Source organism: Paenarthrobacter nitroguajacolicus, from assembly GCF_031455195.1.
GTDB lineage: Bacteria > Actinomycetota > Actinomycetes > Actinomycetales > Micrococcaceae > Arthrobacter > Arthrobacter nitroguajacolicus_D.
Genome location: NZ_JAVDSH010000004.1, coordinates 392,257 through 446,829 on the forward strand (window position 1 = coordinate 392,257; position 54,573 = coordinate 446,829).

Sequence of the window (54,573 nt, forward strand, 5' to 3'; positions counted from 1 at the left end):
GCCTGACGTCGGCCTCCGTAATGGTGTCGCCCACCAGGTAGCGCTGGTTGGTCAACCGTTCCTCAAGCCAGTCCAAAGCGGTCCAGAGCCGGGTGTAGGCGGCGTCGTAGGCCTTCTGCGAACCCGCGAATCCGCACCTGTACACGCCGTTGTTGACCTCAGTGAAGACGCGCTTGTTGACCAGGTCGATCTCCTCGCGCAGGTTTTCCGGATAAAGTTCCGGCGCGCCGGGGCGGTGGAATTCCGTCCATTCCGTGGAGAAGTCCAGCGTGATTTGGGGGAAGTTGTTGGTTACTACTGCCCCGCTGGGGACATCGACGATGGCCGGAACAGTGATGCCGCGGGGGTAATCCGGGAAGCGGCGGAAGAACGCGTCCTGCAGGCGCTCAATGCCCAGCACAGGGTCCTTGCCGTCCGGATCCAGGTCGAACGTCCAGGAGCGGGCGTCGTGCGTGGGTCCTGGCTGGCCGAGGCTGATGACGTCTTCCAGCCCGAGGAGCCGGCGGACGATGACCGTGCGGTTGGCCCATGGGCACGCCCGCGCCGCGATCAGGCGGTAGCGTCCCGGTTCGACCGGCCAACCCTGTTCTCCGTTGGGCCCGGTGGATCCATCGCGGGTTATGCGGTCCTCGATGTAATTTGTGTCCCGGGTGAACTCACCGCCGGTGACGTACGCGCCGCGGGTGCTGTGCTCTTCGATTGTTCCGGTCTTTTCGCTCATGAACCCACACTATGGGGCACTTCCAGGGCTGCGCTATCACTTGGCTTCGGCGGCGCCAGATCAGCGGCCCACTAGACTGGCATGATGCGGCTCGTAGCAAGTGATATTGACGGCACCATCCTCGGTCATGACGGCAAAATCAGTGACCGGACCATCAAGGCATTCCAGGCGTGCCGCGACGCAGGGGTGGAACTCGTCTTTGTCACTGGACGGCCTCCGCGCTGGTTGTACCCGCTGCAGGAGCAGTTGGGGCACAGCGGAATCGTGATCTGTTCCAATGGTGCTGTGGTGTGGGATCTCGAAACCGAGAAGGCCCTGTCCTCGTGTGTCCTGGACGCCGACTCCGTGTTTGAGGCCCGCCGCATCATCAAGTCCATCAGGCCCGACGCCTTGTTCGCCGTCGAAACGCTGACAGGTTTCCAGCTGGAGCCGGGCTTCATCGAGAACGAAACCAGTGAACTGCTTGCCGAGTTCACCCCCCGGCCGTTGGACGAAACGCTCAAGGGGGATGACGCCGTCGTGAAGTTCCTGGCGATCACCCGCAAGGGCACCCCGGACGATTTCCTTGCCGAAGTGCAGCCAGCAGTCGCCCATCTGGTGAGCACAACGCATTCGGCCCCGCGCACGGCGATGCTGGAAATGTCCGTCCAGGGCATCAACAAAGCCGTCACCCTGGCCAAGTACGCCGAGTCGCTGGGTATCGAGGCCGCCGACGTTGTGGCTTTCGGTGATATGCCCAACGACATTGAGATGCTCCGCTGGGCAGGTCACGGCTACGCGATGGCCAGCGGACACCCGGAGGCCATCCTCGCGGCTGGCCAGCAGGCTCCCCATTTCGACGACGACGGCGTGGCCCAGGTTCTCGAGGCGAAGCTCAGCGAACAGCGGGTCTAGTTCCGAACCGTCGGCGGAGATCGGCTTCTTGGAGAGGCCTCACTGAGTCATTCCACACCAGCGGCACGGACCGGCGCCAGGGCGACCAAGCAGGCCCCGTCACGGGTGCCGCACGCCCTCGCCTGCCAGCAATGCGCGGTAGCCCTCCTTGTACGTGGGGAAGGTAAGTTCTGCACCGGTGGCCCGTACTCGCCTGTTTGAACAGCGTTTGTCGCCGGGGCCGCCGTCGGACGCACCGCCAGGTGCCGCCGTCGGGGGTTCCGGGCAGCCCAGTTCAGCAGCGAGAAACCGCATGACTTCGCCCATTTCCGCCGCGTGATCGTCGACGCCCACGTAGACGGAATCAGGAACGGCTTCCATGGTGGTGAGGTGGACGATCATGGCTGCGGCGTCGTCCCTGTGGATGCGGTTGGTGTGACGGGGCTGGGCGGGAATGACTGCTTGCCCGGACTTCACTTGGTCGATCAACCGGGTGCGTCCCGGCCCGTAGATGCCGCCGAGCCGCAACGAGATAGCCTCCGTGCCGGTGCCCCGGGTCCGGGCGAACAGCAAATCTTCGGCCTCCACCAGTACCTTTCCGCTGAAGCGAGTCGGCTCTGTAGCCGTGGACTCGTCCACCACAGCCCCGCCGGAATCTCTATACACAGCCGTGGAGGAGACGAAAAGGATCCGGCGCGGCTCCAGCCCTTGCCGCTCCAGCGCGTCCAACACATTGCGTGTGCCGTCCAGATAGGCCGCGCGGTAGGCCTCCTCGGTGGAGGTATCGGCTGCCACGGCAATCACCACAATGTCCACGTCCGAGGGTAACTCCGGCAGGCCCTTGGCAAGGTCAGCGTGCATTCCACGAATCTGGCGAGGCAGCTTTTGGGGTGACCGGCGCAGGCCAACAACCTCACGGCCAGCGGCGGCGAAGCGAAGCCCGGCTTCGGTTCCGAGGTCGCCGCAACCGGCAATCAATACAGTCATGACTCCAGTCTTGCAGGCTCCAGCTGTCACCGACTTCCCAGCCTCCATACAACCGGCGTTCACCTTGCCTCCGTAGGCTTCCAGCCAAGGACCCCGTTAGCTCGTTGAAGGTGTAGGGAAATCATGGCCAAGCGTAGGATCAACGACTTCAACACTGCCCCGTTGCGGCGGATCGAGCCCGATCACCACTGGCGCTCCCTCCGACAGGGCGACCGCGTCAGCCTTACGCTGACGCCGGGCTACGAGTCAGCCGGCGTGGTGGACGCCGTCACCGGCGACGCGACTGCCGTGTGGGTGGAGCTCGACGGCGGCCGCGGCCGTACGCTGGTGCACGTCAGCGACGGCGTGGCGATCGTTCCGCAGGATCCGGCGGCGGTCACGCAGGAGTCCTGAACACGCCCTCGCGATGGGCTACGCTACGGATGTGACGCTGCCCTATTTCCTCCGCAAGGACGGTTCAGTGGGCCCTCTGGCCTTCGCGCACAGGGGTTTCTCTCTGGATGGCATGGAGAATTCCATGGCTGCCTTCAAAGCCGCGGTGGAGCTCGGGACCGTCCATCTTGAAACCGACGTCCACACCACGTCGGACGGTGTGCTGCTGGTCTTCCACGATTCCTCCTTGGACCGGGTGACGGACGCTGCGGGCCGCATTGCCGAGCTGACCGCAGACCAAGTGTCCGCGGCGAGAATTGGCGGCGTGGAGCCCGTTCCCACCTTCGATGAACTGGTTGCCGCGTTGCCCGATGCCCGGCTGAACCTGGACGTCAAGGACTGGAACTCCGTGGGCTCCATGGCAGCGGCGATCGAGCGGCACGCAATCCACCGCAGGGTCCTGGTGACGAGCTTTTCGGACCGCCGCCGCCGGGCGGTCCTGGCCAGGCTGTCCCAGCGCGTTGCCTCGTCGGCCGGCAGCACCCTGACAGCTTTGTTCGTCCTCCTGGGTCCCGTGCTTCCGGCTCCTCTGGCACGCAGGCTGCTTGCCGACGTCGACGTTTTCCAAGTCCCGGTCCGCTACGGGAGGCTCCCCGTGGTGACTTCGGGGTTCGTCCGACGCGCCCATCGGCTGGGCCTGCAGGTGCATGTGTGGACCATCAACGAAGCGGCTGAAATGGAGCGGCTACTGGATCTTGGGGTGGACGGCATCGTGTCGGACCGCCTCGACCTGCTCAAGGAAGTCCTGGTGCGCCGCGGCGACTGGGTGTGAGCGAGCGTTTGCTTGAAGCGGGTGGGGTGTGAGCGAGCGTTTGGTTGAAGCGGGTGGGATGTGAGCGAGCGTCGGGGAAACCGGACCTTCGCTCACTTCCCGCGGGTTTCGACGGCGGCCTGCCGGGTTTGGCTGGCGCGGATCCTGGCGAGGTCGAACTTGGTGCTCCGGTCAAAGGCGAAAATGCCGTTCTTCTCCTGGAACACGTCCGTGAGCTGCGTGTAGCAGTAGCCGAACATGTCCGGGTTTTCCAGGAGGACGCTGCATAGCCCGTCGAAGCGGCCGTAGAACTCTTCCTCGCTGCCGACCCGCTGACCGTAGCCCCACGACGTGGACAGGTCGGTACCATCGGCCGCCTGCTTCGCTTCACTCTCGTTCCACCAGATGCCGCCGAATTCGGAGACGAAGTACGGCTGGCCGGCGTAGGGCACCGAATATTCCTGGCCATCTTCCTTGCGGTTGATGTACGGCTTATTCTCTGCGAGGCCTTCCTGTTCGATCCGGAACCGTTCCGGGTCCTGCTGGTAGGAGTGGGCGTCGTAAATGTCGGTCTCCCTGATCCGGTGGGAGTATCCGGACGCGTCGATCACCGGTCGGGTGGGATCGGCAAGCTTGGTAGCCAGGAACATTGCCTGCGTGACATCGTCCAGCACGGTCAGCCGATCGTGCAGGACCTGGTGTGTTTCGTTGAGGGGGCACCAGCCGATAATGGCGGGGTGGTTGTAGTCGCGCCTGAGCACTTCCAGCCATTGCGCCACGAAGCTCGGTGTGGGTTGCTGGTTGTGCCCTACCGTTCCGGCGCCGGAAACGCCCCAGTCGCCGAACTCACCCCACAGCAGGTAGCCGAGCCGGTCTGCGTGGTAGAGGAAACGTTCCTCGAAGACCTTTTGGTGCAGGCGGGCACCGTTGAATCCAGCGGCCATGGACAGTTCGATGTCCTTGATCAAAGCCGCCTCGTCAGGGGAGGTCATCAGCGAATCCGGCCAGTAGCCCTGGTCCAGGACAAGCCGCTGGAAAACGGCCTCGCCATTGATGCGGACCACCTTGCCGTCCAGCGCTATGGAGCGAATGGCCGCATAGCTGTCCACATGGTCCACAACGTCACCGGCGTCGTCCAGCACGTTCACCTCGAGGTCGTAAAGGAACGGGTCCTCGATTGACCATGGACGAAGCAATTCGGCAGGGATGTTCAGGTGCAGGGTTGGCGTAAGGTCCAGATCAGCTTTGATCGATGCCTCGACCCGCCCGCCTGAACCGTCGGACAGGATCGCGGACACTGTATGCCCAGTCCGGTTCTGGCTGATGGGTACTTCCACTGTGATGCTGGAATCAGCCAGGTTAGGGGTCATTCGCAGGTGCTTGATATAGACCTCGGGAACCGCCTCCATCCACACCGTCTGCCAGATTCCCGTGGTCCGCGTGTACTGGCAATGCGTGTTGTTGTACCAGGTGGCTTGCTTCCCACGTGCCTGCATCCCGTGCCGCGAATCCCTGGCCCGGACCACGATCACCGCATCGGCGCCCGGCTCAACAACTCCGCCAAGATCAGCCGTGAATGGGGTGAAGCCACCGCGATGCCTGGCAACTTCGACGCCGTTGACCCACACGGTGGCGTCGTGATCCACTGCGCCGAAATGGAGCAGGACATTCTGGCCGGCCCAGTCCGCCGGAATCGTCACCGTCCGGCGATACCAAACTGCCTCCATGAAATCGACGTGCCCAATCCCCGAGAGCACCGATTCGGGCGCGAACGGAACCCTGATCCCGCTGTTGAGTTCACGTGTGGTGAGGCCGCGTTCCAAACCCGAGTCACCGGCGTCGATCTCAAAACCCCAGGTGCCGTTGAGGTTCATCCACTTGTCGCGGACCAGTTGCGGGCGGGGATGCTCAGGTTTGGGTATGGCTGAGGTCACATTTTGGCTCACACTCAAAAACCTAACGTGAGATGGTGGTCAGTACCAGCAGCCACTGTGCGAGGGAGATTGGCGTGACCCTTTTCCGTTTAGCGATCCTTGATGACTATCAGCAGGTCTCCGGGGACTACGCCCCGTGGGAGTCACTGCTCGACGACGACGTGAAGGTCAGCGTTTTCAGCGCACCTTTCGTTTCGGAGGAGCAGGCCGTGGCAGCCTTGGCGCCATTCGACATCATTGTGGCGATGCGCGAACGCACCCGGTTCCCGCAGAGTGCCTTGGATGCCCTGCCGAACCTCAAGCTCCTGGTGACCACAGGCATGGCCAACGCCGCCATTGATATGGAAGCGGCAAAGGAACGCGGCATTGTGGTGTGCGGTACGGCTGGGTCGCCGGCGGCGGCGCCTGAGCTGGCGTGGGCACTCCTGTTGGCCTTCGCGCGAAACCTTTCTGTTGAGGAGAACTCGCTCAGGGCGGGTGACTGGCAAGTGGGCGTCGGGTTCGAACTCGAAGGCAAGACGCTGGGAATCGTGGGCCTGGGCAAGATCGGGTCGCGGATGGCCCGCTACGCCAAGGCTTTTGGGATGGACGTCCTGGCGTGGAGCCAGAACCTCACTGCGGACGTTGCCGAGGCCGCCGGTGCGCGGAAGGTCAGCAAAGAGGAGTTGTTCAGGGAGTCCGACGTCGTGACGCTTCACCTGCGGCTGTCCGAGCGGACTGAGGGGATAGTCGGTTCCAAGGAACTGCGTCTTCTTGGCCCGGAGGGCGTGCTGGTCAATACGGCCCGTGGGCCGTTGGTGGATGAGGCTGCTCTCATGCAGGCCTTGGAGGAAGGGTGGATCCGGGGGGCTGCCCTGGATGTCTTCGACGAGGAGCCCCTCCCATCCGGTCATGCATTGTTGCACTCTCCCCGGACGGTGCTTTCGCCGCATATCGGCTACGTGACGCACGAGAGCTACCGCCAGTTTTATGGTGGTGCGTTCGAGGACGTCAAGGCGTGGCTCGCTGAAGCGCCATTGCGCGTTCTCAACCCGTAGCAGCCGCAAGGTTACACGCTGGGCAAGCGCTTTCCCGACAAAGCTGGCAAGATGGGTCCATGCGTATCCTCATCGCCCCCGACAAGTTCAAGGGTTCCCTGACCGCCGCCGAAGCCGCGTCAGCCATGGCCGAAGGCGCCCTCCGCGTCTACCCGGACGCCGTGACCACCCAGTTCCCGGTGGCTGACGGCGGCGAAGGCACGCTTGATGCCGCAATCGCAGCGGGCTACGAAGAGCGAAACAACGCGGTGGTCGGCCCCATCCTCAAGCCCGTCGGTGCTTCCTGGGCGATCCGCAAGGACGCACTCGGCGGTGCCACTGCCGTGATCGAAACCGCGCAAGCATCCGGCCTGGCGCACATGGAGCCCACTCCCGAGAATGCACTCCGCGCCCACAGCTACGGCTGCGGCCAGCTGATCGCCGCCGCTCTCGAAGCCGGTGCCACTGAGATCGTGCTGGGGTTGGGCGGTTCGGCAATGTCCGACGGCGGCAGCGGAGCCTTGCGTGCACTGGGGCTCAAGCCCCTCGACTCCGCCGGGAACGTGGTGCCCCTCGGAGGCGGTTCGCTGGCCGACGTCGTCGCCTTGGACGCCTCCGAGCTGGATCCGCGGCTCTCGGGAGTGAAGTTCCGCATCGCCGTCGACGTCCAGAACCCGCTGTATGGGCCTGATGGTGCCGCGCATGTTTTCGGTCCGCAGAAAGGCGCCGATGAGGACGCCGTTGAGAAGCTCGACGCCGGTCTCCGCAACTGGGCCTCGCTCCTTAGGGAAGCCACAGGCCGGGACGTGAACGTACCCGGAGCCGGAGCCGCAGGCGGGTTCCCGGCGTCGTTCCTGGCCTTCACTGACGCTGCGCTGGAAGGCGGCTTCGCGTTGGTCGCAGGCCTCACTGGTCTCGCTTCGCATTTGGGTGAGGCTGACCTGGTCATCACAGGGGAGGGGTCCATGGACGAGCAATCACTCACGGGCAAGGCGCCGATCGCGCTCGCCGATGCCGCCAGTGTGCACGGCATACCAGTGGTGGCCGTTGCGGGGCGCATCACGGTAACGCCCGAAGACCTGGCGAAGCACGGGATCGTGGCTGCCGCGCAGTTGCTGGACGTCGCGCAGCGCAAGAACGGCGTTCCGGACGTAGCCGACGCCGTTGCCAACGCCGCCAAGTACGTGGCCTGGGCTACCAGTCAGGTTCTGGAGGGCGCGTAATTACTGCCGATAGCCTTCAACTTCGCTGACCGGCCGGGCTGAAGCGTCGTCCGGGTTTTCGCCCGCGTCCCTCTTGGCGCGGCGTTGACGCAGAAGATCCCAGCACTGGTCGAGCTGGGCTTCCAGCTGGGCAAGGCGGGCGCTGTCATCCCCCGCCCCAGTGCTGGTGGAGGCGCGCAGGCGGTGTTCCTCCTCGACCAGAGACTGGATTCGCTCCAAAAGATCCTGATTGTCCATTGCAATGACTCCTATATGTGGTTTTCACGGTTACCTCGAACGTAGTCCTGCTGACGGGGTGCGTCTACTGCCGGCCAACGGCATACTTGGCACATGAAATTCACTACGACCATCGTGGGCGATGGCAACAAGTCGGGCATCGAAGTTCCGGACGGGATCGTTGAGGGGTTGGGTGGCGGCAAGCGGCCTCCAGTGGTGGTGACCATCAACGGCCAGAGCTACCGCAGCAGCATCGCCGTGATGGGCGGCAAGTACATGGTGGGCGTCAGCTCGGCCAACCGCGAACTAACGGGCGCTTCCGCTGGGGACACGGTTGAGGTTGGCTTGGAAGTGGATACCCAGCCCCGCATCATCGAGGTCCCGCAGGACTTGGCTGCCGCGCTGGACGCCGAGCCTGGGGCGAAGGCCTTTTACGAGACCCTGAATTACAGTTCGCAGCGGAGGTACGTGGAGCCGATCGGGGACGCCAAGACGCCGGAGACCCGGGCTCGAAGGGTTGCCAAGGTGGTGGAGGATCTGAAGGCCGGGAAGAAGTAGCTTCCTGCCGTTATCGAGCGAGTGAGTCGAGCCGCTGAGCCGCCACCGCGGCCGTGCCATGGCCGCTAGGCTGGACTTTTCGAGCTTTGGAGGCTGGCCGTGGTTTACGACCCCGAGCGCGATCTGCGCGACGATGAAGTGTATGCCGAGCACAAGGAGGCCGTGGCAAACGGTCAGAAGCGAGTGCTCCGCAGGACCAGCACCGGCGAACTCCACAGTTACGCTGGCGATGAGATTGGATTCACGCCAGGCCGCGGCCACGCGCAGGTGAGTTCCTGGTGGGGGATGGCGATTCTGTCGGCATTCGGATGCCTTGGGTTCGTTGCGTCGGTGGCGATGCTTCTGTCCCCGCTTTTTCAAGGAGATAGCCCCTCATGGGGCGCTCTTTGGGGTATGGGGCTGGCGGGGTTTATTGCTTGGTATGGATTCAACCTGTCCAGGGACGAGTACAAAGCCACGCGGCTTCGCAAACACCGCGGTTCTCCCAAGCCCGGAACCGGTTACGTTGATGTGCAGCTGCTGGAAACAGGCCAGCGCCGCGCCAATCGAGGCTAGGCGAGTACCGCCGTCGTCGAGGCTTCCCGCGCTATCAGCGCGACACCCGCTGCCGATGTGAAGAAGACTGCACCAAGGACCGCCCACCCCAGCGGGCCATGTTCGACGACGGTGGCGGTCACCACGAGCGGTGCGAGCATGGCACCCAGGGCAGATCCCATCCCGAACATCCCTTGGTAAGCACCCGCTTGGAGGGGGTTGGCGAGCTCGAAACTGAGTCCCCACGCTCCCGCCTGGGAAAGGATCTCCGCCAAGGAGTGCAGGAGTGCTGCACCGCAGAGGAGGGTGATGGCGGCGACCACCGGCACTCCGCCCGCCAATGCGTAGAGTGTGCAGGCTACGCTCATCAGGACGCCCCCTGTCATCACGATCTTTCCTGCACGCCGAGGGTCGTCAGTACCTCGCGAGAGCGGCACTTGCAGCAGGACGACACACACAGTGTTGATCACAAGGACCACGGATATGAGCACATCGGGCGCGCTGGTTTCCTGGGATATCCACAGCGGCACGCCCATCTCCGCGAGCCCGAACTGCATGCCGAATATGCCTGAGAGCACGGTCAGCAGTACGTACCGACGGTCCCGGAAAGGGGAGATGCCCCGCTCGGGAGCCCGGCTGGCGGGATCGTGGCGCGGTGCGTCAACGCGGTCGGGGAGGCGGCGGAGGCGCAGCGCGCTCAGGATGTAGACCACGCCGGCGCTGACCAGCATCCACCGGAACGCCTCGGCGGTGCCGGCCGTCAGCGCGAGTCCGGCGATCATGCCTCCCACCGCGATGCCCACGTTGGTGATGGTGCGGAGGACTGCGCGGGCATTCACGCGGTGAGTGCCGTCGAATGCCCGGGCTATGATCGCGGAGCGCGTGGCGTTGGCGCCGCGGTCGACGCCCACCGTGATGCAGGCAATCACGACGGCGGTGCTGAAGTTCCCGGCGAACGCATAGGCTGCAATCGCGAGACCTTGGATGGCGACCATTCCTGCCAGGAGCCGCCGTGCGGAAAAGCGATCGGCAAGTCGACCGCCAATGTAGGAGGTGCCGACGCCGACGCCGCTGGAAACGGAGAGAATCACGGCTATTTCCACGGCGCTCAGGCCGACGAAGCGGCTGAAGTACAAGACAGTCAGGGTGAGGAAGATGCCGCGGCCCAGTGTGGACACGAGGATGGCGGACGCGAGGATCTTGAGGGTGGGATCGGAGAGCGCTGCGCGGAGGGTGTGCTTCGGGGCCGGGGTGGTCTCTGCGGGGGATGTAGTCACAGCCACAGTCTCGTCAGTCTCTAAAGGCTTTCGGTATTGATGTAGCGTTGTTCTTCATGTTGAAGTACGAGTTGTCGGACGCAGATCTGGGCGGCGTGCGCTTCGGCATCTCGCCCCTGTGCGAACTTGGTCTTTCCCTGAGGGCAATTCGGGATCCCAGCCAGTACCCCCTTCAACTGCCATGGCTGCGTCGGACGGAAGAGGCACGCTCACGCTTGGACCTCGATAGGTTGCTCGCTTTGGTCGATGACCGACTGTGGACGCCGGACTTCCTGAACCCCAGGCCCCAGTCGCCACTCACCCGGATCGATGACGAGTTTGCGGCATTGGAGCGGATATCCGCCGAACAATTCCACGGGGACCTGATCCGGGTCCATGGCGCCGTGCCCCCGGTCTTTGCTGGACCGGCACGCCCGGCGATCCGTCGCATGGCCGGTATCCTCCAGGAGTTCTGGGACACCTGCTTCTCGCCGCACTGGCTGCGCATGCGGACCATCCTGGAAGCCGACATCGTCTACCGCGGCCGGCAGATTGCCCAGGGTGGGCTGTTCACGATGCTCAACGATTTGTCCGGTGCAGTGGAATTCGACGGCCGGGTCATTTCCGTGAGGCTGAAGAATCCGGCGTCGCGAACTGAGAAGGCGGACGGACTGGGGCTGACCCTTGTTCCTACGATGTTTACCCGCAGGGCCTCTGCCCCCGTTAACCATGGAGACCCGCCGATGCTGATGTACCCGGCGCGAGGGCAGGGGGCCATGTGGGAAACGGAGCAGGTTCGGAACCCTGCCGCTGTTGTGGCGGTACTCGGCGAGGTCCGGACCAGCTTACTGACTGCCTTGGCCGCACCCGCATCATCCACAGAACTCGGAGTGCGCTTCGGCGTCACTGCCTCCGCCGTGAACCAGCACCTCAGGGCGCTCAGGGAGGCCGGCCTCGTTACGTCCGCCCGCTACGGCCACAGCGTGCTTTATTTCAGAAGCGAACTGGGGTCGGCGTTGCTGCTGGGGTGAACGCACGTGAGGTGGCCGCCCCAGGCGGGCTCCGCCGTCGTGCGTTTAGTCCTTGCGCAGACTGTACGTGCTCACCACGTTGCCCTTGCTGGTGGCGTACTGGTCCTCCAGGACGAGCCGGTTCAGTGGATCGCCGTCCTCGAAGAGCCGCCGACCACTGCCGGCCACCACCGGGTGCGTCATCAGGGTCAGCTCATCGAGCACGCCCGCGAACAGCAGTTGGCGTACCAGCGAGATGCTGCCGCAGACGGCGATCTCGCCGCCGTCGCGGTTTTTGAGGTCCGTAACGAACTGCTCCACGTCGCCGTCAATCAGGTGCGAGTTTTCCCATTCCAGCGGTTCGGTCAGCGTGCGGGATGCGACGAACTTCTCGACAGGGTTGATGAAGGCGGCAAAGTCGTCGTCCTGCGTCGCGTTCGGCCAATACTGGGCCCACTCCTGGTAGCTGACACGCCCAAGGACCACGGTGTCCACCGTGTTGATCATATTGGTCAGGCCCTTGCCCAGGTCCTCGTCAAAGCTGTCGAACTGGAACTTGAACGGGTCCTGGACCACGCCATCCACGGAGTGGAACAGTCCGGCGGTGACTTTACGCATCTCGGTCTCCTCTTAAGCTGCTCGGCTTGCTGTCTGGAATTCGCGGGTCGGCAGGGCCGTCACATTGTTGTTCTGGAACCGGACGGGGACCTCGTGAAGCTCGGCGAACACCTGGAGCTGTTGCAAAGCGTCTGCATCCACGGTCGCTTCCGTCAGGTCCATCTCGACGCCGAGCCCGCCGCCGAGGCTTTTGGTGCGTTGGACCACCGGGTAGAGGCCCTGAAGGCTCAGGGCGGTCACGCGACCGGTTGCGGCGATCTGGATCTGTTCGCCGTCTACATCGACGCGAACAACTACGGAGAGCTTGTCGCTGGGCAATGTGCTGCCTTTCATCAGGTTGCTGCCACGCTGCAGCGCCCCCCAGCGTAGACGCCGAGTGTGACGTGCGCAACATTGCGACGGCAAGCTGGTGCGTGGGTGGCTGTCTCGCAAGTTGGGGGTGGGTGGAGGCGCCCACAGCCGTCGAAACTCATTTCCATCCAACTCTCATTGTCACGGGTTCTCTACCGGAGGAGACTGAGGCGACGGCATCCCATCTCGGACCGCCTGCGAGGCCACCCGGCTGCGGGGCCTCACAGTAGCTTGTAGTGGCCTGGTGGATCAATGAGTTCTATGACGCCCATCGAAAAGGCCGCTCAGCGGTCACGCCATCTCTTGCCCTTGCTGACTATCGCACTGATTGGATGTCTCGGCGGGTGCGAGTATGAGTCCGACGACGCATCCCTGCCGTCTGCCAGTTCTCCGATGACGGAGGCTCGCACGGTCCCACCGCTGCCTGAGAGTCGCGACCCTCGCACGGTCCCGCCACTGCCGAAGAGTGGCGATATCGACGCTGGCACATATCTAGTCCCCGTCGACGGCTACAAGGAGCCTTTCGAGATCACCGTTCCAGGCGGCTGGTCTGCTCTCGACGGCAACAGCCTGGGCAAGGATGACCCGGATCACCCGGCTGAATGGGCCGTCCGCCTGACCCTTGGGTCCGCGTTCTATGTGTCGATGGACGCATGCCACTGGAGGGGTGCCCTTGCCGATGTCGGTCCTGCGGACTGGGCCTTCACTAGGGCTATGGCGGCGCAATCGTCAACGGCAAGCACTCCTCCTGTCAAGATCATGGTGGGCGATTACCCCGGCTTCGAGTTCGACCACTCCGTCGAGGGCGACGTGGACATCCCGGCCTGCGACAGCGGCAAGTTCTGCATCCACTCAGAAATGATGTACCACTGCACACACTGGTACTCGACTCAGAATGAACACGAGACCTACCGGGTGGTCGACTTGGAGGGCCGGCGGGCTGTCGTTGCGGTGGGCTATATCGACGAATCGATCAATCCGGAGCTGATAAGGGAGGCGCGCGCCGTTTTCGACTCGATCGTGTTCAGGTCCTTCAAGTGACCAGCTGATCCGATAGGCGATCCCGCCCGCGGTCTCCGACTCCTTCTTTGAACTCACCGGGGTGTCTCATAGCCTCTGTGTCTCGAAAAGCTGGGGTTTCGAGGCAAGTTCGAGCGGGCGCCGGAGGAGGTTGCTGAGATTCGAGGCGACACGGAGCGGCGCAAGAACAGCGCCATTTTTCGCCAACATTCACATTCTCGCGACTCCTGACTGATAGAGGAGTGTCCCATTGGAGGTGTCCCACTTCTAAGGAAATGGGACACCCTAGAAGCAGCAGCCAGGCAAGTCTCTTCTGAGTGATCCTCCTCAAGTGGTGGGAGTTTCAGTTCGTCTGCTACTCGCAGCGTACCTGCGCAAAGCTATGATTTCGCTCGCCATAAATCTGGCTCATGCAACTTACCGGAGCGGTCGAGGCGTCTGAGGGCTTTCTGCCTCTCTAGCCCTGGGCGGAGTACTATTCTCATCATTTCGGGCCAGCCGTCGCCCTGGAAACCGGCCCGTCCGGGTACGAGGCGATACATTTTGCGATGCAGACGCGCATGCCCGTCCCGCCAAGAAAGATAAACCAGAAACTCCTGCGGCGCTGTGATCCTGTACTGCCGAGTTTCCCCGCCGGAATCGTTCCCAAACTTTGAAGCCCTTGCATACAACCTCTCAGTTCAAGGTACCCACACCTACCACGTGGGACAGAACGAGATTCTGGTCCAGGAGCCCTCATTCCAAGGCTCGACGTAGAGTTCCAGCCGATGAATCCCGGGTTGGGCAAGACCCCAGGCGGCGAGGGCACCTAAAGCAGAGGAAGCAGCTCCCTTCCCCCGATGAATTGGCGCGACCCAATAGCCAATGCTCGCCCGGCCTTGGCTGAGGTTCTTCAGCCACAGCCCGATTTGGCCAACCGCCTGATCAGAGGAGGAATCAGCAATAGCGAAGGAGTACCCGGTGCCATCAACTAAGCGCTGGTGCTGTCTTTCGATGAAGGCCAGAGCTGCCTGGCGTGAACCGCTGGCGGGAACTCTACGCGGAGCCCCCGGGCAGCGGGGGAGATACCGAACCGTCCCACTTCCAAGGAAACGGGACACCCTATGGGGTTCATCAATTCCCCGAACCTACTACATGGCCGGCAAGGCCCTGAGCGCCTCAAAAAACGGCGAGTGCCGCCGTCGTACTTCTTGTGAAAGTACGACGGCGGCACTCGCCTTATGTGGCCCGGCTGGGCGCTAGGCGGTCTGGCCGGCGTGCTGGCCTTCGGAGATTTCCTCCACGACCTTGGCGTTGAAGGCGGGCAGGTCGTCCGGTTTACGGCTGGTGACCAGGCCCTGGTCCACCACCACTTCCTCGTCTGTCCAGTTGGCACCCGCGTTCTTCAGGTCCGTCTGGAGCGTGTGGTACGAGGTGACGTTGCGGCCCTTGATGACGCCGGCCTCGATGAGGAGCCATGGGCCGTGGCAGATCGATGCCACGGGCTTGTGCTGCTCGAAGAAGGCTCGCGTGAAGTTCTGGGCGTCCTTATCGACGCGGAGGTTGTCCGCGTTCACCACGCCGCCCGGGAGCACCAGGGCGTCGAAGTCGGATGCGTTGGCGTCTGACACCGCGAGGGTTGCATCGAAAGTGTCACCCGGCTCGGTGCCGTTATAGCCCTGGATTTTGCCCTTTTCGGGGGCGACGAGCGTTGGTTCGCCGCCCGCGTCCTTCACCGCTTGCCATGGGCTGGTGAGTTCCACCTGCTCCACGCCGTCAGTCAGCAGGAATGCGACCTTCTTGCCTGAGATGTTGTGTTCTGACATTGTTCCTCCTCTTGTTCGGCTGCCTTTTGGGCACATGCCGGTGCTGCGAGAGTTGTTTGTCTGACCTGTTCCAGCCTAGGGAACACAGTCTTAGTAAGCAAGCTGACTATTATTTCTGTGGATCACCACCTGGGGTCGCACCGGGGCTTGCGCCGGCGGGTGGCTACTGGATAGTAGGCTGAGTCGCATGACGTGGGGGCGCCGGTTCCTCCCGCACCCCGGAGGACTCGCCACATGTTCAGAACGCACACGTCCGTCAAAACGCCGATCCGAGGCGCTCTCGGAGCCAAAGTGACTGCGTTTCTCTTGGCTGCAGTGACCCTGGCAGCGTCGGGGGCAGGGGCGGCTGGCGCGGCCGAGCAACCGCGGCAAGACGACCACGCCATGGGATCCACTCTTCGTGACAACGAAAGCGAGGGCCAGGATTTGGCCACCATCCAGGATGCTTCGCCTTTGGCAGTGCCGTCGGGCGTGCGTGGGATGGACGTGAGCAGCCACCAGGGCGTGGTGGACTGGTCCAAGGCCGCAGCCAACGGGGCCAAATTTGCGTACGTGAAGGCCAGCGAGGGAACCGCCTACCGCAACCCCTACTTCGCCGGCCAGTACGCTGGGGCGGCTTCGGCCGGCATGCTGCACGGCGCCTACCATTTCGCCCTCCCCAACGCGTCGTCCGGTGCAGCGCAAGCCAACTACTTTCTCCAGAGCGGTGCAGCCTGGACGCCGGACGGGAAAACACTGCCTTCCCTGTTGGACTTGGAGTACAGCCCCTACGGCGACGGCGCCTGCTATGGAATGACGTCGGGCCAGATGATTTCGTGGATCTCCGACTTCTCCACCACCATCCTGGCTAGGACCGGGCGCCTTCCGGCCATCTACACGACTACCGACTGGTGGAATAGGTGCACCGGTAAGGCCAACGGCTTCGGGAACCACCCGCTCCACATCGCGAGCTGGGCATCGACGCCCGGGGCGCTGCCAGCCGGTTGGAAAAACTACACCTTGTGGCAGCACGCTGAGTCCGGAGCGTTCCCGGGGGACCAGAACGTCTTCAGGGGCTCGCTCACCGAGTTGACCGCGTTCGCCAAGAATCCGGGTCCCATCTTCTCTGATATTGCCGGCGGCCAGTTCACCACGGAGGTCAACTGGCTAGGGTCTCGCGGCATTTCAACAGGGTGGACCGAAGCCAATGGGGCCCGGACCTACCGTCCACTCGCTCCAGTTGCGCGTGATGCCATGGCCGCGTTCATGTACCGCCTGGCCGGCTCGCCCGCCTTCAGCGCTCCCGCGAAGTCGCCGTTCGCTGATGTCGCCACGGATAACCCGTTCTACAAGCAGATCACGTGGCTTGCAAGCAAGGGCATCAGCACGGGCTGGACTGAGGCCAATGGGACCAAGACCTATCGTCCGCTGGAGCCGGTAGCACGTGATGCCATGGCCGCGTTTATGTACCGCATGGCAGGTTCGCCCGCCTACAGCCCGCCTGCGAAGTCGCCGTTCGCGGACGTTGCCACGAACAATCCGTTCTACAAGCAGATCACGTGGCTCGCGGGCAGCGGCATCAGCACGGGCTGGACTGAGGCCAATGGGACCAAGACCTATCGTCCGCTGGAGCCGGTAGCACGTGATGCCATGGCCGCCTTCATGAGCCGCTACAACGCCAAGTTCGGGAGCAAATAGCGGGCCGTTGCGGCGCTACTTCCCCTTGCGTCCCGTTCGCTTGGCGGCAGCGTTCATCGCCGACTTCACCGCAGGCGGCAGCCCCGCCGTCTCGGTTTCCGGTTCAGCGACGGTGCCGCGCCAGTGAGCGAGGCCCTTCATGCCGTGGTAGATCACCAGTGCTGCAGCTGACCCAAGGGCGATGCCCGTGAACTTCAGCTCGCCAATGGTCCACGTGTAGTCCGCAATCCCAATGATCAAGGCCACGGCAGCGGTGGTCAGGTTGATCGGGTTGGAGAAGTTGACCTTGTTCTGCACCCAGATCTTCACGCCGAGCACGCCGATCATGCCGTAGAGCATCGTCGCGGCGCCACCCAGGACACCCGGCGGGACGGTCGCGATCAGTTCTCCGAATTTCGGAGAGAAGCTCAGCAGGATGGCGAAGACACCGGCCACCCAGTATGCCGCCGTCGAATAGACCTTGGTGGCCGCCATGACGCCGATGTTTTCGGCGTAAGTGGTTGTACCCGAGCCGCCGCCAAATCCGGCAAGTACCGTCGCGGCGCCGTCGGCCATCAGCGCGCGGCCGGAGACGCCGTCGAGGTTTTGGCCGGTCATCGCAGCCACCGACTTCACGTGCCCCACGTTCTCGGCCACCAGCACCAGGACCACAGGTACGAACAGACCCACAACCCCAATGTGGAACTCGGGTGTCTGGAAGAGCGGAAGGCCAATCCAGGCTGCGGCGTCCATCTTTTCGTACGAAACCTCGCCGCGCATCATGGCAACGAGGTACCCCACAACAACACCCACCAGAATGCTCAAACGCCCAAGGATTCCGCGGAACAAAACAGAAACCAGGATGATCGTCACCAGCGTGATGAGGGCGGTAACCGGTGCGAGGTCGAAGTTGGCCTTGGCAGCCGGCGCCAGGTTTAGGCCGATCAGCGCCACGATGGCGCCGGTGACGATCGGCGGCATGAGCCGGTTGATCCATTCGGCACCGAACTTCTGGACCACCGCACCTATAAGCGCCAGTACGACGCCGGCAAGCACCACGCCGCCCAAGGCGCCGCTTACGCCGTACTGCTGCTGGGATGCCATGATCGGAGCGATGAACGCGAAGCTCGAACCGAGGTAGCTGGGGACGCGGCCCTTGGTGATGACGAGGAACAGCAGCGTGCCGATGCCCGAGAAGAACAGGGTTGTGGCTGGAGGCATACCCGTGATGATGGGGACCAGGAAGGTCGCGCCGAACATGGCCACCACGTGCTGCATACCGATGCCGATGGTCAATGGCCACGCGAGCCGCTCATCCGGTGCCACCACGTGGCCGGGGCGGATGGACTTGCCGTTGCCGTGGAGCTTCCATTTGGTGCCGAGCATGCTCATGGCGGGCCTTCCTCAGAAGAGTGTTGGGATTCGGTGCAACATTACCGCCATTGTGGGGCCTGCTCTACGCGCCTCGCACACGGAATAGCGCGCAAAACGGGCCTCGCAACGCAAGGAAACGACACGCGGAGTCACGCTATGTGCGCAACGTCACGGGCCGTCATGGGAAGAGGACAACGGAAGTTGAAGTTGCAACCATGGAAAGCAGAAGTGCCCGGCCGTTTCAGGGCCAGGGCCCAGCGAAAGGTTTACGAATGACGATCGCCCACGAAGAAGCAGTCATTGACGCCGCAGCAGTCGACGCCATTTTTGCCGAAGCCCGCACCGCCAACAGCTTCGCCGGTGAGGTCACCGACGAGCAGGCCCGTGCCATCTACGAGCTCACCAAGTTCGGACCGACGGCTTTCAACTCCCAGCCCCTCCGCGTGACCTACGTCCGCTCGGACGAGGCCCGCGCCAAGCTGGTTGACCACCTGTCCCGCGGTAACCAGGCGAAGACCGCGTCCGCGCCTCTGGTCGCGCTGCTGTCTTACGACACCGACTGGCAGGGTCAGTGGGACAAGTTCCTCCCCGAATACGGCGCCCCCAAGGCCATGTACGACGACAACGCCGACCTTGCTGCCGCTACGGGCAACAACAACGCCCACCTGCAGGCCGGTTACTTCATCTTGGCCGTTCGCTCTCTCGGTTTCGCAGCCGGCCCGATGACCGGCGCTGACTTCGCCGCGATCGACGCCGAGTTCTTCCCGAACGGTGACCAGAAGAGCTTCCTTGTAGTCAACATCGGCCAGCCCGGCCCGGATGCCTGGGGCGCAGCCAAGCCGAAGTTCTCCTACGACGATGTGGTCCGCACCGTCTGAGGACGCGCACAACGACTGATGACACAGAAACGGGTTGAGGACACCCAAATTCAGGTGTCCTCAACCCGTTTCCGTGTCACCAGCACCTTTGCGCGGCGCCAGGCAGGCGAAACCTACGCGATGACCCCGTCCACCAGCGCCTTGGCTTCTTCTTGAACCTGCTTCAGGTGGTCCGCGCCCTTGAAGGACTCGGCGTAGATCTTGTAGACGTCCTCAGTGCCGGAGGGGCGGGCCGCGAACCACGCGTTCTCCGTGACAACCTTCAGGCCACCGATTGATGCGCCGTTGCCCGGCGCCTCGGTGAGCTTGGCGGTGATCTCCTCGCCTGCCAGGGAGGTCGCGGTGACGTCCGCTGCGGAGAGCTTGCCCAGCTTGGCCTTCTGTTCGCGGGTTGCAGCGGCATCGATGCGCGCGTACACGGGTGCGCCGAACTGGTCGGTGAGGCCCTTGTAGAGCTGGGAGGGGGACGAACCCGTGACGGCCGTGATCTCGGAAGCCAGCAGGGCCAGCAGGATGCCGTCCTTATCCGTGGTCCATACGCTGCCGTCGAGCTTGTTGAAGGACGCTCCGGCTGATTCCTCGCCACCGAATGCGCCTTCGCCGGAGAGCAGGCCGGGAACGAACCACTTGAAGCCCACTGGAACCTCTACCAGCTTGCGTCCGAGCCCGGAAGCAACGCGGTCGATGATCGAGGACGAAACCAGTGTCTTACCCACCACTGACTCCGGGTTCCAGCCACTGCGGTTCCGGTAAAGGTAGTCAATGGCGACGGCAAGGTAGTGGTTCGGGTTCATGAGGCCGCCATCGGGGGTGACGATGCCGTGGCGGTCGGCGTCGGCGTCGTTACCGGTGGCGACGTCATAGGCGGCTTTGCCATCCGCACCCAAAGACATTCGCTGGATCAGGGAGGCCATGGCCGACGGCGACGAGCAATCCATGCGGATCTTCTCGTCCCAGTCGAGGGTCATGAACGCCCACTGCGGATCGACAGTCGGGTTCACCACTGTGAGGTTCAGCTGGTGGCGCTCGCCGATCTCGCCCCAGTAGTCCACGGACGCTCCACCCATGGGGTCCGCGCCGATGCGGACGCCGGCGTTGCGGATCGCGTCGAGGTTGAGCACGGACGGGAGGTCGTCCACGTAGCTGCTGAGGAAGTCGAACTTGCCGGTGGTGTCCGCATTCAAGGCATCGTTCAGCGGCATGCGCTTCACGCCACGCAGACCGTTTTCCAGCAGTTGGTTGGCGCGATCGGCGATCCAGCCCGTGGCGTCGGTGTCAGCCGGGCCACCATGCGGAGGGTTGTATTTGAAGCCGCCATCACCGGGCGGGTTGTGGCTGGGGGTGACCACGATGCCGTCGGCCTGGGGAGTGCCCGGGGCCGCTTCGCGGTTGTACTTCAGGATGGCGTGGCTCAGCGCCGGGGTGGGTGTGTAGGCGTGGCGGGCGTCAACCAGCACGGTGACTCCGTTGGCGGCCAAAACTTCCAGCGCGGAGTTCTGCGCCGGCTCACTGAGGGCGTGGGTGTCGCGTCCTATGAACAGCGGCCCAGTGATGCCCTGGCGGCCGCGGTACTCGACTATTGCCTGCGTAATCGCGAGGATGTGCGGTTCGTTGAACGACGCCTTCAAGCTGGATCCGCGGTGTCCAGACGTTCCAAACGCCACACGCTGCGCGGGATCACCCAGGTCGGGAGCGACGTCGAAGTACGCGTCCAGGAGGGCTGTGATGTCTACAAGGTCTTGGGGAAGGGCAACTGTGCCCGCTCGGCTAGCCATGGGGTCCAGCATGCCAGACCTCGGGGCCTGCTGACAGGAAATGTCCGGGATCCGGCCCCTGTGACGCCGAATGGCGACCCCGGATCCCGCAGCGGGACGAAGATTCACCTCATGTTCAAGAATGGTTGCTAGCCAAAAAGAACGCCCCGCCCCGGTCCAAGGAACCGGGGCGGAGCGGGGGTGTCAGTGAGGAGGCGCCGTTAGACGGCCGTGTAGCCGCCGTCAACGAGTACGTACGAACCGGTCATGAAGCTGGCCTTGTCCGAGAGGAGGAACGTGGTGACGTTTGCGATCTCTTCTGCCTTGCCCAGGCGGCCCAGCGAGTGCTTGGCTTCGAGGCCGTCGATAACTTCCTTCGGGGCGTTGGCGAGGAGCGGGGTGTCGATGTAGCCCGGGCCGATGGCGTTGACGCGCAGGCCCTGTGCACCATATTCGGCGGCTGCGTTCTTGGTCAGGCCGACGACGCCGTGCTTGGCTGCGGTGTAGGCGGCGTTGCCGGGCGCGGCGACGGCGCCATGGATCGATGCCATGTTGACGATTGCGCCCTCGGAAGCGCCCGCTGCGAGGATGGCCGGGACCTGGTAGCGCATTCCATACAGGACACCGCTCAGGTTAATGCCGATGACCCGGTCCCAGTCGGCGATGTCGACTTCGCCAACGGGGGCGTTGGCTCCGCCGATTCCGGCGTTGTTGACTGCGTAGTTGAGGGCACCATAGGTCTCGACCGCGAAGTCGACGGCTTTCTTGCTGTCCTCGGCAACAGCTGTGTTGCCCTGGAAGGGTACGGCCTTCCCGCCTGCGGCAGTGATCTCATTGGCTACCCGAGTGGCGGCGTCGAGGTTGACGTCCGTGACAACCACGTTGACGCCGTTCTTCGCGAGGTCCTTGCTGATCGCTTCTCCGAGCCCTGAACCGCCGCCGGTGACGAGTGCGGTCTTGCCTTCGAAGTTACCCATGATTCCTCCTTCGCGGGACGAATCCCGCAGATTCCGTAGTTAGCGCTGCTTACGTCGCTATTAGGGCCAACCCCGCCCATCGTCTCCGTATTCCATGCATTTGCATGAATCCCGTCACATGTGTCCTACTTATGCACTGCCCCGGACGGCGGTAGTGTTGGGATCAAAGACCAGATAGCAGGGGGATTCCTATGTCAGATCAGCCATCCAAGGACAACGAGGACAAGCCTGCGGGCTACCAACCGCCGCAGTACGTTCCGCCCGCACAGTTCAGCGCACCGGAGGCCAGCGCGCCGCAGCCCGCCACGCCGGATCACAGCGCACCGGATCAGGAGGCCAGCGCCACCCAGCCGATCCCGCCACATGAGCAAAGCGCGTATACGCAGAACGCCCAGGGCCAGAACGACTTCTACACCCAGCCGATCCCGCCACATGAGCAAAGCGCGTATACGCAGAACGCCCAGGGCCAGAACGACTTCTACACCCAGCCGCAGCCCCCAAGCCAGGGCGCGTATTCGCCGGGCGACTACAGCCAGCAGTCGCAGTCACCGTACGGCCAGCCGCCCAGCCCATACCAGCAGCAGGCCTTTGGCCAGCAGCCTTACGGCCAGCCGCAGTCACCGTACGGTCAGCCCGCGTACTACGCCATGCAGGCTGAGCCCAAAGGCCTGAGCATCGCCAGCATGTGCTGCGGCATCGCCATCTTTGTGGGCTTCGGCTTCTTCATCCTGCCGCAGATCGCCGCGGTTATCCTTGGCCACCTTGCCCTCAAGCGCGAACCCGCGGGCAAGGGCATGGCAATTGCCGGCCTGGTGATGGGATACATCGGCGTGGCCCTCACATTGATCTTCGGCATCATTTTCTTCGCTGCCATTGCAACGTCCAGGAGCAGCTACAACTACTAAAGAAACACGCACGACGGCGCCCCTTGCGTCAGGTGGGAATCCCACCAGGCGCAGGTGGCGCCGTCGTTGTTTAACGCCCAGCCGGGCCACCCAAATTCGCAGGTGACACAGCAACGGACCAGCGACGCCCGGATGTGGGTGTCGCTGGTCCGTTTGCGCGCCGTCAGCCAGGAACTCTAGCGAACGCCGCCCATCAACTTCTTGATCGCAGGAGTTGCCGCAGCCAGGCCCACGGCGAGCACCACTGCCACGCCACCGATGCCCAGGAAGTACGGGAGCTCGTTGTCGGGGTTGTAAAGGCCAGCCAGGATGCCGGCCAAGGTGGTGCCGAGGGAAACCGACAGGAAGAACAAGGCCACCATCTGGGTGTGGAATGCCTTCGGGGCGAGCTTGGTGCTCACGGACAGGCCGATGGGGGAGAGGAACAGCTCCGCCAGCGTGAACAGGAAGAGGATGCCCACCAGTGCCAGCAGCGGGGTCTTGCCTTCGCCCGCCAGCGGGATGAAGGCCAGGAAAGCAATGCCCATGATGAACAGGCCCGCGGAGAATTTCAACGGTGAACTCGGCTGCTTGGGGCCCAGCTTGGTCCAGAGGGCAGCCATGACGCCGGCGAAGATGATGATGAATACCGGGTTGATGGATTGGACCCACGCGGCGGGCATTTCCCAGCCGAACAGGTTGCGGTCCAGCTTCTCCTGGGAGTAGACGGCGATGAAGGTGAACTGTTGTTGGAACAGTGCCCAGAACGCGGCGGATGCGATGTAAAGCGGGATGAAGGCCACCACGCGCTTGCGCTCAAGGCCGGAGACCAGGGGGCTGCGGAAGATCAGGACCAGGTAGATCACGGAAGCTCCGATGGCGGCGTACGCCATGCTGCGGGCCAGGTTGTTGGCGTTGACCAAGCCCGTTCCCAACAGCAGGCCTATCACTACAAGGATGCCCAGGAAGATCAGTCCGTACTTTGTGCGGTCCTTGGCGGGAAGCGGGTTGGGGACGCGGTGTGCTTCCTCGGGGAGTCGCTTGCGGCCGAGTGCATAAATGACCAGGCCGATAGCCATGCCCACGGCCGCGGCACCGAAGCCGACATGGAAGCCGAAGCTCGTCTGCAGCCAGCCCGTGACCAGCGGGCCGATGAGGCCGCCAATGTTGATGCCCATGTAGAAGATGGAGAAACCTGCATCGCGGCGCTCATCCTTCTCGCCGTACAAGGTGCCGACCAGTGCCGTGGCGTTGGCTTTCAGGCCACCGGAGCCGACGCCCACCAATACCAAGCCGGCTATGAGGCCCGGGATCCCCGGGATCAGTGCCAGGGCGATGTGGCCGCCCATGATCATGATGGCGGAGCCGAAGAGGACCTTTTCCGAGCCGAAGAGCCGGTCGGCGAGCCACGCACCGAGGATCGTCGACAGGTAGACGCCTCCACCGTAAGCGCCCACCAGGCTGGCTGCGAGTCCCTGGTCAATGGAGAGGCCGCCCTGCTCGGCAGTGAAGTACATGTAGTACAGCAGGATGCCCTGCATGCCGTAGAAAGAGAATCGCTCCCACATCTCCACGGAGAAGAGGCTGGCCAGCATCTTGGGGTGGCCGAAGAATGACGTATCGCCCGAAGCCTTGGCAGGCTCAGCCGTGGTTTGAGGTGTGCTCATTTTCTCAATGCTGGCACTGACCGCGGGCATTGTCACATCGATAAATGCCCAAGGCAACCACTTTCCATATGCTAGACACACCTGCCGGCGGTCAGGAATGCGGCTCCAGGGAAGCCGCCACTTGGAGAAGCTGCAGTTCAGAGCCCATTCGGCCAATGAGTTGGATTCCCATCGGCAAACCGCCGACGGTCGTATGAACTGGGATGCTGATGGCCGGCAGCCCGCATACGTTCACCATGGAGGACCACGGCGCGTATTCGCACTGCCTTCTGTAGTCATCGTCGGCGTCGCCGGACCACTCCCTCGGCCAGCGCTCGCCGCTGTGCCCACCGCCGGTAAACCAACCAATGGGGCGCGGCGTCTGCGCCAGTGTGGGCATGAGAATCAGGTCCCACGCCGCGTACTGCGCGATCGTGTCGTGCTGGAATTGCCGGAGGAAACCCAGCGCTTCGTTGACCTTGGACGCGCTCCGCTGTTGGGCCCGACGCCGGAACGTGCGGGTCAGTGGGGTCAGCAGCGCCTCCCGTCGGGGTGCTATGCGGGCGCTTCCGACGCCGGCAGTCCAGGCCGCGGTAAACGCTTCCGGATAGCGGTTGTCGTACCGGATCTCCGCTTCAGTGACGCTGTGCCCTGCCTTTTCAAGCAGCTCGCGGCCCCTCGCCAGAGCGTCCATCGCTTCAGGCTCAATCTCGAAGGGATAGATCCCGGCCCAGGGACTATCCAGGCTCACGCCGATCTTCAGGGGCTCCGGCGCCTGATCCACATGGGCGAGATAGCCGCCGTCGGGCGCTTGTTCGCCGGGGACCAGGGCGTCCATGAGCAAGGCGGCATCGGCGGCTGTTCGCGCGAGTGGCCCGGTAACCACAAGCTGCGCGGCATCTCCCGGGCTGGTCCCCACAGGTACGGCGCCCCGCCCAGGCTTCAGGCCCACCAGTCCGCAGGCACCGGCGGGAATCCGGATGGACCCGCCGCCGTCGGTCCCCGGCGCGAACGGCACCAAGCCCGCGGCCACCGCGGCAGCGCTGCCGCCCGACGAGCCGCCGGAGCTTCGCCCTGCTGAATGTGGATTGCGCGACGGCGGTGCCACGCGGTTCTCGCTGTAGGCCGTCAGTCCAAACTCCGGAACCTGCGTCTTACCCAGCGGGATAACTCCTTCACGCCTCAGGTGCGCCGCCAAAGCGCCGTCCTCGGGTGCGGGCTTGTGATCCAGGGCTGCGCTGCCGTGGGTGGTGGAAACTCCGGCGACGTCGGTGAGGTCCTTGAATGCCGTGGGCATCCCGTGAAGCAAGGGAAGTTCATCCAGCCGGCCTTGGCGGGAGAGACGGGCATGCAGCTGATCGGCGGTGTGGGCTGCGGCCAGGGCTTGTTCCTGGATGACCGTGACGAACGCACCGAGATGCTTGTTCCGCTCTTCGATCACGGAGAGGAAGTGTCCGGTGGCCTCGCGGGCCGAGAGAGCGCCCGAAGCCAAGGCATCACGGATTCCTACGGCGGTCAGCCCGGACAGGTCCTGCGACGACGGATCAGCCAAGGAAACGTGACTCCAACCGTTCCTCCACTGCCACGGCGTCCACGCTCTCGCCGGCACCGGCCGTCACCCGGAAGGCTGCCTTGTTCTTCACTTCGGAGACCACCTCCACCAGTTCCGTGCCCCGGTAAACCAGCCCGACGCCGTCGTCCGTGCAGTGTGTTTCACCTAGCGTGCCGTTGGCCACCAGCGCATGGATGGCCGGTGCGCGGCGGGGTTCGGAGTCGTAGTGCACGCCGCTGGCGTAGGGCAGGAAGCCGAGGGAGTCCGTGACGGGGCGCAGTTCCGGACCGAAGGAGTCGGTGACGCCGCCCTGGTACCAGCAGATCGACCCGGCCGAAACGCCCGCAAGCACCACGCCGCCCTCCCAAGCCTTCCGCAGGGCCCGGTCCAGGCCATGCGCGCGCCACACCGCCAGCAGGTTCACCACCGAGCCTCCGTTGACCCACACCACGTCCTGCTCCAGGAGGTGCGCTTCCGGGGCATCGATGTTCGGCATGGTGAAAAGGTTGAGGTGGCTGAAATCGAAACCCGCAATCCTCGCGGCCTGGTCCATCTCGGCGGCCCACCAGCGTTGGTCGCCGGACGCTGTGCCGATGTGCGTCACCCGTGGCGCGCGGCCCGTTACGCCGGAGAGGTCCACGGCGTAGTGCATCAGGTGGTTGAACTCGATCCTGGTGCGTTCGCCCGGCTTGTATCCGCCGGACGTCGCCAGGATGGTGGGTTGCCCAGCAGACACGGGTGCTCCTCACAGCAGGTTTTCGGTGGATTGCTTCGGGTCCAGTCTTAACGCCCGCGCTCCCGTAAGCAACCGCCTGCGGGTCCAGGTTACTGCTCTGGGCTGCGAGGACTAGGCTGGATGCTGGACTTAATCGATGGGAAGGGACCGCAATGAGCGACTTCGACACTGTGCCTGTGGGCGACATTCCGGCTGATGCCAGCATCCTGGACGTCCGCGAAGACTACGAATGGGTGGCAGGGCACGCCGAGGGCGCACGCCACATCCCCATGGACCAGCTGCCGGCGCGCCTGGACGAGCTTGACCCGGACGATGACCTTTTCGTCATCTGCCGCACCGGCGGCCGTTCCTTCCGGGCTGTTCAATGGCTGGTGGGCCAGGGCTACTCGGCCGTGAATGTTGCCGGTGGGATGGACATGTGGCTGGAAGCCGGCAAGCCGATGGTCTCAGACAACGGGCTCAAGCCGGTCGTTCTGTAAACCAGCGCATATAACCAGCAAGGAATATTTGATGTCAGCAGTCACCTACACGTTCCTCGGCCCTGAGGGCACCTTCACCGAGGCCGCCCTCATGCAGGTGCCAGGCGCTGCTGATGCCACCCGCATCCCATGCACCAACGTGAATACCGCCCTGGACCGGGTCCGGGCAGGCGAAGCCGACGCGGCCATGGTCCCCATCGAGAACTCGGTCGAAGGCGGGGTCACTGCAACCCTGGATGCGATCGCCACAGGCCAGGAACTTCGGATCATCCGTGAGGCGCTCGTTCCCATCACCTTCGTGCTGGTGGCGAGGCCCGGCGTCGCGCTTTCCGACATCAAGCGGATCTCGACGCACGGCCACGCCTGGGCCCAATGCCGTCTGTGGGTGGATGAACACCTTCCGAACGCGGACTACGTTCCGGGTTCCTCGACGGCGGCCGCCGCCATGGGCCTGCTGGCGGACGATGCGCCCTACGAAGCGGCAATCTGCGCCCCGCTGATTGCAGCCGAACAGCCGGGCCTGCATGTCCTGGCCGAGAACATTGGCGATAATCCCGACGCCGTCACCCGATTCATCCTGGTGAGCCGCCCCGGTCCGCTCCCGGAACGGACTGGAGCCGATAAAACCACCGTGGTGGTCCCGCTTCCCCAGGACCATCCCGGTGCGCTCATGGACATCCTGGACCAATTCGCCTCCCGCGGTGTGAACCTCAGCCGGATCGAATCACGCCCCACCGGACAGTATCTTGGCCACTACTTCTTCAGTATCGACGCCGATGGCCACGCCGCGGATTCGCGGGTAGCCGACGCGTTGGCGGGCCTGCATAGAATCAGCCCCGCAACCCGGTTCCTGGGCTCCTATGCCCGGGCGGACCGGCAGCCGGCCTCAGCGGCTCCGCACACTTCCGACGCGGCTTTTGCCTCCGCCCACGCGTGGGTGGACTCGCTGCTCAAGGGCTCGTAGGCGCTGTCCACAAGGCCCTTTCGCAGTGATGGAAGTGTGCGTATGCTTGCCTGATCCATAAACGGTGGATGAATTACCAACGAAGGGAGCGGTCATGACTGTCCACAGCGATGACAAAGACGGCCAGGGCATGATCGTCAATCCCAAGCCCTCGAGTGACAACAAAGATGACTGGGACGGCGACGATGCTGATCGTGCGGATCGCCTGCGTTTTGAAGAAGAACAGGCCATGATCAAAGAGCAGTCCGAAGCCCGGGCTGCCGCGAAGGCAGCGGCCGAAGAAGCCGAGAGGAACGCAGCCCAGCCTGACGCCGGGGCTATCTAGGCGGTCTTCGCCCTCGGTACACGCACCAGCAGGGACGCTGGTTCAACTTGCACGGTGACCTTCGTGGCTTCACCTGAGGGATCGCCGTCGAGTTGTGTAGCCATGGGTTCCTGGCTGCGGATGGTCACCTTGCCCGAGCGGTAGAAGCTCATCATTGGCAGGTTGTGTTTGTGCTTGAACAGGATCTTTGTGTACATGGCGAGCCAACCAAATGCGCTGCGCGGGCTCATCACCACAATGTCCAGCATGCCGTCGTCGATCATGGCCTGCGGAATGAAGTCGATGCCGCCAGGGATCAGTCCGCAGTTGGCGAAGAGCACGCTGCGGATCTTGCGCGCTTGTTCGGGCTCGTCATCCATGGTGATGCTGACGCGCTTCCGCCGCCCCGGCAAGTGGCGGACGCCGGCTTCGGTGTAGGCAAGCCAGCCGACGGTCTTCTTGAGGTCTTCCCTGGTATCCCCGACAACCTCGGCGTCCAGGCCCATGCCCGCGATCACCAGGAATGTGTGCGTGGATGCGTGGCCGGTGATGCTGTTGCTGATGGCCATGGTGGCGGTGTCGATGTAGCGCTGGTGGCCGAACAGCGCCGTCTGGATGCAGTCCTCCATGTCCGTGACATCCAAGTCGACATTGCGCGCCAGCAGGTTTCCGGTGCCGACGGGGATGAGGCCCATCGCCACATTTTTGTGGGCCAGGCACTCGGCCACCACGCGGACGGTTCCGTCGCCGCCGCACGCCAGGACGACGTCGGCCCCGTGGGCCAGCGCTTGCCGTGACTGGCCATAACCGGGGTCGTCCACCGTAGTTTCATAGAAGCGGGGCGCGTCCCAGCCGGCGAGCTCGCACGCGTCGATGATGGCCTTGCGGGCAACCTCGGCGTTGTTCTTCACCGGGTTCAGGATGACGGCGACCTTCTGGTCGCCGGGGTTCGGCTTGTGGGCATCCTCCCGAACGGCGCTCCTGATGTGGCGGGCTTTCAATCGGCGCACACCCCACCAACTGGAGACGGCAAAGGCCACGCCCCCAGCGAGAATCACGTACAGGATCCAGTCGCTCATGGTGCTCCAACACTATCCCGCTGCGCTGCCCTGTTTTGCCGGATCGTGGGCTGTCCGGCGTTTGGACGCCTGCGCACCGGTGTTCCGCGGGGGATTCGATACTCTTGTGTGGTGATCGACGTAAAAGACCTCAGCGAAAATCCGGACAAGTTCCGTGCCAGCCAGCGCGCCCGTGGCGCCGACGAGTCCGTTGTGGACGCGATCATCTCCGCTGACGCCGATCGCCGTGCTGCGCTGATCCGCCACGAAACCCTCCGCGCCGAGCAGAATGCTTTCGGCAAGAAGGTGGCCCAGGCAAAGGGTGAGGAAAAGCAGGCCCTGCTGGCCGAGGTCAAGGAGCTCGCCAACTCGGTCAAGGCCGCTTCCGCTGAAGCCGCCGCCGCCCAGGCCAAGCAGGAGGAGCTCCTGCGTGTCATCCCGAACCTCGTCGTGGACGGTGTGCCTGAGGGTGGCGAAGACGACTACGTGGTGGTCAAGACTGTCGGCACCCCGCGCGAATTCACCGATTTTGAGCCGAAGGACCACCTGGAAATCGGCGAACTCATCGGCGCGATCGACATGGAACGCGGTGCCAAGGTCTCCGGCTCGCGCTTCTACTTCCTCCGCGGCGTTGGCGCCCGGCTGGAAATGGCGCTGCTGCAGATGGCCATGGAACAGGCAATCGACGCCGGCTTCGTCCCCATGATCACCCCCACTTTGGTGCGTCCCGAGACCATGCAGGGCACCGGTTTCGATGTAAAGCACGACGCCGAGATCTACCGTCTCGCCGAAGACGACCTTTACCTTGTGGGAACCTCGGAGGTGGCCCTCGCCGGCTACCACGCGGACGAGATCCTGGACCTCTCCGCGGGCCCCATCCGCTACGCGGGCCAAAGCTCCTGCTACCGCCGCGAGGCCGGTTCGCACGGCAAGGACACCCGCGGCATCATCCGCGTGCACCAGTTCAACAAGGTGGAGATGTTTATCTACACCACCGTTGAAGAGGCTGCTGCCGAGCATGAGCGGCTGCTAGCCTGGGAAGAGGAGATGCTGGCCAAGTGCGAGCTCCCGTACCGCGTGATCGACACCGCCGCCGGTGACCTGGGCATGTCCGCCGCCCGCAAGTTCGACTGCGAAGCCTGGGTCCCCACACAGAACGCCTACCGCGAGCTCACCTCGACGTCCAACTGCACCACGTTCCAGGCGCGCCGCCTCAACATCCGTGAACGCGTGATCAACGACGAAGGTGTCGCCAAGGGCACCCGTGCCGTGGCCACGTTGAACGGCACTTTGGCTACCACGCGTTGGATCGTGGCCATCCTCGAGCACCACCAGAACCCGGACGGCTCGGTCAATGTTCCCAAGGCACTTCAGAAGTACCTTGGTGGGCTTGAGGTCCTGCCGGTCCTCTAGGGGTTTTCGGTGGCAGTTACAGCAGGCCGCGCAATACCAAGGCGGCGCCGTCGTCGAGCACTGACGCGGTGACTTCATCCGCGACGGCGATCACTTCGTCGGGGGCCTGTCCCATGGCGACGCCGCGGCCTGCCCAGGTGAGCATTTCGATGTCATTCCGGCCGTCGCCCACAGCGACAGTGTTGGACACGTTCGTGCCGAGCTTCTGGCGCAGGGCCTCCAAGGCGCTGGCCTTGGTGACGCCCTCGGCGGCGATGTCCAGCCACGCGGTCCAACCCACCGAGTAGGTCACGCCCGAAAGTCCGATGTGCCGGATGGCCTCGTTGAACTCGTCCGAGGTGTTCTCGCTGCTGAAGACCACAACACGGACCGCCGTGGCGTCGAGCATGGTCTGGAAATCGACGCCGATGGACTCGACGCCGAAGCTGGCGTCCTGGAAGCGTTCGGTGGAAAGGAAGTTGCCGTCCTCGTCCTCCAAGGCGTATTTGGCGTTGGGCAGCCGTTCCCGCAGTGCCTTCAGGGCAGGAGCAGGATCGAAGGTGGCCTTGTGGATGATCTGGTAACCGGTCTCCAAAGCCGGGTCCAGGCGGAGGGTCACGCCACCGTTGCAGCACACTGCATAGCCACGTTCCAGACCGATCTGTTTAATGATGGGAAGCGTTGCGTTGAGGGAACGTCCCGTGGCGATCATGACGTCGTGACCGCTCGCGACGACGGCCTGCGCGGCAGAGCGGACAGCGGGGGACATGTGGCCGTCATGGTCGACGAGTGTGCCGTCGACATCCAAGGCAACCATGAGCTTGTTGTTGTTGTTGGGCTGGTCATCGATGCCAGCAACTGGAGTATCAGTCAAAATAGTCATGCTTCCAGTACAGCAGACACCTCCGACACTGAACTAGGACCGGCGCCACAGCGGGGGATTAACGGAGCGTGAACAGTCATCCAGCGGATTCGGAGCCGCTGTGCAGGATGACGAGCTGGCTGGTTGCCCTGGTCATTGCCACATAACGGTCTACGGCGCTTTCGATTCCGTAGCCCCCGGTTCCCTCGCCGAAGGTTTCGGGATCGATCAAAACGACGAGGTCGAACTCCAGCCCTTTCGACACTTCCGGGGTCAGCCAGCGGACGCGGCCTTCCTCAAGACCGGCGTTGGATCGTCCTTGTTTACTGATGACGCACGCAGTTCCTTCCGCGTTGGCAGCGAGCCAGGTGTCCAGGACCGAATGGAGCGTGTCCGCGTGTTGGCAGGTAACAGGAATGCCGGTGCTGCGGACCGAAACCGGCACGTTCGCGTCAGGGAGCACCGCCCTGATCACAGAGGCAGCCTCGGTCATGACTTCTTCCGGCGTTCGGTAGTTGATGCGCAGGCCAGCCAGCGTCACGCTGCCCAATCCCACGCGATCCAGCCGCTCCTCCCACGATTCCGCGAACCCGTGACGTGCCTGGGCCCGGTCTCCCACCACGGTGAAGCTCCGTGACGGGCAGCGAAGAAGAAGCATCCGCCACTCCGCATCGCTGAGCTCCTGGGCCTCATCCACCACAATGTGCGCGAACGGCCCCATGAGGACATCCGGATCGCCCGACTCCAGGCCGTCCTGGTCCACTAGTTTGTCCCGCATGTCATCACCGCGGAGCATGTGCATCTCCATGTTTTCTGAGTCGTCGGCTGCGATCAGGTCTTCGACAACCCGGTCCATCAACTCCCTCTCGGCGGCCAAGGTGACTTTCCGCCGTCGTCGTCGTTGCGCTGCTTCCGGGTCTCCGAGCCGCTGCCTGGCAGCATCCAACAGCGGCAGGTCCGGTACAGTCCACGCGGCGGGCTCGGGGCGCTGCAGCGCAGCTACGTCCTCGGCCCGCAGCCAGGGCGCCGAAAAACGAAGGTAGGCCGGGACACTCCAGAGGTCCGCCACCAAACCCCGGTAATCAAGCAGGGGCCACGCCCGGTTGAAGGCCGCCCGCAGTTCCGCGTTTTGCGATAAGGAGCTTTGAAGCATGCTCTCCGGAACACCGTTCTGGTCCAGCTTGTCCACGAGGATGGCCATCAAAGCGTCCCAGATATCGTCCCGGGATTCGTTGTGCGGGGTGCCGGGTTCTGCCGCGTCGAAGGCCTCAGCCCAGTCATCTGCGCTTAGCCAGACGTCCGCAAACGGCGTTTCCACCTGCATTCCTTTCGACGGCGGCTGCTCATGGAAGCGGACGGCTGACTCAATCGCCTTGACCATGCCCACGGATGACTTGAGGCGCGCCACCTCCGGGTCCCGTTCCGGCGTGGCGATGGCGCCCTCCGGAACGAGGTCCCGCAGCGTGCACGCCTGGACCCCCTCTTCTCCCAGGCTGGGGAGGACGTCGGCCACGTACGCCAGGTAGGCCTGATGCGGGCCGACGAGCAGGACCTCACTCTTGCGGTGGTTGCTGCGGTGCCCCAGCCGGGGGTCCGCATACAGCAGGTAGGCAGCGCGGTGCAGGGCAACCACGGTCTTGCCGGTGCCCGGACCTCCATCAACTACCAGGGCACCCCGTGAACCGGCCCGGATGATTGCGTCCTGATCAGTCTGGATGGTGCCCAGTACGTCCCGCATCCGTGGGGAGCGGCTGCTGCCCAGGCTGGCTATGAAGGCAGACTGGTCGTCCAGGGCATCATTTCCCTGCATGCCCTCTGCCGTGAAGACTTCGTCCCAGTAGTCACTGATCCGGCCCCGGGTCCAGCGGTACCTGCGGCGGCTCAGCAGGTCCATGGGGTTGGCGTGGGTTGCGCCAAAGAACGGCTCGGCGGCCGGGGAGCGCCAGTCCACCAATAGCCTGCGGCCCTCTCTGTCAGTAAGTCCCAAACGGCCCACGTAGACGGGCTCCGGGTTGTCCGCGCTGACCATTCGGCCCAGGCAGAGATCCAGGCCGAAGCGGCGAAGTGCCCTGAGCCGGGAAGTCAGTCGGTGGATCTCCTGGTCGCGATCCAATGCCCGTTGGCCTCGACCGGCCGGTTGTTTGCGGGTTTCCTGAAGTCGTTCCGACAGATCAGCGATGGACTCTGCGAGGGTCTCAGCGATGGCAGCGAAGTGCTGCTCATCGCCGCCGATCAGCTCTGGGTTGGCCTTTCGGAGAAGGTGCCCTGGCAGGGCGAATACGCTGGATTTCAGAGGACTGGTTTCGGGCATCCCACGACTCCCTTGTTCTTTGATGATGGGGTTCGTGGGTCAATTGTTCGGCAAGCAGGGGGCCTTGCCGCAAGCCCCCGGGTGGGTTATACATTGAATATGGAAGGGAATATTTCCCTTCCTTTTTTGTGCCCTGCTTTTCGTTTCAGGCTGCGGATCCCGCCCTCGTACGAACATCTCCGCGAAGCCACAGCTTCCCGGGCCGCGCCGTCGGTGACCACCAATGACTGGCTAAGTTTGGCGAGGAAGGGGCGGGACTGGGGTGCCACAATCCTTGCGGCTACTGGAACACGGTCTGGATCGGACCCCCGCCGGCTGAATCGACGATTGCCTGGGCCACTACGCGGAGCTTGACGTTCCGGTTGCTGGAGGCCTTCTTGATGAGTTCCATCGCTTCCACCTGGGTGCAGCGGTTCTGGGCGATGATGATGCCCGTTGCCACGTCAATAACGGTCCGGGACTCCATGGCGGCCCTCAGGTTGGCCGCGGTTTGGCTGTGTTGCGCGATCAGTACCGCGAGCTGAAGGCCCTTGGATGCCTGTTGAACGTAGTCGTTGGCACGCTGCACGGCGGCCTGGTCAAAAGCGTTGGGGTGGTCGGCGTACAGGTTCAGGCCGGCCATGGCGATGTTGTCTGATAACGGGAACGGAACAGCCAGGACGGAGCGGACACCGTGATTGGTGATGTCCTTGTTGTACTCGGGCCAGGTGTTGTCCTTCTCGAAGTCCGGGATGTGAACCTGGGTCCCCTCGCGGCAAGCGTGGAGGCACGGTCCGTCGGCGTAGGCGTATTGGATTTCGTCGAGCTGCCGGGCGCGTTCACTGCTGCTCGCCACGGTGCCCGCGTTGCGCTGCCGCATGAGGGTGATGCCGCAATACACGTCCCTTTCGGGCGTGCTGAACATGGCAGCTGAGTGTCTGGCCAGCTCATCAAGAAAGGCCTCGACGTCAGGAGTGGCAAGCAGCAAGTCCTGAATATCAGCCACCACGGAGCTCGGCTCGACCAGCTGTGAGTCTTCCATGTGGATCTCCCATCCGTGGATGTGGCTACCTTTCGAGACTAACCCCCTGTACCCGTTGAAAGCTAATAGTAAGTGTGCTTCTCTTTTTAAGGAGTCTTGCCGTGGGCTTCCCCTCATCCGGTCTAAGGATTGAAGCCCATGCGTCAAGTCCGACCTTTCGACATCAGCACCAGGCCTCCTGCAGCACCTGAAGGAAGCATCCGCCAGAGCTTTCGGGACAGCCTGGTCCTGGACCATCTCAACCTCGCCAAATCCATTGCGGCCAGATATTCCGCCCATAGCCACGACCTGGATGATGTCAGGCAGGTCGCATACATGGGCCTCATCAAGGCCTCACGGGGCTATGACGAGTCCAAGGGCGTGAGTTTTCCTGCCTATGCTGCCCCCACGATTGCCGGGGAGGTCAAGCGGTACCTCCGTGACCATTGCTGGGTTGTCAGGCCACCCCGCACCATCCAGGACGTTCGGCGCCAGGTGTTGGCCCGGACGGAGGAGCTGACCCAGGTGTTGCAACGCACGCCCTCCCCGGAGGAGGTTGCACAGGATCTTCGGCTCGAACCCTGCCAAGTGCGCGAAGCGCTGATGGCCGGAACCAGCAAGCGCCCGGATTCCCTTGACGCTCCCGCGGCAGAAGGCCGTGAGGGGTTGCAAGGTCTCCTGTCCGCTTTTGGCTGCCCCACTGACCGGCTTGAGGACGTGCTGGCCCTACGGAACGCCATCCGCGGACTGAGCTCGGAGGACCGGCATCTGCTGTACAGGCGCTACTACCGCGAGGAGACGCAGTCCACCATCGCGGAGGCTTTGGGGATGTCCCAGATGCAGGTTTCACGCAAGCTGTCCAAGATCCTCGTCTCCCTCCAAACCAGGCTGCTGGACGACGAAGCCCAGCTTCAGGACGGAACCGCGCCTTAGCCAAACCACTATCAGCTAGCAACCCAGGCGTTCCACGGCGTCCAGGACATCGCGCACGCTGACCGCGAGGAGTGCGGGGTCGGGGTCGGCTGAGAAGACGTCGCCGCGGCGAAGTTCGACGGCGGTAAGCACTACGTGCGGGCCCGGCGGCGGACCCCATTCCTCGGCGGGCGCGGGACCAAACAAAACGACAGACGGCCGTTCGTAGGCGGACGCCAAGTGGGCCGCGCCAGTGTCCGCTGAGACCACCAGCCGCGCCTCAGCGATGGTGGCCGCAAACTCGGCGAGACCCTGCCGCCCGGCCAGCAGGCCGTCGTCGAGGTTTGCTCCTTTGAGCTTGGCCAGGGCGGCGGTCTCCTCGGCGCGCCCGCGCTCCGACGCGCCGCCTGTCAGGACAATCCGGTGCCCTGCCGCAGCGAGTTCCACGGCAACGTCGGAAAACCGCTCCACCGGCCACAACCTGCTGCCGTAAGCCGCCCCCACGTGGATCACTGTGGCGCCGGGGCGCGGCGAGGGAACGGTGGGGCGGTTCAGTCGAAAGTCCAGGGGATCGGCATCTATCCCATGCCAGGTGAGCAGCCTGGTCCACCGCTCCCGCTCGGCTAACCCGGTTGACCAGGGAGGTCCGTCAAGACCGGGCGACCCGTGGGCAATCACCCGCCGGGCCTGCAATTCGTCGATCCGCAGGCGGCTTTCCGCCCCGTTTCCGTGCAGGTTAACGGCGATGTCGACCACGCCCCGGGGGACCTTCAGCGGATCGTCGAGCCCCGGTGTGGGCAGATGGTGGATGCCCCCAACCAGTTCCAAAGCCTCAGCGATCCAGGCCGGCGCGGCGTACAGGATCCGGTGTTCGGGGAACGCCTTCCGCAATCCCCTAAGTGCCGGAACCGCGACCAGGAGGTCGCCAAGCTTCAGAGCACGCAGGGCAAGCAACACGGGTTGTTCGGTGCTATCGACAGTGTCCATGGAGGCCTCCCGCTAGGAGTCTAGCCGCATGAAACTTCTCACGGCCGCACTGTTTAGCGTCCGGAGAACTGGGGAACGTTGCGGGTATGGGAGGAACCGGAACGTTGAAGGCGGTCCTGTTTGACCGCGATGGAACGCTCGTCGTTGACGTGCCATACAACGGCGACCCGCAGCTGGTGCGGCCCATGGAAAGTGCCCGATCGGCCCTCGAAAGAGTGCGCCGGGAAGGCCTGGCTACGGGCGTGGTGAGCAACCAGTCGGGCATTGCACGTGGGTTGGTGGGACGTGCCCAGGTGGACGCAGTCAACCAGCGGGTGGAGCAACTCCTGGGCCCGTTCGATGTGTGGCAGATTTGCCCGCACGGACCCGAGGACGGGTGTCCGTGCCGTAAGCCCGCTCCCGGAATGATCCTCGCCGCGTGTCGCGATCTGGGCATAGAACCATCGGAGGCAGCCTACGTGGGTGACATCGGTGCCGATATGGACGCGGCGACGGCGGCTGGGGCCCGCGCCGTGCTGGTACCAACGTCGGTAACCCTCCAGGCGGAGATCGACGCCGCCGCGGTTGTCGCAGGGGACCTGGCCCAGGCGGTTGAACTGCTTCTCCAAGGGGAACGTTCGGCCACGTCCAGAGAGGATGCTCCTGCATGAGCCGGGTCCTGGTGGCCCGACTGGACAGCATGGGCGATGTCCTCCTCTCCGGACCTGCCCTGCGCGCTGTAGCGAACGGAAGCCGGCCCGATGGGAGCCGCCCCAATGACGTGGTCCTGCTGTGCGGACCCGAAGGCGCAAGCGCGGCCGGGATGCTGCCCGGCGTGACCCAAGTACACACCTGGGCCTGTCCTTGGATTGTGAATCCCGCGCCGCCCGCCACGGAAGACAAGACCAACGCCCTGATCGAGTTCGTCCGCAGTTCCCGCATTGAGGAAGCCCTGATCCTCACGTCCTTCCACCAATCGCCGCTCCCGCTGGCGTTGTTGCTCCGGTTGGCCGGGGTCGGAAAGATCACGGGGGCTTCCACGGACTACGCCGGTTCGCTGCTGGACGTCCGGCTCAAACCCGGCGAGGACTTCCCCGAAGACCAGCCCGAAGCCGTCCGGGCCCTGGCGCTCGCGGACGCCGGAGGGTATGTCCTGCCCAACGGCGACGACGGCAAACTGCGCATCACGCCCAACCCGGACCCCGACGACGTGGCCCAGGAACTGGCCGACGAAGGCCCGTACATTGTGGTCCACCCTGGCGCGACGGCCCCTGCCCGGGCCTGGCCTGCCCTGCACAACGCAGCAACCGTGGAACTCCTGGAAGCTTACGGGCACCGGGTGGTGGTCACCGGGGGGCCCGGCGAAACTGCGCTCACGGCAACGGTTGCGGGTCCTTCGGCCAGGAACCTCGGGGGCGGAACCAACCTGCGCACGCTCGCAACGGTACTGGCGGGCGCCGCCGTCGTTGTTACCGGCAATACCGGCCCCGCCCATCTGGCCGCCGCGGTGGGAACCCCTGTGGTCTGCCTGTTCGCGCCGGTGGTTCCGGCTATCCGCTGGGCACCGTACGGCGTTCCCATGGAGCTTTTGGGCGACCAGGATGCCGCATGCAAGAACACCCGGGCCCGAACCTGTCCAGTACCGGGCCATCCGTGCTTGAGCTCGGTCACCCCGGAGCAGGTCCTGGAGGCTGTCGAACGGTTGCTGGGGGGCGTGTCGTCGCTCTCCACTCGACGGAAGGTCTGGAAACCATGAGGATCCTGGTGTGGCACGTCCACGGCGGCTGGATGGAAGCGTTCGTCCGGGGCCGGCACGAATACCTCCTGCCCACACTGCCCGACTGCGGCCCGTGGGGTTTGGGGCGCGGTGGACGTGACTGGCCGGTCGCCGCCCAGGAAGTGGACCTGACAACCCTGGACCCGGACAGTGTGGACGCCGTGGTCCTGCAACGGCCGGAGGAAATCGCGGCCCTCGCCAAGGCGTTGGGCCGCCGCCCGGGAATGGACGTTCCTGCGGTCTACCTTGAACACAACACCCCCAAGGGAGATGTCCCCTTTTCGGTCCATCCACTTGCCGACCAAGGCAGCATCCCGGTGGTCCACGTGACCCACTTCAACCAGCTCTTCTGGGATACGGGCTCGGCCCCCACTGCGGTGATCGAGCATGGGATTCCGGATCCGGGGCACCTCTACACCGGTGTGCAGGAGGAAATGGGCGTGGTGGTCAACGAGCCCGTCCGGCGTGGACGGGTCACCGGGACGGACCTGCTTCCCGGCTTCGCCCGGGTTGGACCCTTACGGGTGTTCGGAATGGGCACGGAAGCTTTGCCGTCGGCTTTGGACCTCGGCAGCCACGGCCTGGGCGGGGATCGACTCCGGATCGCGGGCGACGTTCCAGCCGCCCGCCTCCACCGGGAACTGGCCAGATGCCGTCTCTACCTGCACCCGTTGCGCTGGACCTCGCTGGGACTTGCCCTGTTGGAGGCGATGCACCTGGGCATGCCCGTCGTTGCGCTCGCCACTACCGAAGCAGCCCGGGCAGTCCCGCACGGTACCGGCCTGGTGTCCAACGACGTCGACGATCTCCAAAGGTTCGCGCGGCGCCTCCTGGACGACCCCGATGACGCCTACGCGATCGGCATGAGGGCCCGACAGGCAGCACTCGAACGCTACGGCCTGGGCAAATTCCTCCGGGCCTGGGACGAGCTCCTTGCCGATCTCCCCGCCAAACATGGACACCGCCGGCAATCCGGGCATGCACCCGTCAGCCACCACACCCAGGCCAGCCATGACACCGAGAGGATGCACCCATGAAAATCTCCATGGTCTCCGAACACGCCAGTCCGCTGGCCGCCCTGGGAGGCGTCGACGCCGGTGGACAGAACGTCCACGTGGCGGCGCTCTCTTCCAGCCTGGCCGGGCGCGGCCACCACGTCACGGTCTACACGCGGCGCGACGACCCCCATCTGCCGGCAAAGGTGCAGGTGGGGCCGGGACTCACTGTGGTCCACATCGATGCTGGCCCGGACCGGCACATCCCCAAAGACGACCTCCTGCCGTTCATGGGCGAGTTGGCGGATGGGATCTGCGCGGACTGGGGCGAGGACCTCCCGGATGTTGTGCACGCGCATTTTTGGATGTCCGGACTGGCGGCGATCCAGGCCTCCAAACGTGCCGGAGCCGCAGACCCTGTGCCCGTGGTCCAGACCTTCCACGCCCTTGGTTCGGTCAAGCGCCGCCACCAGGGCTCCGCGGACACCAGCCCACCCGCCCGGGCCTGGTTGGAACCATGGGTGGGCCGCACCGCCGACTGGGTCATTGCCACCTGCCCCGATGAGGTCTTCGAACTCAAGGCCCTGGGCATCAGCCGATCCAAAATCTCCATTGCTCCCTGCGGTGTGGACCTGACGCTGTTCCCCGGAACGTCCGACGCCGAACCCACCTCACGCACTCATCGGATCCTGAGCGTGGGACGCCTCGTGCAACGCAAAGGGGTGGACCTGATCATCCGCGCACTCCCGCTCCTGGCGGATGCGGGCTTCAACGACGTGGAGTTGCTGATCGTGGGCGGTTCCGGTGACGCGCTCACCCTTGAGGAAGACCCCGAAGCGCAGCGCCTTCATGCCCTGGCCAAGGAACTCGGCGTCGAAGACAAGGTGACCCTGCGCGGACAGGTCCCCAGGGACGCGATGCCGGGTATTTTCCGCAGCGCCGACGCCGTGGTGTGCGCCCCCTGGTATGAGCCGTTCGGGATCGTGCCACTCGAGGCCATGGCCTGCGGGCTGCCCGTGGTCGCGGCCGCAGTAGGCGGACTCCGGGAGACCGTCGTCGACCAGAAAACGGGGCTGCATGTTCCGCCGCGGGACCCGGAAGCGATAGCCGAAGCACTGGGGAAACTACTCGCCGATCCTGCCCTTCGCACCGAAATGGGCCGAGCCGGCGCACGCCGCGCCCGCTCGCGCTACACCTGGGACAGGATCGCCGCGGACACCGAGAAAGCCTACCGATCCGTCCTGGCTGCCGGCCTCTCCCGGCAAGCAGGCGATGGTGTGGAATCACTGGAAGGAACGGCACTGTGACCATCAACAGCCATCTGGCCAGCGAAGCAACACTGCCCCCCACCGCCCTGCCCCGGTGGACTCCCGATACCAGCGGGCCCACCCACCAGAAAGCTGTGACAACGCACCTGGACAACGTCCTGCCCGCACTTGAATCCCTGCGCTCGCAATCCGACCGGTTGTGCGAGTGGGGGACCGAACTCGCCAACCGGCTGCTGTCGGGGCAGCGGCTGCTGGCTGCGGGCAACGGCGGCTCGGCAGCCGAAGCGCAGCACCTCACCGCCGAGCTTGTGGGCAGGTTCGACGACGAACGGGCCCCCTTCTCGGCCATCTCACTCCACGCAGAGTCGTCCGCCGTCACCGCCCTCTCCAACGACTACGGCTACGAGGAGGTATTCGCCCGCCAGGTCAGGGCCCACGGTCGCGCGGGTGACATTCTGGTTCTCCTGTCCACCAGCGGACGCAGCCCCAACCTGCTCAAAGCGGTCCGCGCTGCCCGGGAACGCGGCATCACCACCTGGGCCCTCACCGGATCCGGCCCCAACCCACTGGCCGACGCCTGCGACCAAGCCATCACCGTGGACGCCATCGCCGCCAACGCCCAGGAAGGCCACCTCATCGCGGTCCACGCCGTCTGCCGGGCCTTCGACGCCGAGGTGGCACGGCGGACCGGTCCTTACGCCGGCGGGCAGCCATGAGGATCACGGTGGTGGGCGATGTCCTCCTCGACGTGGATATCAACGGCGCCGCCACCCGCCTCAGCCCTGACGCCCCGGTGCCCGTGGTGGACGTCGCGGGCATCCGCCGCCGTGCAGGAGGAGCCGGCCTGGTGGCCACCGTCCTTGCCCAGGACGGTCACGACGTCACGCTGGTCACCGCCCTATCGGACGACGACGGCGCCAGCCACCTCAGGCGCGCACTGGCCGGTGTGTCGGTGCTCACCGGCGAACCGCTCGCCCCAACCCCCACCAAGACCCGGGTACGGATCGGAACCCACCCGATGGTCCGTTTCGACGAAGGGTGCGCACCGGCGCCCGTTCCGTCCAGCACTCCTGCGATGCTTGCGGCGATCGCGTCCGCCGAGGTTGTGGTGGTGGCCGACTACGGCCGCGGAATCACCGCCAACACAGCGATCCGCGCCACCCTGGCTGAGGTTGTAGGCCGCACCCCGGTGGTGTGGGACCCGCATCCTGCCGGTTCTGAACCCGTGCCAGGAGTCGCCGTCGTGACCCCCAACCTGCCCGAAGCCCTTGCCTCCGCCAAAGCGGGCGGACTCGACCCAGCACGGACCGGGCCCGGGGAAGCGGCCCAACACCTGAGGGAAAAGTGGCAGAGCGGCGCCGTGTTGGTCACCAGGGGCGAGCACGGGGCGGTGTTGTTCGAAGCATCTGGTGGAACCGTGGCCATTCCCGCGCCGAGGACATCAGTGAGCGATCCGTGCGGAGCCGGAGACCGGTTAGCGGGGAGCCTGGCCGTGTACCTGGGCCTCGGGCTTGAACTGCCCGAAGCCGCAGCGAGGGCCGTGGAGGACGCGTCGGCCTTCCTCGCCAAGGGAGGTGCGGCGGCGCTGCCGGAAGCACCCGGGGTGAGTCCCGCCGTCGAACTTAGCAGCCGTGAACCCATCCGCGCCGATAGCCACATCCACGACGGCGTCCAACTCGCCCAAACCATCCGCGATGCAGGCGGAACGGTGGTGGCAACCGGGGGCTGCTTCGACCTCCTCCACGCCGGCCACGCCCGAACACTGGCGGCGGCACGCAGCATGGGCGATTGCCTGGTGGTGTGCCTCAACTCTGACGAATCCGTCAGGCGGCTCAAGGGTGCACATCGCCCCATTGTCAGTGTCGAGGACCGTGCGGAGCTGCTCCTGGCACTCGAATGCGTGGACGCCGTGGTGATCTTCGACGAGGACACTCCCGAAGCCTGCCTCACCGGGATCCGGCCCGATATCTGGGTCAAGGGCGGCGACTACGAACCCGACGAACTGCCGGAAGCCCGCGTCGTCGCGGGCTGGGGAGGGCGTTGTGTCACTGTGCCCTTCCACCCGGCACGCTCCACCAGCGGCCTGGCTGCAGCACTGGCCAAGGTCAGCTGACCCACGTGTTGGAAATCAACGAAAGGAACCACATGAACACGCAAACACCTGGCCGCGTCATCGTCACTGGAGGCGGCTCCGGCCTTGGAGCAGCAATCGTGGAAGCCATCCGGGACGCCGGCGGTACGCCGTTCGTCTTCGACCGGGACGTCAGCAACGTCTCGGGTGCCAAAGCCCTGGAAGTGGACGTTTCCAACCGCGAAGCAGTGGAAGCTGCCGTCAAGGAAGCCGCAGACAGCCTGGGCGGCCTGGACGCAGTGGTCACCGCGGCAGGTATCGACCGCTGTGGAAAGCTCGGCGACGTCCCCGCTGAGGAGTGGGAAAAGGTCATTGGAGTGAACCTCCTCGGCACGGTCTCCGTGATCCGTGCCGCGCTCCCATACCTCAAGGGATCCCGTGGACGCGCCATCACCATCGCGTCCACGCTGGGTCTCCGCGCCCTGCCGGACGCCACCGCCTACTGCGCCTCGAAGTTCGGCGTGATCGGTTTCAGCCGCGCCCTCGCAGCGGAGACCGGGGGAGTCATCGGCGTCACCACCATCATCCCGGGCGGCATGAAGACCCACTTCTTCGACGACCGCGATGAGCAGTACAAGCCGCAGGACGACTCCAAACTCAACGACCCCGCCAACGTGGCCCAGGCCGTGGTGTTCGCCCTCTCCCAGCCGTTCGGCAGCGAGGTGCGCGAACTCCTCATCACCCCCGCAGAAGAAGGCTCGTGGCCGTAAGGTCCAGCACGTCCTGAACAACGTCGGCCACGGCGATGCCCTTGATGAGGGTGTCGTCGTGGCCGCAGTGCGGCGCCGTCCAACCCACCTGCGTCACATCGGACCCGCAGCGTGGACAGTGAGTCACCCAGGACATGTGGACGCGGTGCAGGCTTCGTCCCCGCGGTGCGGCGTTGAACGCATTGCCCACCCAATAGATGCCGACTGTCGGGGTGCCAACGGCCTGCGCCAAGTGCCGGGGCCCGCTGTCGCTGGCAAGCATCACGGTGGCTTCGGCCAGGAGCGCCGCCAACTCGCCGATGTCCAATTCGCCGGCGACTGATCGCACCGCCTGCCGGTCCGTGGCTGGGAGTCGGCGAACCGCCAACTCCACTACTTCCTGGGCCAAAGCCTTCTCGGAGCGATCGCCCACCACCAGCACCTGCGCGCCTTCGGCCGCCAAGGAGGCAGCCGCCTCGGCAAAGTTCGACGCAGGCCAACGACGGCGGGGATCGGTGGCACCGGGGTGGATGACCACCAAGGCACTCCGGGTTTGGTCCCGCAGGCCAGCAACCTCCTGCCGGTAGTCAGGGCGTGGCCGCAGCGGCGGCGACATCACAGTGGGGGCTCCGGCGAGGCCCGCCACTTCGAGCCACCGGTCTGGCTCGTTCTGGTAATAGACGTAGTCGAGGTTCCGTTCCAAAGGCCGGGCATCCTTGGTGCGCGTTCCCACGGTGTGCCGCGCCCCCAGCTTGAGGAGGAAGGGATTGGAAAATCGTCCACCTCCGTGCATCTGGACGGCCAAGTCCAACGCTTTCGCGCGCATCGCCTCGAAGAATTCCTCCTGGGCAGCAACATCCTCGGCATCGTCGTCGAAGCGCTCGCCGTTGCGCGGACCATCGTGGACGCCGCGCGCCACAGGCAACATCACGACGTCGTCGACAGGCCCCGAGGTTGCTCCCGCCACTGCGGCATGGACAGGTGTTCCCAGGAGCGTAATGGTGGCATCCGGGTAGGCGGCCTTCAGGGCATGCAGGGCCGGGTAGGTATAGATCAGATCTCCCAAACCGCCACCCCTGAGGACTGCGATCCGTTTCACGCCGCCAAACTTTTCCAGTACGGGACCAATGCCGGTGCCAGCAGGAACGCCCATGGTCACTTCCCTTCTCCAACGGCTCTTCAACGGTTTCTCACTGGCTTTCCACTGGCGGAAACTGCCGGGCCCGGCGTGTGAAGCGCGTACCGCGGGGTACCTGTGGGGAACAGGAACATGCCGCCAACCGGAAGGTACCCCATGGCACGCCTATCCAATCAAGAAGGCTTGGCTGACTGGTTGCCAGGTCGCTTGGCCGAGGAACGTCCTGTTGTGACGGTCATCGGCGATTCCATCCTGGACGGCTGGTGGGATGGAATTATTGAGCGGTTCTGCCGCGAAGCGCCAGCCCCGGTGGTCCAAGTGCAGCGCCGCGACTTTGCCCCCGGAGGGGCAGCCAACACGGCCATGAACCTGGCTGCGATGGGAGCGGACGTCCGGTTCGTCTCCGTTGTGGGCGAAGACTCCGCGGGCCTGCAGCTCCTTGAACGGCTCGAGGACGCCGGCGTGGACGTCTCCCACGTCGTATCCCATCCGGGGATGGTCACCACCACCAAATACAGGGTCAGCAGCGCGGGACAAGTGATGCTGCGCCTGGATGACGCAGCCACGGAGTTGCCAGCTGAGGGACTCGAAGTGATGGCCGCGTTGGTACCGGAAGCCATCGAGGACGCTGCGGCCGTGGTGCTGTGCGACTACGGTGCGGGTGCCCTGGGAGGGCCTGTCCGCTCGGCACTCCTCGACCTCCTGGCTCCTGCGAAGCGCCAGGACAGGCTGGTGGTGGTTGATGCCCACGATCCGGGCGGCTGGTCACAGTTGAAGCCCGATCTCGCCACCCCGAACGCGCAGGAAGCCTCACGCTTGCTTGGCATCGAATTCCCGGGAGGTGGCGCGCGGTGCCCCTTCGTGGAGGCCCACGCGGAGCAGCTCGTCCGCGCCTCCGGTGCGTCCGCCGTCGTCGTAACACTGGACCGGGAGGGAACACTGACGCTGAAGTCCGGCACCGACACCGGCGAGGTTGCCACCCACCGGACCTGGGCCCGTCCGCAAGCCGAGAAGCAGGCCTCCGGCGCGGGCGATACCTTCGTGGCTGCTTTGACCCTGGCCCGCGCAGCCGGCTTGCCGCTGACCACCAGCGTCGACCTTGCCCAGGCCGCTGCCGACGTCGTGGTTCACCGTCCAGGCACCTCGGTGTGCACCACCGAGGAACTGGCTCGGCACCTGAGCGGGTTCGCGGATACAGCACTGACCGCAGCGGAGTTGGCGCGGCAGGTCGAAGAGCACCGCCGTGAGGGCCGCAGGATAGTGCTGACCAACGGATGCTTCGACGTCCTGCACCGCGGCCACACCCGCTACCTCAACCAGGCAAAGCAAATGGGTGACGTTCTGGTGGTGGCCTTGAACAGTGACTCGTCAGTGCGGCTGCTCAAGGGACCGGACCGGCCCGTCAACCACGAAGCCGACCGGGCCGCCGTGATTGCCGCCCTCAGTTGCGTGGACCACGTAACGGTCTTCGACACTCCAACGCCCATACCGTTGATCGAGCTTCTCCGGCCTGACGTCTATGCCAAAGGCGGTGACTACACCCCGGAAATGTTGGCAGAAACCGTGGCCGTGGAACGCTGCGGCGGCATCGTGACCATCCTGGACTACGTGCCCGAGCACTCCACCACCGCCGTACTGGAACGTATCCGCTCCACGGGCGAAAACCCGCAACCCTGAGGAGTTCCGCCATGCGCATTGTGATTACTGGAGCCACCGGACACGTCGGGACGGAGGTCCTGAAGCGGCTTCAGGTGGCCCGCTCAGAGGAAGGCGCAGATCTTGAACTGGTAGGCGTGGTCCGCCGCCACCCCGACCAGGACGTCGCCCCGTACCAGGGCGTCGACTGGCGCACCTTGGACATCGGCGCCGCCGTGGACCAGCCAGCCTTGGAGGCTGCATTGTCCGGAGCGGATGCCGTGGTGCACCTTGCCTGGTTGATCCAGCCAAACCACAATCGGGAAATGCTCCGGCAAACCAACGTGGCAGGAACGGCCCATGTTTTGGCTGCGGCACGGAAAGCCGGGGTCCGGCACATCGTGTGTGCGTCCTCGGTGGGAGCGTACTCTCCGGCTCCGAAGGACCAGCGAACCCAGGAGGGCTGGCCAGCAGCCGGGATCCCGAAGTCGCACTACAGCGTGGACAAGGCTGCGCAGGAGCGGCTCCTGGACGATTTCGCGAAGGACAACCCGGACATTGTGGTGGCGCGGCTTCGTCCAGCATTGACGTTCAGCGCAGGAGCCGGGAGTGAGGTGGGACGGTACTTCCTGGGCCGCCTCCTGCCCCGGTTGGTGCTGCCTAAGCCGTGGTTACCGCTGCTCGCCCTGCCCAAGGAGCTGGTGTTCCAGGCGGTGCATGCGTCCGACGTTGCCGACGCCTACTGGCGTGTCCTCGAGCGCAGGGCCGAGGGCGCTTTCAACATAGCCGGCGAGCCTGTCATCGACCCCAATGCCCTGGCATGGACCTTCAACGCCCGGCGACTGCTGCCATTCCCGCTTCCGGTGCTGCGCGCCGTCGTCGAGGTCAGTTGGCGGCTCCGCCTCCAGGCGACCGACGGCGGCTGGGTGGACATGGCCGCGAACGCGCCCATCATGGACACGGGACGCGCACGCAGGCTGCTGGGTTGGTCGCCGAAGCATTCATCGCTGGAATCCCTGGCCGAAATGCTGGACGGGCTGGGGACGGGTAAGGGCCGGAAAGCGTCACCGCCGCTCAAGCCCCGCTAGCTACTCGGCGGACAACACCACTGTGAGGATCCGCCGCAGGCTCATGGCCACCGACGCCGGTGCGTTCACCGGGGACTGTCCCGCGGCGGCCTCGGCCACTGCATCGCTCAGCGCGGATATCGAGTCCTTCGCCTCCGTCAACAGGGTGCCGAGTTCATCCGATTCGCCGTCCCGCCAATGGTCAATGACCAGGGCCGTGGACTCCAAAGCGTCCGAAAGGCAGCCCACCAAGGCGTCGGGGATGACCGTCCCCGCGTCCTTCTCCCAGATGGCGCTCGCAAGGACGTCGGTGATGTCCTGGACGTGGAACGTGAGCCGTTCCAGCGTCCGTAAACCAGCCAGGTCCCCGGGCAAACGGGTTGCCAGGCGGCGGGAGCGGGGGTTCGCCTTGGCACTCAGTTCGGCTTGGTGGACGGCAGTCCGGACGCCGGCGGCCGTCAGGGAAAGGTCGTCGCTTCTGCTGGCCCACGCTTCATGGTCGGGGGGCCACGATTCCTCCATGGCCCGTGCCATGTCCTTGAGCTGCCGGGAGAGTGCGCCCTGGTGGCCGCTGATGGCGGGATCGATGTCGTCCAGGTGCAGCGGGGGAATCACCAACCAGTTCACGGCGAATCCCACCGTCACCCCCAGGGCCATTTGGAGGACGTACCCGAAGGAGAAGCCCTCTGCGTTCGAGCCGCCCAGCACCAGCACGAACAGTGCAGCCATGGGTATCCACTCCGAACCCGATCCCAGGCGTGGAAGTCCTCCGATCAGCACTCCCAGCCCTACCACCAATGCCACGGAGAAGGAGTTGGGGTCCGCGACGGAGGTTACAACGAAAGCCATACCGATCCCAAGGACCAGGCCGGCAAGGCTTTGCAGGCCGTGTTTGGCGGAGTCCGCCACCGTGGGGTGCATGCTCACCAGTGCACCCAGCGGCGCGTAGTAGGGGTAGGCCGCGGCAGGACCGGGCATGTAGGGGGCAAGCCACCAGGCAAGGCCTGCGGCTAACGCTGTTTTGGCGGCGAACAGGAGCCGGTGTCTGGTGATGGTTTTCCGAAGCGCGGGAATCAGCCGCCGCCTGTAGGGCATATGGCTCATCAGTCCCACGTTCGCAGGTATTGCTGCACGTGTCGAGCGGGAACATGCTGCATGTGGGGCAAACCATCTTTTCTGGATTCCGCGATTAGAACGGTGGCAAGCGGGTACACAACCATTGATAGTAACGATACTTACTATCCCGGCTGCTGTCCGCAGCCTGCCAACTGTGGAAAGAGAGCGACAATGACTGAGAGCCAATCGCCGCAGGACGGAAGCTTCGCGGCACCAAGGAACGGCGGCACCGCGGGTACCGAACCGTTTACCGGAAGCTACCTGGACTCGCCGGACGTAGAATTCGACACCGCAGGAACCACCACCAGCCCTTCCGGCACCGGAACTGACAGCTCCGGCAAGGTTGACGCTGCAAAGCATGAAGCCGCGGGAGTGGCCGGCGCCGTCGGTGATGCTGCCGGCGGAGTGGTCGATACCGCCAAGACCGAGGCTGGCCACGTGGCCCAGGAGGTCAAGGTGAACGCCCGGCAACTGCTCACCCAGACCAAGGGCGAGTTGTCCGACCAAGCACAGGCCCAGCAGCAGCGCGTTGCCGAAGGCCTGCGCTCCATCTCGGACGAACTGTCCACCATGGCCAATTCGACGGATAACGGCGGTGTCGCCACGGACTTGGTCCAGCAAGCGGCCCAGCGTTCTTCGTCCATCGCCCAGTGGCTGGAGAGCCGGGATCCCGGTTCCCTGCTGGACGAAGTCAAGGGGTTCGCCCGCCGCAAGCCCGGAACGTTCCTGTTGCTGGCCGCCGGAGCCGGTGTCCTCGCCGGTCGCCTGGGTCGTGGCATGGCAGGCGACGCCTCCGAATCCGCCTCAACCAGCGGCACTGCTGCTGCCGGGACGCCGCGGGCTGCGTATTACCCCACCCAGGGCGTGCCCTCCCAGGGCGGCGCCGTTACCCCGCCGGCCGTTGACCTGCCGGGACCCACCGCCACCACCGCGGGATACGGTTCAGCCACCACCACCGGGTACGACGCCGGAACCACCGGGTACGACGCCGGAACCACCGGATACGACGCCGGAACCACCGGCGGCTACGACGGATCCACGCTTCCCTACCCGGAGACCGACGCCGGCGGCGTCAAGGCGCAGGGCGACCCGCTGGCCGGCCCCCTTGATCCCGACGGCCTTGAGCGCCCCGACGATCCCCAGTACGGAGGTCACCGATGAGTAGTCCTGCCGACCTGCCTCCCACAACAACCGCGCACGAGAAGGCTGAAACCCTTCCCCTGGGCGAGCTGTTGAGCGACCTGACGCGCGACGTTTCCACGTTGATGCGCCAGGAAGTGGAGCTGGCCAAGGCGGAACTCAAGGAGTCCGCCACCAAGGCTGGCAAGGGCGCGGGAATGCTGGGCGGTGCAGCTTACGCCGGCCACATCACCGTGCTGTTCCTGTCCATTGCCCTCTGGTGGGCTTTGGGCCAGCTCATTGGCCTCGGATGGTCCGCCGTTGTTGTGGCGGTTATCTGGGGCATCGTCGCTGCCGTGCTGGCCTCCATGGGCCGCAAGGAACTGAAGACCATCAACGGCATGCCGCGTACGGCCGAAACCGTCAAGGAAATACCCCCCGCTTTGAAACCGAACACTGAGGAGACACGATGACGCAGAACCCCGACGCCCTGCGCGCCGATATCGAAGAAACTCGCCGGCGGCTGAGCACCAACGTTGACGCCGTGGCGGACAAAGTCACCCCGTCGCACATCGTCAACCGCCGGGTGGACAGGATGAAGACGGCCGTGTTCGGTGCCCGTGACGACGTCCAGGACCGTGCCGGTGACGTAGCCCACCGCGCCGGGGACGCTGTTTCCGGCGTAGCCAGCAACGTGTCCGGTGCCGTCTCGGATCTGGGCGACGCGCCGCAGGTGTTGAAGAGCAAGGCCCAAGGCAGCCCGATCGCCGCGGGGCTCATCGCCTTCGGCGCAGGCCTCCTGGTGTCCGCGCTCTTCCCGCCGTCGGAGAAGGAACGCGAAGCGGCCCACGCCCTCAAGGACGCGGCCCAGCCCTTGACCGACGAATTGAGCCACGCTGCGCAGGAAGTGGCCGAGCACCTCAAGGAACCTGCCCAGGACGCGATGCAGAACGTCAAGGACAGCGCCACCGAGGCCGCGGCAAACGTCAAGGACGAAGGGCAGGCCGCGGCCGCCGACGTTCAGGACCGCGCCACCGCAGCAAAGGACAACGTCAGCAACCAGTAACCAGCAGGCTCACCCAACTGAGTGACAGCAAACGCCCTTCTGACCGTTCTGAAGGGCGTTAGCTGTCACTCAGTTTTGCTTTAAGGGGTGCGTCAGCGCACTTCCAGGATCATTTGCAGCAAACGTGCGGCGGCCGGACGGGCGGCATGCTCTTCGGCCCATTGTGCGCGGGCCAGCGTCTTGCTGACGGCTTGGGTGGAGATGCCAAGTTCCTGCGCAACCGCCTTCTGCTGGCCCCGGACGCCAGGCGTCAACAGGTCCAGCACACGCCATTCCGCGGCGCTTCGGTGCTGCACGATGTGTCCGAGGAGCCGCAACACAGCCTCGGCTTCGGAGGCCAGCGCCGTGAGGGGGCCGTCCACCGCCACTGGAATCCGTTCCTTGCCGTTGCGCAAACGGTCCACAGCCCGGCGGGCATATACGAGTCCATGGCCGGAAGCATCCCTGACCAGGTTGGGCAACGGCTCGTTGATCGGCCCCACCCCGATCCCCACGTACCACTGGCTGGACCGAAGGGCGATCAACGCCGTCTCCACGGCCTGATGGCTGGACTCGACAATGCCCTGCACTTCATCCTCCACCGAACGGTCGAAATCCAACCGCGCTGGAATGTGGCGAAGGTCCTTGAGCAACTGGGGCACAAGGTCGCCGTCGCGGCGGCTGTCGCGTTGGTTGATGGTGAGAGTGAACATAGTGGATCACATGCTACCGGCTGGTAGCGCCTCTGCAAGGGGAAAATCTGCCTGTTACTTTGTCCGGAGCGGCGCTTCCGGCTAGCCCAGTGCGGTGCGTTCGGTCAGCACGACGGCGGGCAGCGCGCCTGCCGCCGCAAGGTCGGCGCCGGGTATACCAGCGTGGCGCAAGGAGGTGTGGACAGCTCCCACCATGGCTTCCAGGTCTTCGTTCGTGGCGAACACCCAGAAGGTTTCGCGTGCCCGGAACACCAGTGCGTTGACTCCGCCTGCTCCCAGCGACACCTTCTGCTTGGCCACCAGGCGCCGGTCCGGATCGGTGCCGTCCACAGTGGTCACCACTTTGAGGGATGCGGGAGCGATATCAGCCCACGGGAACACCAGCAGCGTGTGTTTCTGGGAGTATCTGGCAACCATCCCGCCGTCGAACACCAGCAGCTTCCGGAAGCTGCCCAGGAAGGTCATGGACCACAGCACCAACCCAGTGAGGATGCTGGTCAGGACAAAGAAGAGGGGATCGTTGAAGTGGCCGGCCTCCCGCGTCGAGCGGATGGGGCTGATGAACTCGGCGATGGTCCCGAACACGAACCCCACCACCAGGCAAGGGACCAGCATCTTCCAGAAGATGCGCCTGGAAGCTGCCACGTAGCGGAGCCGCCCAAGCTGGGGCTCCAGCCGTCGCTCAACGCGGCGGACCAGCCAGTTACGGCCGTGCATCCGGGCGCTGGCCGTAAAGGTTGGGGAGGTTCTCCTGCTCCGCGGCTGCGGCTTTTTGGGCAGCGGCAGCTTTGGGATCAGTAACCGGCGGCATGCCCTGGGCCAAGCCCGAGCGGCGGTCCACAGCGGCGAACTTAGGGTCCCATGTGTCGCCGGATCCGCCACTGAAGGCTGCGGCGATGACCATCACCACGAAGAAAGGGAAGAAGGACCAGCAAATAGCCCGCCAACCACCCAACCAGGCACCCGCCGTCGTGCCATCCTTGATCCGCACCGACCGCATGCCCGCAGCAGCGTCGCCGACGCTTCCCACGGTGCCCCAGATCATGCCGTAAACAAACAGGCCAACAAACCAGAGGGCAACATACAGGGTCAGCCACAGGCCGTCGTTGTAGCCCAGGGCCGAGCCGCTGTTCATCATGGATTCGCGCACCACTGCGAGGATCACGGCCAGGACCGCGTACCCGGCGAGGAAAACGATCGCGTCCAGGACCCGGCCCCAGAAGTGGGCGCTTCCCGAAGCTTTGACGAAGTACGCTCCGGTGTCGGGATGGCGGCGTACGGGACGACCGTTGGCGGCGTCAACCAGTCCGGTAGCGGTGGTGGACTTCGGATTGCTCATGAGGGGCTTTCGGCTCGACGGCGGTGTGCGGCGTGGGTGCGGATCGTCAGGCCAGTCCGGCGAGTCCGCCCAGGACGCTGGCCAGGGATGCCTGGGATGTTTCCTTGAGCTCAAGGGTGACGGTCTCGTCGGTTACCCGGGGTGTCAGGACGTGCACGCCCGACGGGCCGGTATAGACGGTGACGGTGGGGAACTCGTCCGTGTCGGCATTGAATGCAACGACGTTGCTGGCCGCCTGGGTGTCCGCGAGTGCTGTGGCCGCGTGTTCCTCGAACTGGGGTTCCGTGTACACGGCAGCGTCGGTGTCGCGGTTGGCTGCCTTTTCCGGGTCCACGAATTCGGCCAGCCGGGGCACCAACTGGTCGCGCGTCACGGCGGTGAAGCCATGCAGCCCGCCCTCGTCCACTTCTTCGAGCAGGACGCCGTCGTCGTGGAGGTAGCCGTACAACCAGCGCTTGCCGGTGGATACCGTGCGCTCAATCGAGATCACACTGCTGCCGCTGCGCCGCAACGTCAGCGCACCGGTGATGTCCTCGGTTGCGTGGAGGCGGGAGGGCTCGGCCTCGCCCTCGAAGATCACCGGGTACACGAGCTCCTTGGCGAGCAGGCCACGCAAGGCGACGGCACACATCAGTTCTTTGTTGGCATCCTGGGCAGAGAGCCAGGGCGTGGCCACCAGTTGCTCATGTTGGACGCCGTCCAGGGCCACCACTTCTTCGTCGGTCAACGTGGGCAGCGCCGTTCCTGTGGCACTGGCTGATGCCAGTACCCTGGCTGCGGCCTCTATGTCCCGCTGGGTCCATTTCATGGTGCTGGTGGTCATCCGAATATCCCTCCGACAAAGTTTCCAACTGACTTGGCGGCATTACCGACCCCGTCTGCCACCTTACTGCCTACGTCCTTGGCGAAGCCGGCCACTTCCTTGGCACCGTCGGCAATGTAACTGCCGGGGTTCCGCGCGAAGTTGGAGATGGAGTCCCAGTTGTCGGCCACGAGGTTACCCAGGGCCCAGGCCCCGGCAACAATGCCTGCGCCGATGACAATGGGCGCACCGATGGGTCCCAGCAGTGCTGCGCCACCGGCGGTCATGAGCATGATGCTACCCACGCCGCCCACCACGGACAGGCCGCCGGCCACCCGGTCACCCGTACCGCGCCAGCCGTCATGCTCCGGGTTGATCATGTCGCTGATGCCCCCCACGATGTTCAGCGGGGCGGCCAATGCGCCCGCGACGCGGAGGCCCTTGGAGAACTTGCTCGCATCCTGGAACGCCTGGCTGTAAGGGATGTTGGCTTTGAGGTCCGTGAGGACATCGGTGACCTTCTCGCCGTTGCGCAGCGCTGTGAGGGCATCTCGGACCACCGTTCCACCTGCGCGCCAGTTAGTCAGGACTTCACGGGTCTTGACCCATTCCGCATGGCCCAGCTTGCCGTACTTGTAGGCAGTCCAGAGCTGCGCGGCCAGGTCCTTGACGCCCATGCCGCTGTCGTAGACGTCCTTCAAGACTCCAGCCGACGTGCCCGAGCCGTCA

The 54,573-nt window shown here is 64.6% G+C and carries 56 protein-coding genes (2 of these 56 cut by a window edge); 29 read left to right on the top strand and 27 right to left on the bottom strand.

Annotated elements, in window-relative coordinates; translation table 11 throughout:
- Nucleotides 1-721, bottom strand: partial view of a glutathione S-transferase family protein gene (locus J2Y68_RS11555; RefSeq protein ID WP_309993483.1) — the 5' portion only. The gene continues 347 nt to the left of window position 1, outside the view; the window shows 721 of its 1,068 coding nt (coding positions 1-721); the start codon lies at nt 719-721; its stop codon lies beyond the left edge, outside the window.
- An 84-nt stretch (nt 722-805) separates the two neighbouring features.
- Between J2Y68_RS11555 and J2Y68_RS11560 the strand changes: the two genes are divergently transcribed.
- Nucleotides 806-1,615 carry an HAD family hydrolase gene (locus tag J2Y68_RS11560; protein WP_309993485.1) on the top strand — a complete coding sequence of 270 codons (810 nt, stop codon included), beginning with the start codon at nt 806-808 and terminating at the stop codon, nt 1,613-1,615.
- A 99-nt stretch (nt 1,616-1,714) separates the two neighbouring features.
- On the opposite strand, the gene J2Y68_RS11565 is transcribed toward J2Y68_RS11560, so the two are convergent.
- Nucleotides 1,715-2,581: an SDR family oxidoreductase gene (locus J2Y68_RS11565; RefSeq protein WP_309993487.1), complete on the bottom strand. Its 867-nt coding sequence runs from the start codon at nt 2,579-2,581 to the stop codon at nt 1,715-1,717.
- Between the two features lie 123 nt (nt 2,582-2,704).
- On the opposite strand from J2Y68_RS11565, the gene J2Y68_RS11570 reads away from it, so the two are divergent.
- Together J2Y68_RS11570 and J2Y68_RS11575 are read left to right on the top strand one after the other, a co-directional pair.
- The gene (locus tag J2Y68_RS11570) at nt 2,705-2,974 is read left to right on the top strand and encodes a hypothetical protein (protein ID WP_309993490.1); all 270 of its coding nucleotides are present in this window, start codon (nt 2,705-2,707) and stop codon (nt 2,972-2,974) included.
- Nucleotides 2,975-2,987: 13 nt separating this feature from the next.
- A complete protein-coding gene (locus J2Y68_RS11575; protein WP_309993493.1) occupies nt 2,988-3,785 on the top strand; it encodes a glycerophosphodiester phosphodiesterase in 798 nt (265 codons plus the stop codon).
- Between the two features lie 92 nt (nt 3,786-3,877).
- Here J2Y68_RS11575 and J2Y68_RS11580 read toward each other — a convergent pair whose 3' ends face one another.
- Entirely contained in the window at nt 3,878-5,698 is a 1,821-nt protein-coding gene (locus J2Y68_RS11580) for a glycoside hydrolase family 2 protein (protein WP_309993668.1), read from the bottom strand.
- Between the two features lie 74 nt (nt 5,699-5,772).
- Here J2Y68_RS11580 and J2Y68_RS11585 point away from each other — a divergent pair, with 74 nt between their 5' ends.
- Nucleotides 5,773-6,735: a D-2-hydroxyacid dehydrogenase family protein gene (locus J2Y68_RS11585; protein WP_309993495.1), complete on the top strand. Its 963-nt coding sequence runs from the start codon at nt 5,773-5,775 to the stop codon at nt 6,733-6,735.
- Nucleotides 6,736-6,794: 59 nt separating this feature from the next.
- A complete protein-coding gene (locus J2Y68_RS11590) occupies nt 6,795-7,937 on the top strand; it encodes a glycerate kinase (protein ID WP_309993497.1) in 1,143 nt (380 codons plus the stop codon).
- Here the strand turns inward: J2Y68_RS11590 and J2Y68_RS11595 are convergent, their stop codons facing one another.
- Entirely contained in the window at nt 7,938-8,174 is a 237-nt protein-coding gene (locus tag J2Y68_RS11595) for a DUF2630 family protein (RefSeq protein WP_309993500.1), read from the bottom strand.
- Nucleotides 8,175-8,267: 93 nt separating this feature from the next.
- Between J2Y68_RS11595 and J2Y68_RS11600 the strand changes: the two genes are divergently transcribed.
- Both J2Y68_RS11600 and J2Y68_RS11605 read left to right on the top strand, forming a co-directional pair.
- Entirely contained in the window at nt 8,268-8,711 is a 444-nt protein-coding gene (locus tag J2Y68_RS11600; protein ID WP_309993503.1) for a YdeI/OmpD-associated family protein, read from the top strand.
- A gap of 99 nt (nt 8,712-8,810) precedes the next feature.
- Nucleotides 8,811-9,266, top strand: coding sequence for a hypothetical protein (locus tag J2Y68_RS11605; RefSeq protein WP_309993506.1), 456 nt, complete (start codon nt 8,811-8,813; stop codon nt 9,264-9,266).
- Here J2Y68_RS11605 and J2Y68_RS11610 read toward each other — a convergent pair.
- On the bottom strand, nt 9,263-10,528 hold the full coding sequence (locus tag J2Y68_RS11610; RefSeq protein WP_397334950.1) for an MFS transporter: 1,266 nt from the start codon (nt 10,526-10,528) through the stop codon (nt 9,263-9,265). The two genes, J2Y68_RS11605 and J2Y68_RS11610, sit on opposite strands and share 4 nt — an antisense overlap.
- 50 nt (nt 10,529-10,578) lie before the next feature.
- On the opposite strand from J2Y68_RS11610, the gene J2Y68_RS11615 reads away from it, so the two are divergent.
- Complete coding sequence (locus J2Y68_RS11615) at nt 10,579-11,532, top strand: ArsR/SmtB family transcription factor (protein WP_309993511.1); 954 nt, start codon at nt 10,579-10,581, stop codon at nt 11,530-11,532.
- 45 nt (nt 11,533-11,577) lie between these two features.
- On the opposite strand, the gene J2Y68_RS11620 is transcribed toward J2Y68_RS11615, so the two are convergent.
- Nucleotides 11,578-12,129 carry a dihydrofolate reductase family protein gene (locus J2Y68_RS11620; protein ID WP_309993514.1) on the bottom strand — a complete coding sequence of 184 codons (552 nt, stop codon included), beginning with the start codon at nt 12,127-12,129 and terminating at the stop codon, nt 11,578-11,580.
- A gap of 12 nt (nt 12,130-12,141) precedes the next feature.
- Nucleotides 12,142-12,462, bottom strand: a complete 321-nt coding sequence (locus tag J2Y68_RS11625) for a hypothetical protein (RefSeq protein ID WP_309993517.1) — start codon at nt 12,460-12,462, stop codon at nt 12,142-12,144.
- Between the two features lie 270 nt (nt 12,463-12,732).
- Between J2Y68_RS11625 and J2Y68_RS11630 the strand changes: the two genes are divergently transcribed.
- Nucleotides 12,733-13,521 (top strand): hypothetical protein, encoded by a 789-nt coding sequence (locus J2Y68_RS11630; RefSeq protein ID WP_309993522.1) that lies wholly within the window; start codon nt 12,733-12,735, stop codon nt 13,519-13,521.
- A 674-nt stretch (nt 13,522-14,195) separates the two neighbouring features.
- Here the strand turns inward: J2Y68_RS11630 and J2Y68_RS11635 are convergent.
- Nucleotides 14,196-14,600 (bottom strand): GNAT family N-acetyltransferase, encoded by a 405-nt coding sequence (locus tag J2Y68_RS11635; protein WP_309993524.1) that lies wholly within the window; start codon nt 14,598-14,600, stop codon nt 14,196-14,198.
- Between the two features lie 138 nt (nt 14,601-14,738).
- The gene (locus J2Y68_RS11640) at nt 14,739-15,305 is read right to left on the bottom strand and encodes a type 1 glutamine amidotransferase domain-containing protein (RefSeq protein WP_309993527.1); all 567 of its coding nucleotides are present in this window, start codon (nt 15,303-15,305) and stop codon (nt 14,739-14,741) included.
- Between the two features lie 291 nt (nt 15,306-15,596).
- On the opposite strand from J2Y68_RS11640, the gene J2Y68_RS11645 reads away from it, so the two are divergent.
- Nucleotides 15,597-16,982: a lysozyme gene (locus J2Y68_RS11645; protein WP_397334953.1), complete on the top strand. Its 1,386-nt coding sequence runs from the start codon at nt 15,597-15,599 to the stop codon at nt 16,980-16,982.
- Nucleotides 16,983-16,997: 15 nt separating this feature from the next.
- On the opposite strand, the gene J2Y68_RS11650 is transcribed toward J2Y68_RS11645, so the two are convergent.
- A complete protein-coding gene (locus J2Y68_RS11650) occupies nt 16,998-18,353 on the bottom strand; it encodes a uracil-xanthine permease family protein (protein WP_309993530.1) in 1,356 nt (451 codons plus the stop codon).
- Nucleotides 18,354-18,607: 254 nt separating this feature from the next.
- Between J2Y68_RS11650 and J2Y68_RS11655 the strand changes: the two genes are divergently transcribed.
- Nucleotides 18,608-19,213, top strand: coding sequence for a malonic semialdehyde reductase (locus J2Y68_RS11655; protein ID WP_309993532.1), 606 nt, complete (start codon nt 18,608-18,610; stop codon nt 19,211-19,213).
- 113 nt (nt 19,214-19,326) lie between these two features.
- Here the strand turns inward: J2Y68_RS11655 and pgm are convergent, their stop codons facing one another.
- Both pgm and J2Y68_RS11665 read right to left on the bottom strand, forming a co-directional pair.
- Nucleotides 19,327-20,988: a phosphoglucomutase (alpha-D-glucose-1,6-bisphosphate-dependent) gene (gene pgm, locus J2Y68_RS11660; protein ID WP_309993535.1), complete on the bottom strand. Its 1,662-nt coding sequence runs from the start codon at nt 20,986-20,988 to the stop codon at nt 19,327-19,329.
- A 200-nt stretch (nt 20,989-21,188) separates the two neighbouring features.
- A complete protein-coding gene (locus J2Y68_RS11665) occupies nt 21,189-21,944 on the bottom strand; it encodes an SDR family NAD(P)-dependent oxidoreductase (protein WP_309993538.1) in 756 nt (251 codons plus the stop codon).
- A 191-nt stretch (nt 21,945-22,135) separates the two neighbouring features.
- Between J2Y68_RS11665 and J2Y68_RS11670 the strand changes: the two genes are divergently transcribed.
- The gene (locus J2Y68_RS11670) at nt 22,136-22,849 is read left to right on the top strand and encodes a DUF4190 domain-containing protein (protein ID WP_309993540.1); all 714 of its coding nucleotides are present in this window, start codon (nt 22,136-22,138) and stop codon (nt 22,847-22,849) included.
- A 176-nt stretch (nt 22,850-23,025) separates the two neighbouring features.
- Here J2Y68_RS11670 and J2Y68_RS11675 read toward each other — a convergent pair whose 3' ends face one another.
- The 3 genes from J2Y68_RS11675 to J2Y68_RS11685 form a co-directional block, all read right to left on the bottom strand.
- Complete coding sequence (locus tag J2Y68_RS11675) at nt 23,026-24,525, bottom strand: peptide MFS transporter (protein WP_309993543.1); 1,500 nt, start codon at nt 24,523-24,525, stop codon at nt 23,026-23,028.
- Nucleotides 24,526-24,586: 61 nt separating this feature from the next.
- Nucleotides 24,587-26,026 (bottom strand): amidase, encoded by a 1,440-nt coding sequence (locus J2Y68_RS11680; protein ID WP_309993546.1) that lies wholly within the window; start codon nt 26,024-26,026, stop codon nt 24,587-24,589.
- Nucleotides 26,019-26,762, bottom strand: coding sequence for a Type 1 glutamine amidotransferase-like domain-containing protein (locus J2Y68_RS11685; protein ID WP_309993547.1), 744 nt, complete (start codon nt 26,760-26,762; stop codon nt 26,019-26,021). The genes J2Y68_RS11680 and J2Y68_RS11685 overlap by 8 nt, the downstream gene beginning before the upstream one ends.
- Nucleotides 26,763-26,914: 152 nt before the next feature.
- Here J2Y68_RS11685 and J2Y68_RS11690 point away from each other — a divergent pair, with 152 nt between their 5' ends.
- The 3 genes from J2Y68_RS11690 to J2Y68_RS11700 all read left to right on the top strand — a co-directional run bounded on the left by J2Y68_RS11690 (nt 26,915) and on the right by J2Y68_RS11700 (nt 28,530).
- Complete coding sequence (locus J2Y68_RS11690; protein WP_235518011.1) at nt 26,915-27,241, top strand: rhodanese-like domain-containing protein; 327 nt, start codon at nt 26,915-26,917, stop codon at nt 27,239-27,241.
- Between the two features lie 31 nt (nt 27,242-27,272).
- Entirely contained in the window at nt 27,273-28,205 is a 933-nt protein-coding gene (gene pheA, locus J2Y68_RS11695) for a prephenate dehydratase (protein ID WP_309993550.1), read from the top strand.
- A gap of 94 nt (nt 28,206-28,299) precedes the next feature.
- A complete protein-coding gene (locus J2Y68_RS11700) occupies nt 28,300-28,530 on the top strand; it encodes a hypothetical protein (protein WP_309993553.1) in 231 nt (76 codons plus the stop codon).
- Here the strand turns inward: J2Y68_RS11700 and J2Y68_RS11705 are convergent.
- Entirely contained in the window at nt 28,527-29,588 is a 1,062-nt protein-coding gene (locus J2Y68_RS11705) for a diacylglycerol/lipid kinase family protein (protein ID WP_309993555.1), read from the bottom strand. The genes J2Y68_RS11700 and J2Y68_RS11705 overlap by 4 nt on opposite strands.
- Nucleotides 29,589-29,699: 111 nt before the next feature.
- Here J2Y68_RS11705 and serS point away from each other — a divergent pair, with 111 nt between their 5' ends.
- Nucleotides 29,700-30,980: a serine--tRNA ligase gene (serS, locus tag J2Y68_RS11710; protein ID WP_211710411.1), complete on the top strand. Its 1,281-nt coding sequence runs from the start codon at nt 29,700-29,702 to the stop codon at nt 30,978-30,980.
- 16 nt (nt 30,981-30,996) lie between these two features.
- Here serS and J2Y68_RS11715 read toward each other — a convergent pair whose 3' ends face one another.
- From J2Y68_RS11715 to J2Y68_RS11725, 3 genes are all read right to left on the bottom strand, one after another.
- Nucleotides 30,997-31,842, bottom strand: a complete 846-nt coding sequence (locus J2Y68_RS11715; protein ID WP_309993557.1) for an HAD family hydrolase — start codon at nt 31,840-31,842, stop codon at nt 30,997-30,999.
- A gap of 76 nt (nt 31,843-31,918) precedes the next feature.
- Complete coding sequence (gene helR / locus J2Y68_RS11720; RefSeq protein WP_309993561.1) at nt 31,919-34,132, bottom strand: RNA polymerase recycling motor ATPase HelR; 2,214 nt, start codon at nt 34,130-34,132, stop codon at nt 31,919-31,921.
- A 280-nt stretch (nt 34,133-34,412) separates the two neighbouring features.
- Entirely contained in the window at nt 34,413-35,153 is a 741-nt protein-coding gene (locus tag J2Y68_RS11725; RefSeq protein ID WP_309993563.1) for a GAF and ANTAR domain-containing protein, read from the bottom strand.
- 138 nt (nt 35,154-35,291) lie between these two features.
- Here J2Y68_RS11725 and J2Y68_RS11730 point away from each other — a divergent pair, with 138 nt between their 5' ends.
- Nucleotides 35,292-36,065: a sigma-70 family RNA polymerase sigma factor gene (locus J2Y68_RS11730; RefSeq protein WP_309993565.1), complete on the top strand. Its 774-nt coding sequence runs from the start codon at nt 35,292-35,294 to the stop codon at nt 36,063-36,065.
- 15 nt (nt 36,066-36,080) lie between these two features.
- Here the strand turns inward: J2Y68_RS11730 and J2Y68_RS11735 are convergent, their stop codons facing one another.
- Nucleotides 36,081-37,031, bottom strand: coding sequence for a glycosyltransferase family 9 protein (locus J2Y68_RS11735; protein ID WP_309993568.1), 951 nt, complete (start codon nt 37,029-37,031; stop codon nt 36,081-36,083).
- 86 nt (nt 37,032-37,117) lie between these two features.
- Between J2Y68_RS11735 and J2Y68_RS11740 the strand changes: the two genes are divergently transcribed.
- Genes J2Y68_RS11740 through J2Y68_RS11770 form a run of 7 tightly spaced genes read left to right on the top strand, consistent with a single transcriptional unit; the run spans nt 37,118 to nt 43,891 of the window.
- Nucleotides 37,118-37,681: a D-glycero-alpha-D-manno-heptose-1,7-bisphosphate 7-phosphatase gene (locus tag J2Y68_RS11740; protein WP_309993571.1), complete on the top strand. Its 564-nt coding sequence runs from the start codon at nt 37,118-37,120 to the stop codon at nt 37,679-37,681.
- Nucleotides 37,678-38,766 (top strand): glycosyltransferase family 9 protein, encoded by a 1,089-nt coding sequence (locus J2Y68_RS11745; protein WP_309993574.1) that lies wholly within the window; start codon nt 37,678-37,680, stop codon nt 38,764-38,766. Before J2Y68_RS11740 ends, J2Y68_RS11745 begins: the two co-directional genes overlap by 4 nt.
- Nucleotides 38,763-39,824, top strand: a complete 1,062-nt coding sequence (locus J2Y68_RS11750; RefSeq protein ID WP_309993577.1) for a glycosyltransferase — start codon at nt 38,763-38,765, stop codon at nt 39,822-39,824. Before J2Y68_RS11745 ends, J2Y68_RS11750 begins: the two co-directional genes overlap by 4 nt.
- Entirely contained in the window at nt 39,821-41,089 is a 1,269-nt protein-coding gene (locus J2Y68_RS11755; RefSeq protein ID WP_309993579.1) for a glycosyltransferase, read from the top strand. Before J2Y68_RS11750 ends, J2Y68_RS11755 begins: the two co-directional genes overlap by 4 nt.
- A 47-nt stretch (nt 41,090-41,136) precedes the next feature.
- Complete coding sequence (locus tag J2Y68_RS11760; RefSeq protein ID WP_309993672.1) at nt 41,137-41,766, top strand: D-sedoheptulose-7-phosphate isomerase; 630 nt, start codon at nt 41,137-41,139, stop codon at nt 41,764-41,766.
- A complete protein-coding gene (locus tag J2Y68_RS11765; protein ID WP_309993582.1) occupies nt 41,763-43,163 on the top strand; it encodes a PfkB family carbohydrate kinase in 1,401 nt (466 codons plus the stop codon). Before J2Y68_RS11760 ends, J2Y68_RS11765 begins: the two co-directional genes overlap by 4 nt.
- A gap of 32 nt (nt 43,164-43,195) precedes the next feature.
- Nucleotides 43,196-43,891, top strand: a complete 696-nt coding sequence (locus tag J2Y68_RS11770) for an SDR family oxidoreductase (protein WP_309993584.1) — start codon at nt 43,196-43,198, stop codon at nt 43,889-43,891.
- Here J2Y68_RS11770 and J2Y68_RS11775 read toward each other — a convergent pair.
- Nucleotides 43,860-45,023 (bottom strand): glycosyltransferase family 9 protein, encoded by a 1,164-nt coding sequence (locus J2Y68_RS11775; protein ID WP_309993587.1) that lies wholly within the window; start codon nt 45,021-45,023, stop codon nt 43,860-43,862. The two genes, J2Y68_RS11770 and J2Y68_RS11775, sit on opposite strands and share 32 nt — an antisense overlap.
- A 141-nt stretch (nt 45,024-45,164) precedes the next feature.
- Between J2Y68_RS11775 and rfaE2 the strand changes: the two genes are divergently transcribed.
- Together rfaE2 and J2Y68_RS11785 are read left to right on the top strand one after the other, a co-directional pair.
- Complete coding sequence (gene rfaE2, locus J2Y68_RS11780) at nt 45,165-46,685, top strand: D-glycero-beta-D-manno-heptose 1-phosphate adenylyltransferase (protein ID WP_309993590.1); 1,521 nt, start codon at nt 45,165-45,167, stop codon at nt 46,683-46,685.
- A gap of 11 nt (nt 46,686-46,696) precedes the next feature.
- On the top strand, nt 46,697-47,731 hold the full coding sequence (locus J2Y68_RS11785; protein WP_309993592.1) for an NAD-dependent epimerase/dehydratase family protein: 1,035 nt from the start codon (nt 46,697-46,699) through the stop codon (nt 47,729-47,731).
- Here the strand turns inward: J2Y68_RS11785 and J2Y68_RS11790 are convergent, their stop codons facing one another.
- The gene (locus tag J2Y68_RS11790) at nt 47,732-48,814 is read right to left on the bottom strand and encodes an FUSC family protein (protein WP_309993595.1); all 1,083 of its coding nucleotides are present in this window, start codon (nt 48,812-48,814) and stop codon (nt 47,732-47,734) included. It lies immediately after the preceding gene.
- 183 nt (nt 48,815-48,997) lie between these two features.
- On the opposite strand from J2Y68_RS11790, the gene J2Y68_RS11795 reads away from it, so the two are divergent.
- The 3 genes from J2Y68_RS11795 to J2Y68_RS11805 are packed head-to-tail and all read left to right on the top strand — an operon-like array spanning nt 48,998 to nt 51,011.
- On the top strand, nt 48,998-49,987 hold the full coding sequence (locus J2Y68_RS11795; RefSeq protein WP_309993598.1) for a hypothetical protein: 990 nt from the start codon (nt 48,998-49,000) through the stop codon (nt 49,985-49,987).
- On the top strand, nt 49,984-50,418 hold the full coding sequence (locus tag J2Y68_RS11800; RefSeq protein ID WP_257370053.1) for a phage holin family protein: 435 nt from the start codon (nt 49,984-49,986) through the stop codon (nt 50,416-50,418). Before J2Y68_RS11795 ends, J2Y68_RS11800 begins: the two co-directional genes overlap by 4 nt.
- On the top strand, nt 50,415-51,011 hold the full coding sequence (locus tag J2Y68_RS11805) for a DUF3618 domain-containing protein (protein ID WP_309993602.1): 597 nt from the start codon (nt 50,415-50,417) through the stop codon (nt 51,009-51,011). The genes J2Y68_RS11800 and J2Y68_RS11805 overlap by 4 nt, the downstream gene beginning before the upstream one ends.
- A gap of 92 nt (nt 51,012-51,103) precedes the next feature.
- Here the strand turns inward: J2Y68_RS11805 and J2Y68_RS11810 are convergent, their stop codons facing one another.
- From J2Y68_RS11810 to J2Y68_RS11830, 5 genes are all read right to left on the bottom strand, one after another.
- Nucleotides 51,104-51,703 carry a hypothetical protein gene (locus tag J2Y68_RS11810; protein ID WP_309993605.1) on the bottom strand — a complete coding sequence of 200 codons (600 nt, stop codon included), beginning with the start codon at nt 51,701-51,703 and terminating at the stop codon, nt 51,104-51,106.
- 81 nt (nt 51,704-51,784) lie between these two features.
- Nucleotides 51,785-52,420 carry a hypothetical protein gene (locus tag J2Y68_RS11815; RefSeq protein WP_309993607.1) on the bottom strand — a complete coding sequence of 212 codons (636 nt, stop codon included), beginning with the start codon at nt 52,418-52,420 and terminating at the stop codon, nt 51,785-51,787.
- Nucleotides 52,407-53,042 carry a hypothetical protein gene (locus J2Y68_RS11820; RefSeq protein ID WP_309993610.1) on the bottom strand — a complete coding sequence of 212 codons (636 nt, stop codon included), beginning with the start codon at nt 53,040-53,042 and terminating at the stop codon, nt 52,407-52,409. Before J2Y68_RS11820 ends, J2Y68_RS11815 begins: the two co-directional genes overlap by 14 nt.
- Before the next feature lie 46 nt (nt 53,043-53,088).
- A complete protein-coding gene (locus J2Y68_RS11825) occupies nt 53,089-53,865 on the bottom strand; it encodes a hypothetical protein (protein ID WP_309993613.1) in 777 nt (258 codons plus the stop codon).
- On the bottom strand, nt 53,862-54,573 hold the 3' portion of the coding sequence (locus tag J2Y68_RS11830; protein ID WP_309993616.1) for a hypothetical protein. It continues 269 nt past the right edge of the window; 712 of the gene's 981 nt are visible here — the last part of the coding sequence; the start codon falls outside the window, past its right edge — the gene reads right to left on this strand; its stop codon occupies nt 53,862-53,864. Before J2Y68_RS11830 ends, J2Y68_RS11825 begins: the two co-directional genes overlap by 4 nt.

Excerpts from the sequence above, each read along its gene's own strand:
- J2Y68_RS11690 (WP_235518011.1), top strand. The coding sequence starts at position 26,915 with ATGAGCGACTTCGACACTGTGCCTGTGGGCGACATTCCGGCTGATGCC.
- J2Y68_RS11795 (WP_309993598.1), top strand. The coding sequence starts at position 48,998 with ATGACTGAGAGCCAATCGCCGCAGGACGGAAGCTTCGCGGCACCAAGG.
- J2Y68_RS11820 (WP_309993610.1), bottom strand. The coding sequence starts at position 53,042 with ATGAGCAATCCGAAGTCCACCACCGCTACCGGACTGGTTGACGCCGCC.
- J2Y68_RS11560 (WP_309993485.1), top strand. The coding sequence starts at position 806 with ATGCGGCTCGTAGCAAGTGATATTGACGGCACCATCCTCGGTCATGAC.
- J2Y68_RS11735 (WP_309993568.1), bottom strand. The coding sequence starts at position 37,031 with ATGGACACTGTCGATAGCACCGAACAACCCGTGTTGCTTGCCCTGCGT.
- J2Y68_RS11575 (WP_309993493.1), top strand. The coding sequence starts at position 2,988 with ATGGGCTACGCTACGGATGTGACGCTGCCCTATTTCCTCCGCAAGGAC.
- J2Y68_RS11625 (WP_309993517.1), bottom strand. The coding sequence starts at position 12,462 with ATGAAAGGCAGCACATTGCCCAGCGACAAGCTCTCCGTAGTTGTTCGC.
- J2Y68_RS11725 (WP_309993563.1), bottom strand. The coding sequence starts at position 35,153 with ATGGAAGACTCACAGCTGGTCGAGCCGAGCTCCGTGGTGGCTGATATT.
- J2Y68_RS11675 (WP_309993543.1), bottom strand. The coding sequence starts at position 24,525 with ATGCCCGCGGTCAGTGCCAGCATTGAGAAAATGAGCACACCTCAAACC.
- J2Y68_RS11825 (WP_309993613.1), bottom strand. The coding sequence starts at position 53,865 with ATGACCACCAGCACCATGAAATGGACCCAGCGGGACATAGAGGCCGCA.
- J2Y68_RS11815 (WP_309993607.1), bottom strand. The coding sequence starts at position 52,420 with ATGCACGGCCGTAACTGGCTGGTCCGCCGCGTTGAGCGACGGCTGGAG.
- J2Y68_RS11700 (WP_309993553.1), top strand. The coding sequence starts at position 28,300 with ATGACTGTCCACAGCGATGACAAAGACGGCCAGGGCATGATCGTCAAT.
- J2Y68_RS11770 (WP_309993584.1), top strand. The coding sequence starts at position 43,196 with ATGAACACGCAAACACCTGGCCGCGTCATCGTCACTGGAGGCGGCTCC.
- J2Y68_RS11790 (WP_309993595.1), bottom strand. The coding sequence starts at position 48,814 with ATGAGCCATATGCCCTACAGGCGGCGGCTGATTCCCGCGCTTCGGAAA.
- rfaE2 (WP_309993590.1), top strand. The coding sequence starts at position 45,165 with ATGGCACGCCTATCCAATCAAGAAGGCTTGGCTGACTGGTTGCCAGGT.
- helR (WP_309993561.1), bottom strand. The coding sequence starts at position 34,132 with ATGCCCGAAACCAGTCCTCTGAAATCCAGCGTATTCGCCCTGCCAGGG.
- J2Y68_RS11620 (WP_309993514.1), bottom strand. The coding sequence starts at position 12,129 with ATGCGTAAAGTCACCGCCGGACTGTTCCACTCCGTGGATGGCGTGGTC.
- J2Y68_RS11615 (WP_309993511.1), top strand. The coding sequence starts at position 10,579 with ATGTTGAAGTACGAGTTGTCGGACGCAGATCTGGGCGGCGTGCGCTTC.
- J2Y68_RS11600 (WP_309993503.1), top strand. The coding sequence starts at position 8,268 with ATGAAATTCACTACGACCATCGTGGGCGATGGCAACAAGTCGGGCATC.
- J2Y68_RS11655 (WP_309993532.1), top strand. The coding sequence starts at position 18,608 with ATGACGATCGCCCACGAAGAAGCAGTCATTGACGCCGCAGCAGTCGAC.
- J2Y68_RS11705 (WP_309993555.1), bottom strand. The coding sequence starts at position 29,588 with ATGAGCGACTGGATCCTGTACGTGATTCTCGCTGGGGGCGTGGCCTTT.
- J2Y68_RS11765 (WP_309993582.1), top strand. The coding sequence starts at position 41,763 with ATGAGGATCACGGTGGTGGGCGATGTCCTCCTCGACGTGGATATCAAC.
- J2Y68_RS11755 (WP_309993579.1), top strand. The coding sequence starts at position 39,821 with ATGAAAATCTCCATGGTCTCCGAACACGCCAGTCCGCTGGCCGCCCTG.
- J2Y68_RS11595 (WP_309993500.1), bottom strand. The coding sequence starts at position 8,174 with ATGGACAATCAGGATCTTTTGGAGCGAATCCAGTCTCTGGTCGAGGAG.
- J2Y68_RS11590 (WP_309993497.1), top strand. The coding sequence starts at position 6,795 with ATGCGTATCCTCATCGCCCCCGACAAGTTCAAGGGTTCCCTGACCGCC.
- pgm (WP_309993535.1), bottom strand. The coding sequence starts at position 20,988 with ATGGCTAGCCGAGCGGGCACAGTTGCCCTTCCCCAAGACCTTGTAGAC.
- J2Y68_RS11570 (WP_309993490.1), top strand. The coding sequence starts at position 2,705 with ATGGCCAAGCGTAGGATCAACGACTTCAACACTGCCCCGTTGCGGCGG.
- J2Y68_RS11715 (WP_309993557.1), bottom strand. The coding sequence starts at position 31,842 with ATGACTATTTTGACTGATACTCCAGTTGCTGGCATCGATGACCAGCCC.
- J2Y68_RS11730 (WP_309993565.1), top strand. The coding sequence starts at position 35,292 with ATGCGTCAAGTCCGACCTTTCGACATCAGCACCAGGCCTCCTGCAGCA.
- J2Y68_RS11740 (WP_309993571.1), top strand. The coding sequence starts at position 37,118 with ATGGGAGGAACCGGAACGTTGAAGGCGGTCCTGTTTGACCGCGATGGA.
- J2Y68_RS11665 (WP_309993538.1), bottom strand. The coding sequence starts at position 21,944 with ATGGGTAACTTCGAAGGCAAGACCGCACTCGTCACCGGCGGCGGTTCA.
- J2Y68_RS11640 (WP_309993527.1), bottom strand. The coding sequence starts at position 15,305 with ATGTCAGAACACAACATCTCAGGCAAGAAGGTCGCATTCCTGCTGACT.
- J2Y68_RS11810 (WP_309993605.1), bottom strand. The coding sequence starts at position 51,703 with ATGTTCACTCTCACCATCAACCAACGCGACAGCCGCCGCGACGGCGAC.
- J2Y68_RS11805 (WP_309993602.1), top strand. The coding sequence starts at position 50,415 with ATGACGCAGAACCCCGACGCCCTGCGCGCCGATATCGAAGAAACTCGC.
- J2Y68_RS11565 (WP_309993487.1), bottom strand. The coding sequence starts at position 2,581 with ATGACTGTATTGATTGCCGGTTGCGGCGACCTCGGAACCGAAGCCGGG.
- J2Y68_RS11800 (WP_257370053.1), top strand. The coding sequence starts at position 49,984 with ATGAGTAGTCCTGCCGACCTGCCTCCCACAACAACCGCGCACGAGAAG.
- J2Y68_RS11785 (WP_309993592.1), top strand. The coding sequence starts at position 46,697 with ATGCGCATTGTGATTACTGGAGCCACCGGACACGTCGGGACGGAGGTC.
- J2Y68_RS11745 (WP_309993574.1), top strand. The coding sequence starts at position 37,678 with ATGAGCCGGGTCCTGGTGGCCCGACTGGACAGCATGGGCGATGTCCTC.
- pheA (WP_309993550.1), top strand. The coding sequence starts at position 27,273 with ATGTCAGCAGTCACCTACACGTTCCTCGGCCCTGAGGGCACCTTCACC.
- J2Y68_RS11750 (WP_309993577.1), top strand. The coding sequence starts at position 38,763 with ATGAGGATCCTGGTGTGGCACGTCCACGGCGGCTGGATGGAAGCGTTC.
- J2Y68_RS11630 (WP_309993522.1), top strand. The coding sequence starts at position 12,733 with ATGAGTTCTATGACGCCCATCGAAAAGGCCGCTCAGCGGTCACGCCAT.
- J2Y68_RS11775 (WP_309993587.1), bottom strand. The coding sequence starts at position 45,023 with ATGGGCGTTCCTGCTGGCACCGGCATTGGTCCCGTACTGGAAAAGTTT.
- J2Y68_RS11650 (WP_309993530.1), bottom strand. The coding sequence starts at position 18,353 with ATGAGCATGCTCGGCACCAAATGGAAGCTCCACGGCAACGGCAAGTCC.
- J2Y68_RS11670 (WP_309993540.1), top strand. The coding sequence starts at position 22,136 with ATGTCAGATCAGCCATCCAAGGACAACGAGGACAAGCCTGCGGGCTAC.